At 54.8% G+C, this 57,671-nt stretch carries 51 protein-coding genes, 1 tRNA gene and 1 pseudogene (1 of these 53 running past the window's edge); 34 read left to right on the top strand and 19 right to left on the bottom strand.

Annotated features, from left to right (window positions below; genetic code table 11):
- The 3 genes from Q0816_RS10300 to pedF form a co-directional block, all read right to left on the bottom strand.
- Positions 1 to 157, bottom strand: the 5' end (the start) of a protein-coding gene (locus Q0816_RS10300; protein ID WP_298850085.1) for a CoxG family protein. It extends 368 nt beyond the left edge of the window; only the first 157 of its 525 coding nucleotides appear in the window; its start codon is at positions 155 to 157; the stop codon falls past the left edge of the window.
- 71 nt (positions 158 to 228) lie between these two features.
- Positions 229 to 1,125, bottom strand: coding sequence for a transporter substrate-binding domain-containing protein (locus tag Q0816_RS10305; protein WP_298850086.1), 897 nt, complete (start codon positions 1,123 to 1,125; stop codon positions 229 to 231).
- Positions 1,126 to 1,143: 18 nt separating this feature from the next.
- Positions 1,144 to 1,824 carry a cytochrome c-550 PedF gene (gene pedF / locus Q0816_RS10310; protein WP_298850088.1) on the bottom strand — a complete coding sequence of 227 codons (681 nt, stop codon included), beginning with the start codon at positions 1,822 to 1,824 and terminating at the stop codon, positions 1,144 to 1,146.
- 158 nt (positions 1,825 to 1,982) lie between these two features.
- Here pedF and Q0816_RS10315 point away from each other — a divergent pair, with 158 nt between their 5' ends.
- The 7 genes and pseudogenes from Q0816_RS10315 to Q0816_RS10345 all read left to right on the top strand — a co-directional run bounded on the left by Q0816_RS10315 (position 1,983) and on the right by Q0816_RS10345 (position 7,218).
- The gene (locus tag Q0816_RS10315) at positions 1,983 to 3,152 is read left to right on the top strand and encodes an ABC transporter substrate-binding protein (protein ID WP_298850090.1); all 1,170 of its coding nucleotides are present in this window, start codon (positions 1,983 to 1,985) and stop codon (positions 3,150 to 3,152) included.
- 2 nt (positions 3,153 to 3,154) lie between these two features.
- Positions 3,155 to 4,117 (top strand): YVTN family beta-propeller repeat protein, encoded by a 963-nt coding sequence (locus tag Q0816_RS10320; RefSeq protein ID WP_298850092.1) that lies wholly within the window; start codon positions 3,155 to 3,157, stop codon positions 4,115 to 4,117.
- A gap of 20 nt (positions 4,118 to 4,137) precedes the next feature.
- A complete protein-coding gene (locus tag Q0816_RS10325) occupies positions 4,138 to 4,581 on the top strand; it encodes a hypothetical protein (RefSeq protein ID WP_298850094.1) in 444 nt (147 codons plus the stop codon).
- Entirely contained in the window at positions 4,578 to 5,309 is a 732-nt protein-coding gene (locus Q0816_RS10330) for an ABC transporter ATP-binding protein (RefSeq protein ID WP_298850333.1), read from the top strand. Before Q0816_RS10325 ends, Q0816_RS10330 begins: the two co-directional genes overlap by 4 nt.
- Positions 5,306 to 6,085 (top strand): annotated as a pseudogene (locus Q0816_RS10335) (ABC transporter permease). The gene Q0816_RS10330 and the pseudogene Q0816_RS10335 overlap by 4 nt, the downstream one beginning before the upstream one ends.
- A 75-nt stretch (positions 6,086 to 6,160) precedes the next feature.
- Positions 6,161 to 6,700, top strand: coding sequence for a sel1 repeat family protein (locus Q0816_RS10340; protein WP_298850096.1), 540 nt, complete (start codon positions 6,161 to 6,163; stop codon positions 6,698 to 6,700).
- 122 nt (positions 6,701 to 6,822) lie between these two features.
- Positions 6,823 to 7,218: a c-type cytochrome gene (locus Q0816_RS10345; RefSeq protein WP_298850098.1), complete on the top strand. Its 396-nt coding sequence runs from the start codon at positions 6,823 to 6,825 to the stop codon at positions 7,216 to 7,218.
- A 2-nt stretch (positions 7,219 to 7,220) separates the two neighbouring features.
- On the opposite strand, the gene Q0816_RS10350 is transcribed toward Q0816_RS10345, so the two are convergent.
- Positions 7,221 to 7,484: a hypothetical protein gene (locus Q0816_RS10350; RefSeq protein ID WP_298850100.1), complete on the bottom strand. Its 264-nt coding sequence runs from the start codon at positions 7,482 to 7,484 to the stop codon at positions 7,221 to 7,223.
- Positions 7,466 to 7,774, bottom strand: coding sequence for a hypothetical protein (locus Q0816_RS10355; RefSeq protein ID WP_298850102.1), 309 nt, complete (start codon positions 7,772 to 7,774; stop codon positions 7,466 to 7,468). Before Q0816_RS10355 ends, Q0816_RS10350 begins: the two co-directional genes overlap by 19 nt.
- A 174-nt stretch (positions 7,775 to 7,948) precedes the next feature.
- Here Q0816_RS10355 and Q0816_RS10360 point away from each other — a divergent pair, with 174 nt between their 5' ends.
- The 4 genes from Q0816_RS10360 to Q0816_RS10375 all read left to right on the top strand — a co-directional run bounded on the left by Q0816_RS10360 (position 7,949) and on the right by Q0816_RS10375 (position 13,962).
- Positions 7,949 to 9,715 (top strand): PQQ-dependent methanol/ethanol family dehydrogenase, encoded by a 1,767-nt coding sequence (locus Q0816_RS10360; protein WP_298850103.1) that lies wholly within the window; start codon positions 7,949 to 7,951, stop codon positions 9,713 to 9,715.
- A 142-nt stretch (positions 9,716 to 9,857) separates the two neighbouring features.
- Positions 9,858 to 10,541, top strand: a complete 684-nt coding sequence (locus Q0816_RS10365) for a response regulator transcription factor (RefSeq protein ID WP_298850105.1) — start codon at positions 9,858 to 9,860, stop codon at positions 10,539 to 10,541.
- 46 nt (positions 10,542 to 10,587) lie between these two features.
- Positions 10,588 to 11,757 (top strand): FIST N-terminal domain-containing protein, encoded by a 1,170-nt coding sequence (locus Q0816_RS10370; RefSeq protein ID WP_298850107.1) that lies wholly within the window; start codon positions 10,588 to 10,590, stop codon positions 11,755 to 11,757.
- A 3-nt stretch (positions 11,758 to 11,760) separates the two neighbouring features.
- Complete coding sequence (locus tag Q0816_RS10375; protein WP_298850110.1) at positions 11,761 to 13,962, top strand: PAS-domain containing protein; 2,202 nt, start codon at positions 11,761 to 11,763, stop codon at positions 13,960 to 13,962.
- A gap of 46 nt (positions 13,963 to 14,008) precedes the next feature.
- Here Q0816_RS10375 and Q0816_RS10380 read toward each other — a convergent pair whose 3' ends face one another.
- The gene (locus Q0816_RS10380) at positions 14,009 to 14,953 is read right to left on the bottom strand and encodes a LysR family transcriptional regulator (RefSeq protein ID WP_298850335.1); all 945 of its coding nucleotides are present in this window, start codon (positions 14,951 to 14,953) and stop codon (positions 14,009 to 14,011) included.
- A gap of 138 nt (positions 14,954 to 15,091) precedes the next feature.
- On the opposite strand from Q0816_RS10380, the gene Q0816_RS10385 reads away from it, so the two are divergent.
- The 4 genes from Q0816_RS10385 (at position 15,092) to Q0816_RS10400 (ending at position 20,405) form a co-directional block, all read left to right on the top strand.
- Positions 15,092 to 16,090, top strand: a complete 999-nt coding sequence (locus Q0816_RS10385; protein ID WP_298850337.1) for a TAXI family TRAP transporter solute-binding subunit — start codon at positions 15,092 to 15,094, stop codon at positions 16,088 to 16,090.
- A gap of 81 nt (positions 16,091 to 16,171) precedes the next feature.
- On the top strand, positions 16,172 to 18,385 hold the full coding sequence (locus Q0816_RS10390) for a TRAP transporter fused permease subunit (RefSeq protein WP_298850112.1): 2,214 nt from the start codon (positions 16,172 to 16,174) through the stop codon (positions 18,383 to 18,385).
- Between the two features lies 1 nt (position 18,386).
- Positions 18,387 to 19,625, top strand: a complete 1,239-nt coding sequence (locus Q0816_RS10395) for an FAD-binding oxidoreductase (protein ID WP_298850114.1) — start codon at positions 18,387 to 18,389, stop codon at positions 19,623 to 19,625.
- Between the two features lie 39 nt (positions 19,626 to 19,664).
- Positions 19,665 to 20,405 carry an aspartate/glutamate racemase family protein gene (locus Q0816_RS10400; RefSeq protein ID WP_298850116.1) on the top strand — a complete coding sequence of 247 codons (741 nt, stop codon included), beginning with the start codon at positions 19,665 to 19,667 and terminating at the stop codon, positions 20,403 to 20,405.
- Here the strand turns inward: Q0816_RS10400 and Q0816_RS10405 are convergent.
- A complete protein-coding gene (locus tag Q0816_RS10405; protein WP_298850118.1) occupies positions 20,389 to 21,378 on the bottom strand; it encodes a GlxA family transcriptional regulator in 990 nt (329 codons plus the stop codon). The two genes, Q0816_RS10400 and Q0816_RS10405, sit on opposite strands and share 17 nt — an antisense overlap.
- A 98-nt stretch (positions 21,379 to 21,476) precedes the next feature.
- Here Q0816_RS10405 and Q0816_RS10410 point away from each other — a divergent pair, with 98 nt between their 5' ends.
- From Q0816_RS10410 to Q0816_RS10430, 5 genes are all read left to right on the top strand, one after another.
- Positions 21,477 to 22,028 carry a cysteine hydrolase family protein gene (locus Q0816_RS10410; protein WP_298850120.1) on the top strand — a complete coding sequence of 184 codons (552 nt, stop codon included), beginning with the start codon at positions 21,477 to 21,479 and terminating at the stop codon, positions 22,026 to 22,028.
- Between the two features lie 24 nt (positions 22,029 to 22,052).
- Complete coding sequence (locus Q0816_RS10415; protein WP_298850122.1) at positions 22,053 to 22,697, top strand: glutathione binding-like protein; 645 nt, start codon at positions 22,053 to 22,055, stop codon at positions 22,695 to 22,697.
- 131 nt (positions 22,698 to 22,828) lie between these two features.
- Positions 22,829 to 25,006 (top strand): Tex family protein, encoded by a 2,178-nt coding sequence (locus Q0816_RS10420; protein WP_298850124.1) that lies wholly within the window; start codon positions 22,829 to 22,831, stop codon positions 25,004 to 25,006.
- Positions 25,007 to 25,179: 173 nt separating this feature from the next.
- The gene (locus Q0816_RS10425; protein ID WP_298850339.1) at positions 25,180 to 26,577 is read left to right on the top strand and encodes a bifunctional enoyl-CoA hydratase/phosphate acetyltransferase; all 1,398 of its coding nucleotides are present in this window, start codon (positions 25,180 to 25,182) and stop codon (positions 26,575 to 26,577) included.
- Positions 26,574 to 27,770 (top strand): acetate/propionate family kinase, encoded by a 1,197-nt coding sequence (locus Q0816_RS10430; RefSeq protein WP_298850126.1) that lies wholly within the window; start codon positions 26,574 to 26,576, stop codon positions 27,768 to 27,770. Before Q0816_RS10425 ends, Q0816_RS10430 begins: the two co-directional genes overlap by 4 nt.
- Positions 27,771 to 27,777: 7 nt before the next feature.
- Here the strand turns inward: Q0816_RS10430 and Q0816_RS10435 are convergent, their stop codons facing one another.
- The 5 genes from Q0816_RS10435 to Q0816_RS10455 form a co-directional block, all read right to left on the bottom strand.
- Positions 27,778 to 28,545 carry a citryl-CoA lyase gene (locus tag Q0816_RS10435; protein ID WP_298850128.1) on the bottom strand — a complete coding sequence of 256 codons (768 nt, stop codon included), beginning with the start codon at positions 28,543 to 28,545 and terminating at the stop codon, positions 27,778 to 27,780.
- A complete protein-coding gene (locus Q0816_RS10440) occupies positions 28,542 to 29,726 on the bottom strand; it encodes a CaiB/BaiF CoA-transferase family protein (protein WP_298850130.1) in 1,185 nt (394 codons plus the stop codon). The genes Q0816_RS10435 and Q0816_RS10440 overlap by 4 nt, the downstream gene beginning before the upstream one ends.
- Positions 29,719 to 31,230, bottom strand: a complete 1,512-nt coding sequence (locus Q0816_RS10445) for a tripartite tricarboxylate transporter permease (RefSeq protein WP_298850132.1) — start codon at positions 31,228 to 31,230, stop codon at positions 29,719 to 29,721. Before Q0816_RS10445 ends, Q0816_RS10440 begins: the two co-directional genes overlap by 8 nt.
- A 1-nt stretch (position 31,231) precedes the next feature.
- Complete coding sequence (locus Q0816_RS10450) at positions 31,232 to 31,714, bottom strand: tripartite tricarboxylate transporter TctB family protein (protein WP_298850134.1); 483 nt, start codon at positions 31,712 to 31,714, stop codon at positions 31,232 to 31,234.
- Between the two features lie 65 nt (positions 31,715 to 31,779).
- Positions 31,780 to 32,760: a tripartite tricarboxylate transporter substrate binding protein gene (locus tag Q0816_RS10455; protein WP_298850135.1), complete on the bottom strand. Its 981-nt coding sequence runs from the start codon at positions 32,758 to 32,760 to the stop codon at positions 31,780 to 31,782.
- A 108-nt stretch (positions 32,761 to 32,868) separates the two neighbouring features.
- Between Q0816_RS10455 and Q0816_RS10460 the strand changes: the two genes are divergently transcribed.
- The 3 genes from Q0816_RS10460 to Q0816_RS10470 are packed head-to-tail and all read left to right on the top strand — an operon-like array spanning position 32,869 to position 35,880.
- Positions 32,869 to 33,537: a response regulator transcription factor gene (locus tag Q0816_RS10460; protein ID WP_298850138.1), complete on the top strand. Its 669-nt coding sequence runs from the start codon at positions 32,869 to 32,871 to the stop codon at positions 33,535 to 33,537.
- Entirely contained in the window at positions 33,527 to 34,894 is a 1,368-nt protein-coding gene (locus Q0816_RS10465) for a sensor histidine kinase (protein ID WP_298850140.1), read from the top strand. Before Q0816_RS10460 ends, Q0816_RS10465 begins: the two co-directional genes overlap by 11 nt.
- Positions 34,873 to 35,880: an ABC transporter substrate-binding protein gene (locus Q0816_RS10470; RefSeq protein ID WP_298850142.1), complete on the top strand. Its 1,008-nt coding sequence runs from the start codon at positions 34,873 to 34,875 to the stop codon at positions 35,878 to 35,880. Before Q0816_RS10465 ends, Q0816_RS10470 begins: the two co-directional genes overlap by 22 nt.
- An 11-nt stretch (positions 35,881 to 35,891) precedes the next feature.
- Here Q0816_RS10470 and Q0816_RS10475 read toward each other — a convergent pair whose 3' ends face one another.
- Both Q0816_RS10475 and Q0816_RS10480 read right to left on the bottom strand, forming a co-directional pair.
- Positions 35,892 to 37,208, bottom strand: coding sequence for an HlyD family type I secretion periplasmic adaptor subunit (locus Q0816_RS10475; RefSeq protein WP_298850143.1), 1,317 nt, complete (start codon positions 37,206 to 37,208; stop codon positions 35,892 to 35,894).
- Positions 37,208 to 38,905, bottom strand: a complete 1,698-nt coding sequence (locus Q0816_RS10480) for a type I secretion system permease/ATPase (protein WP_298850341.1) — start codon at positions 38,903 to 38,905, stop codon at positions 37,208 to 37,210. The genes Q0816_RS10475 and Q0816_RS10480 overlap by 1 nt, the downstream gene beginning before the upstream one ends.
- Positions 38,906 to 39,177: 272 nt before the next feature.
- On the opposite strand from Q0816_RS10480, the gene Q0816_RS10485 reads away from it, so the two are divergent.
- The gene (locus Q0816_RS10485) at positions 39,178 to 39,486 is read left to right on the top strand and encodes an ATP-binding protein (protein WP_298850145.1); all 309 of its coding nucleotides are present in this window, start codon (positions 39,178 to 39,180) and stop codon (positions 39,484 to 39,486) included.
- Positions 39,487 to 39,864: 378 nt separating this feature from the next.
- Here the strand turns inward: Q0816_RS10485 and Q0816_RS10490 are convergent, their stop codons facing one another.
- From Q0816_RS10490 to Q0816_RS10505, 4 genes are all read right to left on the bottom strand, one after another.
- Complete coding sequence (locus Q0816_RS10490; protein WP_298850147.1) at positions 39,865 to 42,783, bottom strand: M10 family metallopeptidase C-terminal domain-containing protein; 2,919 nt, start codon at positions 42,781 to 42,783, stop codon at positions 39,865 to 39,867.
- 1,425 nt (positions 42,784 to 44,208) lie between these two features.
- The gene (locus Q0816_RS10495) at positions 44,209 to 44,388 is read right to left on the bottom strand and encodes a hypothetical protein (RefSeq protein ID WP_298850149.1); all 180 of its coding nucleotides are present in this window, start codon (positions 44,386 to 44,388) and stop codon (positions 44,209 to 44,211) included.
- The gene (locus Q0816_RS10500) at positions 44,385 to 45,191 is read right to left on the bottom strand and encodes a hypothetical protein (RefSeq protein WP_298850151.1); all 807 of its coding nucleotides are present in this window, start codon (positions 45,189 to 45,191) and stop codon (positions 44,385 to 44,387) included. The genes Q0816_RS10495 and Q0816_RS10500 overlap by 4 nt, the downstream gene beginning before the upstream one ends.
- A gap of 170 nt (positions 45,192 to 45,361) precedes the next feature.
- A complete protein-coding gene (locus Q0816_RS10505) occupies positions 45,362 to 45,553 on the bottom strand; it encodes a hypothetical protein (RefSeq protein WP_298850153.1) in 192 nt (63 codons plus the stop codon).
- A gap of 101 nt (positions 45,554 to 45,654) precedes the next feature.
- Between Q0816_RS10505 and Q0816_RS10510 the strand changes: the two genes are divergently transcribed.
- From Q0816_RS10510 to Q0816_RS10520, 3 genes are all read left to right on the top strand, one after another.
- Complete coding sequence (locus Q0816_RS10510; RefSeq protein WP_298850154.1) at positions 45,655 to 46,473, top strand: hypothetical protein; 819 nt, start codon at positions 45,655 to 45,657, stop codon at positions 46,471 to 46,473.
- Entirely contained in the window at positions 46,473 to 47,033 is a 561-nt protein-coding gene (locus Q0816_RS10515) for a hypothetical protein (RefSeq protein ID WP_298850156.1), read from the top strand. The genes Q0816_RS10510 and Q0816_RS10515 overlap by 1 nt, the downstream gene beginning before the upstream one ends.
- 215 nt (positions 47,034 to 47,248) lie before the next feature.
- A complete protein-coding gene (locus Q0816_RS10520) occupies positions 47,249 to 47,434 on the top strand; it encodes a hypothetical protein (protein WP_298850158.1) in 186 nt (61 codons plus the stop codon).
- A 78-nt stretch (positions 47,435 to 47,512) separates the two neighbouring features.
- On the opposite strand, the gene Q0816_RS10525 is transcribed toward Q0816_RS10520, so the two are convergent.
- Positions 47,513 to 47,597, bottom strand: a tRNA-Leu gene (locus tag Q0816_RS10525).
- Positions 47,598 to 48,438: 841 nt separating this feature from the next.
- Here Q0816_RS10525 and Q0816_RS10530 point away from each other — a divergent pair.
- The 7 genes from Q0816_RS10530 to Q0816_RS10560 all read left to right on the top strand — a co-directional run bounded on the left by Q0816_RS10530 (position 48,439) and on the right by Q0816_RS10560 (position 57,390).
- A complete protein-coding gene (locus Q0816_RS10530) occupies positions 48,439 to 48,861 on the top strand; it encodes a hypothetical protein (protein WP_298850160.1) in 423 nt (140 codons plus the stop codon).
- Between the two features lie 2 nt (positions 48,862 to 48,863).
- Positions 48,864 to 50,876 carry a dynamin family protein gene (locus Q0816_RS10535; protein WP_298850162.1) on the top strand — a complete coding sequence of 671 codons (2,013 nt, stop codon included), beginning with the start codon at positions 48,864 to 48,866 and terminating at the stop codon, positions 50,874 to 50,876.
- A gap of 9 nt (positions 50,877 to 50,885) precedes the next feature.
- A complete protein-coding gene (locus Q0816_RS10540) occupies positions 50,886 to 52,646 on the top strand; it encodes a dynamin family protein (RefSeq protein ID WP_298850164.1) in 1,761 nt (586 codons plus the stop codon).
- 124 nt (positions 52,647 to 52,770) lie between these two features.
- Positions 52,771 to 53,100 (top strand): hypothetical protein, encoded by a 330-nt coding sequence (locus tag Q0816_RS10545; RefSeq protein ID WP_298850166.1) that lies wholly within the window; start codon positions 52,771 to 52,773, stop codon positions 53,098 to 53,100.
- 23 nt (positions 53,101 to 53,123) lie between these two features.
- The gene (locus Q0816_RS10550) at positions 53,124 to 53,996 is read left to right on the top strand and encodes a hypothetical protein (protein ID WP_298850168.1); all 873 of its coding nucleotides are present in this window, start codon (positions 53,124 to 53,126) and stop codon (positions 53,994 to 53,996) included.
- 68 nt (positions 53,997 to 54,064) lie between these two features.
- Entirely contained in the window at positions 54,065 to 56,107 is a 2,043-nt protein-coding gene (locus tag Q0816_RS10555) for a dynamin family protein (protein WP_298850169.1), read from the top strand.
- The gene (locus tag Q0816_RS10560; RefSeq protein ID WP_298850171.1) at positions 56,104 to 57,390 is read left to right on the top strand and encodes a dynamin family protein; all 1,287 of its coding nucleotides are present in this window, start codon (positions 56,104 to 56,106) and stop codon (positions 57,388 to 57,390) included. Before Q0816_RS10555 ends, Q0816_RS10560 begins: the two co-directional genes overlap by 4 nt.
- Positions 57,391 to 57,671: the final 281 nt, after the last annotated feature.

Consider the following 57,671-nt stretch of genomic DNA (forward strand, 5'->3'; position numbering starts at 1 on the left):
CCACTTTTTGCACGACGGTGGCCTCAAACCCATCTTCGATCGAGCCTGTCATTTCCTGGCATCCCGGCACGCATTCTTTCAGAACCTCGGCCGACAAAAGCGAGTCCCAGACCTTGGATCGCGGCGCGGCGATGACGCGGCTGTCACTGAGTTGCATTGCACTTCTCCAAGTATTTTTCGTTACGCTACGCGGTGTTCGCCGCCCTGCCTATAAGACCTTGGGTGTAGTTACCTCAGCGCGGGCGGCGAATGCGTAAGGCCATGGCGTTCAAAGATTTCGGCAATGCGCCCATCCTGCAACGCGGCATCGATGACGTCATCGATGGCATAGCTGAGGCCGCGATAGGCGAAATGCACTGCCACACCGCTGGTCCATGAACTCACTGCAAAACCGGGCAGGGGCGGGGTATGTATGTCCAGCTCGGGGGTCAGCCCGGTCTCAAGCTGAGCGCGTGGACCCATGGCCGCCATGGTCTCACCACTGGCAAGCGCCTGCATTGCCTCAGCAGCGGTGGGATATCTGCGCATATTTTGGATCAATTGACCGCCGGGAAATGCTGACAGATAGAAGTCAGCAATCGAATCGTTTTCGACTGCAACAGTGTCGAACCGGAAAAAGGCCGGAACCGGTGGGTCTTCGGGATAGGCATCGCGGCTATACGCAATAGAGATTTCCTCGTCATGGTATTGCCCGGTGAAAACCACCTGCTCGACGCGGCAGGCGAACTCGCTGTCATATGGGACGTGCAACATCACGTTCGCCACCCGTCCATTGACCAAAGGTCCCTTCCAGATCCAATTGCGCAGATCAGCTTCCAGATTTTCCCCCGCCGCCACCAGATTGAAACGCGCCTCAACACCCAGTTCCTCGGCAATTAATGCGCCGATGTCGATATCCACGCCCTGAATCCTGCCGTCCTTCTCATGGGACCAGGGTGCGAAATCTTCGTAAGCCGCGAATTCGATATAGCCACGCTCGACAATGGTATCGAGATCAGCGCCGACGATATCCCGGCTGGCGTTTTGTGGTTTGGGTTGAGGCACATGATCTTCGCATCTGGCCATCGCCATTCCAGTTGAAAGGGTGGCAGCCAACAGGGAGAAAAAAAATGTGCGTCCGATCATGTGTCTCAGTCTGCCGTTCTATTGCGCAGCAGACAATCCAATTGTCAGTTGTTCGGCCGCTTCTGCGAAATTGGGGCTGTCGCCTGAGATCAGAACAGCGGCACGGAAGGCCACACTGTCAGCCACAGGGGCACCCGATCCTGTTTCAATGGTGCTGGCAATCTCGCTGAGTTCGGACTGAAGGGCGGCAGCATCGCCTTCACCTCCGTCTGCCATGGCGGCAAGCAGATCGCGGATTTCCTTCAGGCGGTCACTATGATCGTCCAGCGCACCGTCATCGGGGCGCGTTTCAATATAGGTGCGAATGGCCCAGGCGGCCTTTTGACCCAAAAGCTCTCCGAAGGCCGGCATCTTGGTGATCCCGTTCTGGGTATAACCCTCGCGGAACCGTTCCATGTACCATTCGTCGCCGTATTCTTCTGCCTCGAGATAGCGCAAGTCAGGCGCCAATCCGCCAGAAACCACACCCAACCCGTGGCAACGCGCGCAGTTTTGGTTATAGCCAGAGTCGCCGATCTCAATGGCTGCTTTCCAAACGTCCTCACCTTCATCGCGGTAGGGGTTTTCAATCAGCCAATCTTCACCAACATCGGGCAAAGCATCGGTATCCACGGGTTGCGGGGCAACATCTCCATGCGCAAGTGCCATGCCACCTACGGTCAGGGCAGCCAGCGCCACGCTGTATAAACCAAGACGCATCGTCTCCTCCTTCTGATGCTTGCATCGGTCATAACCCAGCCAGAATCGCCGCGAAATTCGACCTTGGTTGCAGATGGCTCCCGGCTTGCGACTAAGGTCGAATGGCTATGCCAGCCAAGGACCGATTTTACTGGAGCGGCATGGGAAGAGGAGCAAACATGACCGTGTTTTTTCGCATTCTTGCGGCGTTTGTTCTGTTCCCAGCGGGTGCAGTGGCTGAGGTAGCGGTGTCTGTCGCCTATCTGCAACAACAGGTTGAGCGCCCTCCAGTTCTATCCAATCTTGATCCAGAGCCCCAAGATCTCGGTTTGGCAGGTGCCGAACTGGCATTGGCAGACAATCTGACAACGGCCAAGTTCCTGGGGCACAAGTATAAGCTGAAGGTGACGACCGTTCCTGAAAACGGTGACTGGTTGGACGCCGCGCGGCGGGTCCTGTCTGAAACACCTTTCCTGATCCTTGACGCGCCGGCACAATCGCAGTTGCAGGTCGCTGATCTACCCGAAGCTGCGGGGGCCGTTCTGTTCAACGTTTCTGCGCCCGATCTGGCGATCCGGGATGAGACGTGCCGTGCCAACCTGCTGCACACATTGCCGTCAGGCGCGATGCGCACCGATGCTCTGGCGCAGTTTCTGGTCAAGCGGCGTTGGGATGATCTGGTGCTGATTGCCGGAGAACACCCCGGAGATCTGGCGTTTGCTGAGGCGATAGAACGGTCACTGACCAAGTTCGGGATGAAACTGCAGGCGGAAAAGACATGGCGCTTTGATGCCGATCTGAGGCGAAACGCTGCGCAAGAAGTGCCTTTGTTCACTCAGGAATTTGGAGACTACGACGTTTTGTTGGTCGCCGACGAACTGGATGATTTCGCCCGCTATATCCCGTTCAATACGTGGGAGGCACGCCCGGTCGCCGGGTCAGAAGGGTTGCAGCCGGTTACGTGGTCACGCGTGGTGGAACAGTGGGGCGCAGTTCAAATGCAGAACCGGTTCTTCGACCAGAACGGTCGATCGATGAAGTCAAAGGATTACGCTGCTTGGGCAGCCTATCGGTCACTAGGTGAGGCTGTGACAAGGACGCAATCAGACGATCCGGCAGTATTGCGGGATTACATCCTGTCCGATGCGTTTGAATTGGCAGGGTTCAAGGGCAGAGCAATGAGCTTTCGGGCCTGGAATGGTCAGCTGCGTCAGCCGATCCCTTTGGTGACCAATCGGGCCGTCGTGGCCATGGCGCCGCTTGAAGGCTTCCTGCACCAACGAACCGAACTGGACACGTTGGGCATAGACGAGGCCGAAAGCCGGTGCACTGCGTTTAAGGAGGGATAAAGATGAGGTTAGCCACTCTTTGGGCTGCAACGGCGCTTTGCGCTCCGGCCGTCGCAGATGAAATCTGGGTGAGCAACGAAAAAGACGACACGCTCAGCGTGATCGACATCGAAACACTTGAAGTGATCCGCACCATTGAAACCGGCGAACGCCCACGCGGGATCGCTTTTTCAAAAGATTACTCGGTTCTCTATGTCTGCGCGTCAGACAGTGACTCGGTACAAGTTATGGACCCCGAAACCGGAAAAATCCTGCACGATCTGCCGTCGGGCGAGGACCCTGAACAATTCGTGCTGCACCCCAACGATCGACACCTGTATATCGCCAACGAAGACGACGCGATCACAACCGTCGTCGATACGCAATTGCGAACTGTGATCGCCCAGATTGACGTGGGCATCGAACCGGAAGGAATGGCGGTTTCGCCCGATGGCAAGATCGCAATTACCACATCCGAGACCACCAATATGGCCCACTGGATTGATACCGAAACGCAGGAGTTATTCGCCAACACTCTGGTCGACTCGCGGCCTCGCCACGCTGAATTCGTCAAAGATGGAACCGAGCTTTGGGTCAGCTCTGAAATCGGCGGCACGATCACCGTTTTTGACGTCGCGACACAAACCGAGAAAGCCAAAATCGAGTTCGAGGTGGACGGCGTCCACCCCGATCGGGTTCAGCCGGTCGGGTTCGAATTGTCTACCGGGGATGAAACAGCCTTTGTCGCTCTGGGCCCTTCGAACCATGTCGCGGCGGTGGATGCCGAAACCTATGAGGTCGAAGACTACATCCTGGTCGGACGTCGTGTCTGGCACATGGATTTCAACGCGGACAAGTCGCTGTTGTTCACCACAAACGGCGTGTCCGGTGATGTTACTGTAATAGACGTCGCCAAACGCGAACCCATCAAAACGATCAAGGTCGGGCGCTTCCCTTGGGGTGCAGCCTTCCGACCGACGAATTAAGACTTTCAGGAGACGCGAGAATGAAACAGTTAACCCGCCTAGTCGCCGTGCTGGCTGTGGCGTTGCCCAATTTGGCGCTGGCTGACGACGATAATAACTTTGGTCTTGCTGGCATTCTCTCAGCCAAAAACAAAGAAGACTTGCCGCCGATTACTTTGTCAGCCGGTGTACCTCTGACCGAGGCCCCTTGGGAGCTGAAGTCAGGCACGTATTATGAATTCGAAATTCAAGGTGATGGCAGTCAGGAACTGGCTCTGGTGGGGTCCGAGTTCTTTCGGGCTATCTGGATCGACGAAATCGTCGTTGAAGGTCTGGAAATCCGTCCCCTGGGTCTGGATTCGGTTGAATTCGACGAGGCTGGTGAGATGGAAATAGGCTTTGTCGCGATCAAGCCCGGCAACTACTATTTGAAAGTACCGGGAAGTACCGGGGAAACGCAGCGGCTGGAGATTACCATTAACTGACAGGGCTTTCGGTCCGAAACGTCAGCTACACCTTTGGTGAAAAACGCGCCCTTAACGATGTGAGCTTTCATGTCCCGCAAGGCGCGTTTTGCGCGCTTCTGGGTCCTAACGGTGCGGGAAAGTCAACGCTGTTTTCACTGCTCACGCAGTTGTTCACCACAGCGCAGGGAGCGATCGAAATCGCCGGCTTTGACATCTCGAAACAACCGCGTCAGGCGCTGGCGAGAATTGGAGTAGCCTTTCAACAGCCTACGCTGGATCTGGATCTGACCGTACACCGAAACCTCAGCTATTTTGCGTCGTTACACGGGCTGTCAGGCGGAAAGGCCGAAACTCGGATCACCGCAGCGTTGGAGAGATTAGACATGGTTGAACGCGCGCATGAACGTGCGCGTGATTTGAATGGCGGCCATCGACGGCGGTTGGAGATCGCACGCTGCCTTATCCATTCACCCTCTGTTTTGCTGTTGGACGAACCTACTGTCGGTCTGGATGCCGCTGCACGCCATGCGATCACCAAGCACGCGCATGATTTGTCCGCTCGAGATGGTTTGACCGTTCTCTGGGCCACCCATCTGACAGACGAGATCGAGCCCAGAGATCAGGTCGCTATCCTGCATCGGGGTCGCCTTCTTCGGCAGGGCACCTGTGACGAGATCACAAGAGGAATGCCCTTGGAACAAGTGTTCCTGTCAATGACCGGAGCACCGACGCGAGTGCCGGGTTGATCGCTCTACGCGCCATCCTGATCCGTGAAGCTTTGCGCTTCGTCCGTCAACGCAGCCGGTTTATTGCAGCATTGGTGCGCCCGCTGGTTTGGTTAATTGTCTTTGCTGCCGGGTTCCGGGCCGCGCTGGGGCTGTCGATCTCTCCGCCATATCAAACCTACATCACTTTTGAGATTTATATCGTACCCGACCTTTGCGAAATGATAATTCTTTTCTATGGGATGCAAAGCTCTCTTAGCCTAGTTTATGACCGCGAAATGGGCTCAATGCGCCTATTGTTGACCAGCCCGTTACCGCGGTGGTGGCTTCTGTTTTGTCGGTTGCTGGCCAGCACCACGATCTCTATCCTGCAGGTTTATACCTTTTTGGCTGTGGCCGCAGTCTATGGAATTGATATGCTATGGACCGGGTATTTGTTTGTATTTCCCGCATTGATCGTCAGCGGGTTGATGCTGGGTGCACTTGGGCTTGCACTTTCGTCCGCGATCAAACAACTCGAGAATTTCGCGGGCGTGATGAATTTCGTCATCTTCCCGATGTTCTTTCTGTCTTCCGCCCTTTATCCGCTTTGAAAAATGGCTGAAAGTTCAACTTTTCTAAACGATATTTGCAGTTTAAATCCATTTACTTACGCGGTCGAGTTAATCCGTTTTTCACTTTACGGGCAGTTCAATGCATCGGCGTTGGGATGGACGATCCTTGCCGGAATTGTGTTTCTGGGCATGGCGCTGTGGGGATACGACCCATCGCGCGGGATGAAACGCCCCAAAGGATGATTGCATCTACGACTACGGCAAGCGTGAATTTCCGCGCCCGATGGGTTATTGTGCGCACCAGACAGAGGGTTTGTCATGTTCCGCATCGCCACTATTGCACTGCTTTTTTCTTCAACCGTTTCGGCCCAGACGGTCGAGGACGAGTATGGCACACTTAACCCGCAGGACACCGGGTGGGGCAAAGTCATGAGCAATATCGAAAACGGTGTCACCGATATGACAACCTGCGCGACGGGGTATTACATGACGAAGTCCGGCCATCACGACATGGCGCGCACCCTGTTCAGAACCTGCGCAGAGGCCGGCTATTCCGGTGCAATGACCTGGATAGGGCAATTGGACAATAACGGCTTAGGCGGTCCCTATGATCCTGACGCAGCTGCGGCGTGGGATAAACGCGCAGCTGACCTGGGGGACCCGGTGGGCAAGTTCAACTATGGGCTCAATCTGCTGCGGGGGCATGGTGTTGCGAAAGACCAAAGGCTTGGGCGGGCCTATGTCGACGAGGCGGCTCAGGACGGGTTGAAAATCGCAAAACGTCTGCAGGAATCGGGTTACGATCCGAACGAAGTGACCCCTGATGCGGACGAGTGGAAATACGCACCACTGTTCTGAAACCCCGATTTTCCTCAGATTTCTACGACCAAAGGATTAGGCGCGGCGCTTAAATGCTTGATGTGCGTCAAGCCGACCCATGATGTGCGACGGGTATCCTTGCGCAAACGTCGGAGGTTCACATGAAACACATCATCCTTTTTTTCGGTTTGACCGCATTTGCTGTCTCGCCACATCAGGCATTTGCTGAAAGTACCTTTGAAAAAATCAAGATCGAAGCAGGGGAAACCTTGTTCTTTTCAGAGTGCAGGCGCTGCCACGCACCAGATTCCACCGATCCCAGCTATGGTCCAGCATTGGACAACATCGTAGGCCGGGTTGCGGGAAAGGTCGAAGGCTATGAGTATTCCGAAGCACTGGCCGGGTCCGGGATCGTTTGGACACCCGCCGCCCTGCGAGCTTGGATGGAAGATAACGATGGGTTCATGCCTGGGACAAAAATGCGCCATGTCGGGATCGTAGATCGCACAGTGCAGGACTTCATCCTAGCATATCTGGGCAGCCTTCCGTCTCAGTAGGGCTATTCGATCACAAGCTGCGGCAGCCAGTGACTGTCCGGATCGGCCTCGTGAATGTCCTTGTCGGTGACCGGCCTCAGGTCACCCTCAGCAGGCGGGACTGCCAGCAGGCCCATATCCATCTCGTGCAACTGCCCGACCGGTCGATCACCGTCGGTCTGAAGTTGATAGTAAATCCCGATCCACATATCGATGCCGTACTCGGTGGCGCCCGTGTGGATGAACAAAAGATCGTATTCCAGATCGGTCAGATCATCGGCCGACACCTGGCGTCGCAGCACGTAGGGGTAAGGGACATGGCACCAATATTTGTCGGGCCCTTCCAAACACCGAAACGAGCGCATGGACAGGAATTTTCAGAAAACGGTTCGGCGTTGAGGTAGATTTCATAATTGGCAGTAAGGCCTTCTGAGAAAAAGCTAATGTATCTTATCGAGGCTTTACCTTTCTCATTATCGATTAGCGAAACCTGCTTCTGCCCGTTCAGCGTATCGGCACCGACGGGCAGGCCAACAGACCACCCGAATACAATAAGCCCTGCGAGCGTCTTCTGCATCGTTCCCTCCGAGCTAAAAAAGATGTGTCACACCAGTTGAAGTCCGTGACGTGCATCCTACGACCATTGTGCAATTTCGCCGAAAGACCCTCCTGCGAATAATACCCACGCCCACAGCTCCGATCTGTCGGGGATTCGGCGTGGAGGGAAGACACAAGTCTAGGGAGGACACCGATGAACCGGTTTATCATGGCAACGGTTGCAAGTGTAATTGCAGCAGGCGCGGCCTATGCGGAAGTTACCGAGGACGATCTGGCCAACGACCAAACGATCACAACTCAGATTGTGACGAACGGTATGGGGCGCCATTTACAGCGCTACAGCCCGCTGGACATGCTGAACAAGGATAACGTCAAAAACCTGTTGCCTGCCTGGGCTTTCAGCCTTGGCGGCGAAAAGCAGCGTGGGCAGGAAACCCAGCCTCTGATCTATGACGGCATGATGTATATCACCGGGTCGTATTCGCGTTTGTATGCGATTGATCTGGAGACCGGCAAAGAGGTTTGGCAATACGATGCACGCCTGCCTGAAGGTATTCTGCCGTGTTGCGACGTGGTGAACCGGGGCGCTGCGATTTATGGCGACACGGTGATCTTCGGCACACTTGATGCGCGGATTGTGGCCCTGAACAAAGACACTGGTGACGTGGTATGGCGCGACAAGATCGCGGACTATAAGGCGGGGTATTCCTACACAGCCGCTCCGCTGATCGTTGATGGTTTGGTGATCACAGGAAATTCCGGCGGTGAATTCGGAATCGTGGGCGCCGTGCAGGCGCGCGACGTCAACACCGGTGATCTGGTGTGGGAACGTCCGGTGATTGAAGGCCATATGGGTACGCTCAATGGTGAAGAAAGCACCATGACCGGCGAATTGAATGCAACCTGGCCCGGTGACATGTGGAAGACAGGCGGTGGCGCGACCTGGCTGGGTGGCTCTTACGACGCGGACACGGATACGCTTGTTTTCGGGGCAGGGAACCCGGCGCCGTGGAATTCATGGTTGCGCGACGCGGGGGCGCCGACCGATGGGAATACGGGCGACAACCTATATGCCGCCAGCCGCATTGGGATCGACCCGAAGACCGGCGACATCAAGTGGTACTTCCAAACGACACCGCGTGAAGGTTGGGACTATGACGGTGTAAACGAGGTTGTTGCCTATGCTGACCGTGAAGGAAACAAACGTTACGCCACGGCTGATCGCAACGGGTATTTCTATGTTCTGAACCGCGAGGATGGCGCCTTTGTTTCAGCAAACCCGTTCGTCAAGGACATTACTTGGGCGTCCGGCGTGGATGAAACCGGCCGTCCAATCTTTGCCGAAGACAACCGCCCTGGCGATCCAACATCGGCCGCAGACGGCAAGAAGGGAGAAGTGATCTTTGCGTCGCCTTCTTTCCTGGGCGGCAAGAATTGGATGCCGATGTCTTTCTCGCAACGTACCGGTAACTTCTATGTGCCGTCCAACGAATGGGGCATGGATATCTGGAACGAGCCGATCACCTACAAAAAAGGGGCCGCTTATCTTGGCGCTGGCTTTACCATCAAGCCAAACTACGAGGATCACATTGGATCGCTCAAGGCTATTGATCCGGATACCGGCGAATGGAAGTGGGAATACAAGAACGACGCACCGCTTTGGTCGGGTGTGATGACAACAGCCGGAGGGCTGGTGTTCTTTGGCACGCCCGAAGGTGAGTTTATCGCGTTGGACGACGAGACCGGCGAAAAACTTTGGTCATTCCAGACCGGCTCAGGCATCGTTGGGCAACCCGTTACGTGGGAGCAGGATGGAGAACAGTATGTCTCGGTCATATCCGGCTGGGGAGGCGCGGTTCCGCTTTGGGGCGGTGAGGTGGCCAAAAAAGTCAACTACCTGAACCAGGGCGGCACGTTGTGGACCTTCCGCCTGCCGAAGGAACTGGCTTCGGCGAACTGACTCCAATCAATTCAACACTCCGACGCGCGCCCTGTGATCCGGGCGCGCGTTTTTATACGACCTTCCGCCAGTATGCGTGGTTTTCTTTGGTTGCTAGGATTGGTTAGGCTGGAGACCATTTGAACGCAAAAGGCTGAACTTAATGCTTGCTGAATCCGCCGGACGAAACGATTTCGAAAATGTGCTGATCGTGGATGACCATCCGTTGTTCTGCGACGCCCTTTCAATGACTCTGCAAAGTGTGGCCCGGATCGGTGAAATTCACACGGCAGATCGGTTGGAAGGCGCAATGGATTTGCTGGCGGGCGGGTTAAAACCCGATGCGGTCATGCTGGACCTGAACTTGCCGGATGTAGACGGGCTGGACGGCCTCGTTCGTCTGAAGGCTGCGGCTAACGCTCCTGTTATTGTCGTGTCATCGCTGGCGGATAACCGCGTTATCAGTCAGGTGATACAGGCTGGGGCGTCGGGTTATGTCCCCAAACACAGCCAACGTGAAGTGTTCCGTACGGCGTTCGAAACGGTTCACTCTGGTGAAATCTTTGTGCCTGAAGGTTGCGTGTTGATCGACGCAGAAGAAGTCGATGAACACAGCGACGCGGTCAACCGGCTTGCAACGCTGACAAATCAGCAGGCCCGCATCCTGCAACTGATCTGCGAAGGCAAACTGAACAAGCAGATCGCCTATGACCTTTCGATCGCAGAAACAACGGTTAAGGCACATGTGACCGCAATCATGCGGAAACTGGGTGTGCAAAGCCGCACGCAAGCAGTTTTAATCGCCAAGAAAGCGTCTTTTGCCAGTGTCTTGCAAGATCAGGGTTAAGCATCATAGTCTCACGTCATCGTCGCGCTTTTAGGGAGGAGGCACGATGGACCAAGCAGTCGGGTGGGCGGCAGCCCAGGCCCGTGCGCCAGGCATCGTTAAAACGGCTTTTGCACAGTACGACACCGGGCAGTCAATCGAGACGCTCGAACGCCAGCTGGGTGATGATCCGCTCGCGCTTGTCATACTGTTTGTCAGTCCAAACGCGGATGCGTCCGCCATCATTGCCGAAGCCGAGAGCTCATTTCATCCGACCCCTGTCGTCGGCTGCACAACCGCCGGAGAGCTGGCGGATAATGGCTATTGCGAAGACCAGATCGTCGCGATCGGCCTGCCGCAATCCCATTTCGCAACGCGCACGGTCTTTGTTTCAGACCTGAACGATTTTGACGCCAACAGCATCATCAAAGAGATGATCCACAACAGAAACGCGATGATTGAAACCTCGCCCGAATGGTACCATGAATTCACGTTTCTGATGATTGATGGGTTGTCGACAAAAGAAGATAAATTGACATCTGAATTGGCCGTTGGCCTGGGTCCGGTACCTTTGTTCGGTGGATCGGCGGGGGATGGTACCCGGTTCGGGAGCACTTATGTTCTGCACGAAGGACAAGCGCGGAGCAATGCGGCTATCCTGACCCAGGTTCGCACGTGCTGCCCGATCAAAGTGTTCAAAACAGATCATCTTGTCCCGGCCGAGCGTCGTATGGTGGTGACCAAAGCGGACCCCGCCAAACGCATCGTTCAGGAAATCAATGCCGAACCCGCTGCGCGCGAATACGCCCGAATCCTGGGCAAGGACCCGGAACAACTGACGACATTCACCTTTGCGGCCCATCCGGTCGTTGTGCAAATCGGCGGCCAGCACCATGTCCGCGCGATTCAGCAGGTGGCTGGTAACGGGGATCTCGTCTTTTTCTCGGCCATTGACGAAGGGCTGGTTCTGACCTTGGCCGAGCCCCGGGACATGGTCGAACATCTGCAGGAAGAGATCGGACTACTGACGGAGAAACGACAACCAGACACCATTCTGGGCTGTGACTGCATCCTTCGCCGGTTGGAGGCGCAGGAAAAACAGATGACACGGGATATTTCGGATATTCTGTCCCGCAATCGCGTCGTCGGGTTTTCGACCTATGGGGAACAGTACAATTCGATCCATGTGAACCAGACCCTGACCGGTGTTGCGATTTACCCGCCCGAGAAAGAGTAAAGCATGATCGAGCATCTCACAGATCCCTCGGACTCGGTTGATCGTCAGAACGAAAAACTGAGGAAGATCGTCGAAGCGCTGATGCGGCGGGTTGAAGAGTCCACCGACGCCTCGGGCGCGGCTTATGCTCAGTTTCAGCGCGCGGCGATGTTGGAACAAGAGGTCCGCGCCCGAACGGATGACCTTGAACGTGCACTTGAGCTTCTGAATGACTCCAATGCAAGGTTGGCGCAGGCCAACAAGGAAACCGAAGCGGCACGGGCCAATCTGGCCAACGCGATCGAAACAGTGCAAGAAGGGTTCGCCCTGTTCAATCGTGATGAAGAGCTGGTTCTGTGCAACAGTCGTTTTGGGTTGCACATGCCCGACATACAGGAACGGCTCAGCCCCGGATTACGCTTTAGCGAGTATGTTGAGCTGGTCAGCCAATCCGGGTTCCTGTCCTTGCCTGAGACTATGTCTTCACAGGACTGGGCCAAAAGCCGACTGGACCGGCACACGGATGACCATGTTGTGTTTAACGTGCGTCTCGCCGGCAATCGATGGTCACAAGTGTCCGAACACCGCACAGCAGACGGCGGTACTGTGATCCTGCAAACCGACGTGACAGATATCATGCGGATCGAACGGCAGGAAAGGGATCGAATTCTTGATGACAAGGCAAGACTGATCCGCGCCACACTTGAACATATCGATCAGGGCGTCTGTATTTTTGACAGCAAACACCGCCTGATCGGCTGGAACAACCGTGCAAGTGAGCTTTTGGCCATTCCGGTCACGCAGTTTCAGATGGGTACGCGATTTGAGACTCTATCCAATCGCCTCAGCGCCAATATCAGCTTTCAGAAAGGAATTACCGAGGCGGATCTGTTGGATTGGGTCAGTCGGCAAATCTCTCGCCGACCCCTTCAATTCCAAATGCACCGGGGGCGATCTAAAATCTTGTCCGTCTATGCCCAGGAAATGCCTGACCGGGGCTTTGTTATTTCGTTTACCGATGTGACGGCAGAACGGAAGTCCGCTCAGGCTTTGTATGAAGCCAAGGAACTTCTGGAGCAACGAGTGGCATCGCGCACAATGGAACTGGCGGATGCTCTGAACGAGGCTGAACGAGCGAATGCATCAAAATCGCGATTTGTGGCGGCCGCCAGCCACGATCTGCTGCAGCCCCTATCTGCTGCAAAACTCTATGTCGCGTCACTGGGTAGTGGTTTGGACAAATGCGACGCTCAGACCGTCGCAACAAAGGCTGAAAGCGCGCTGAACAGCGTCGAACACATTTTGGAAGCCTTGCTGGATATTTCAAAGCTGGATTCCGGGCGGGCCAAGGCTCATTTGTCCACGGTGGCTGTAGGCGAGCTTTTTTCTCAAATGGAGGACGCCTTTCGGCCCGTCGCTCAGGCCAAAGGTCTGAACTTGAGTTTTGTCGACACAAAGGCACTGGTCACTAGCGATGCCAGCTATCTGCGGCGGATATTGCAAAACCTGCTATCGAACGCGATCCGGTACACGGAAACAGGAAAGGTTTTGGTTGGTGTCAGACGGCGCAAGACCGCAATAGCACTCGAGGTCTGGGATACGGGCATCGGCATCGCACCAGATCAACGAGACATCGTTTTTCAAGAATTCCAGCGCCTACACTCCGATGCCAGCGCGGCAGAAGGCATGGGATTGGGCCTTGCAATCGTCGAGCGCGCTTGCGGGTTGTTGCAGCATCCGATCCAACTGCATTCGGAAGTAGGAAAGGGAACTGGGTTTTCCGTTGAAATTCCTTTGGCTCTGGCAGAACCGACCCCGGTGTCAAGCGTTTCAGAATCACATAACCCAAGTTCCGACTTTCTTGGCAACGCGATCGCGTTGCTGATCGAAAACGATGAAAACCTGCGCAGCGCGTTAACCATGACCATCGAAGCTTGGGGTGTTGAAGTTCTGGAATGTGAAAGCGAAAAAGAGGCGGTCAATCTATTACGCGAGATTGGTATCCTCCCGGACTTTGTCGTCGCCGACTTTCAATTGAACAATGGGAAAACAGGGATCGATGCCATACGCGCCCTGACACGAGAATATGGGTATCTGCCCGGCTGTATTATTTCAGCCAACCGATCACCCGAACTTGTTAAGCAGTGCGAGCAGGCGAAGCTGCCTCTTCTCTATAAACCGATTGATCCGCAACTGCTCAGGTCAACACTGGAAAGCTCGATATAACGCGACACCTGAGCGGCACCAGTTATCTCGGTTAGCCGCAGAACTTTCAGATGTCTTCTGTCCGGGGATTGGCGTTGATTTGCTCCAGCATCGATAAGACTTCTGCCTTCCATCCCGCTTTGATCTTCAGCGCCAACTGCGAAGGAGGTCGATGGCTTGGCGAAAGGATCGCGTATTCATACCTGAGAGGGCCCTTGAACGGCAGGAAAACGACACGGCCGTTGGACATATTCAACTTCCGTTCTGTCACGACTGTCAAAGGATCGACAATCGTGCAGCATTGACCCGATCCAACGAAGGGAATGAGTGGCAGGAAATACTGGCACGTCACGTTTGGCGTGTAGGTGGCCGAGACCATCTGAAAAGCACGCTGCACTTTCTTCTGAAAAGGGTGCGTGTCATATAACCCACCCATTGGAACACCATCGAGATCAGAAATCGTCAGGGCCTTTTCTCGGGCTAACGGATTGTCTCTGTCCATCGCGCAAAAGCAATCTCCACTTATGATCTCTGCCGAGAATTGTGGTGTTTTGCCAACCGGATGCTCGAAATCGGCAAACCCGAAATCGATGTTCTGAGTTCCCGCCAATTCCATAATCTGAGGCGAGCTGCGGGTCGAAAGTGTGACCCGAATGTCCGGATTTCCACCGACCGAGCGACTAATAAAATTAGGGAAGGCAAAAATGGAGGGCCCTGGCATAGCGGCAATATTCAGATTGCCGGAGCTTCCTTTAAGAAGCCCATGCATAGTGCTGGAAATAATAGATAATCTGTCAAGAACGCCGGTGGTTTCGGCAAGTAGATAACGGGCCTCAGGCACCGGGATCAAACGTCTCCCTTTCCGCTCAAATAGCGTCAGTCCAAGACTTCTTTCCAGGTTCTTGATTGCAAGGCTGATGGCCGGTTGCGTCCGGTTCAGGTTCTTTGCGGTTTGAGAGATAGAGCCTGTCTCCATCACCTCACGAAATACGGTCAATTGAGTAAGATTCATACTCAAAGTATAAGTAAAACTTCTGTATAGTTAAATATAACAAATTTGTATTTATGATAATTCTCCATAGGCTGGATGGATCAGAGTTCGAACGAACCGAATCCAAGGATCCAAAACTGGGAGCATATGATGAAACTGATGAAATGCCTTACGGGTTTGGCTTTGGCTGGCGCACTGGCCGCGCCTGCTTTTGCACAGGACCCGACCTTTTTCCGCATTGGCACTGGCGGCGCTGGCGGCACCTATTTCCCGATTGGCGGGACCATCGCCAACGGGATTTCGGCTCCTCCCGGATCGCGCCCCTGTGAAGAGGGCGGACAGTGCGGCGTACCCGGCCTGATCGCGATTGCACAATCGACAACAGCGTCGGTCTTTAACAATGCTGCCGTGCAGAACGGCGAGCTTGAAGCCGGACTGGCCGCGGCTGATGTAACGCGCTCGATGTATCTGGGCGAAGGCAAGTTCGACGGAAAACCCCACCCCAAGCTGCGCATCGTCGCCAACCTGTTCCCCGAAGACTTGCATCTGGTTCTGCCTGCGGGCCAGACCATCAGCGATCTGAGTGATCTGGAAGGCAAACGCGTAGGTATCGCACAGGCAGGTTCCGGCACACAGGTGGCCGTGCTCCAAATGTTGGACGCTTGGGGTGTCAACCGTGACAACATGGACGAGGCTGAGTTGAACAACAGCCAAAGCGCAGAGAGACTGGCCGATGGTCAGCTGGACGCCTATTTCTACGCTGCGGGCTGGCCTGTTGCCGCGATGGTGCAACTGTCTTCGACCAAAGGTATGAACCTCCATTCCTTCAGCGATGAAGACCTGGCCAAGATCAACGAGGTTATTCCGGCCTATATTCCGTCCGCCATACCGGGCGGTGTGTATGAAGGTATCGATGCTGAAACCAAGACCCCTGCGGTCAGTGCCATGCTGGTGGTATCCTCGGACCTGTCGGATGAGCTGGTTTATGGCCTGACCAAGGCCCTGTGGAACGACAATACCCGCAAACTGCTGGATAACGGTCATGCCAAAGGTAAGCAGATTACTGCGGATACCGCATTAGATGGCGTCCAGGCCCTTGGCGTTCCGCTGCATCCGGGTGCCGAGAAGTTCTATAAAGAAGCAGGCCTTCTGCAATAATCGAAACTGCGTCTAAGCGTTTCCTCCGGTGCCCCTTTCGGGGCACCGAACACTAGAATTTTGCGAAATCAGGGGGCCATCATGTCCGACACTCAGAAACTTGATGACCATGAACTGACAGCCGAGGAATTGGCGGCCATCGAAGAGCAGTTCGACGAAGGCGCCGCCGTCCGGCAGGTCACCCCTGTAACTGGCAAGGTGCTACGAGTCGTTGCCCTGATCTTTGCCTTCTATGAATTCCTGACCGCCGGGTTTGGTCTGCCTGCCGATCACTGGCATATGGGCATCTATCTGGCGGGCCTGTTCATTTTGGTCTATGCGACCATCCCGATCATCAGTGCCAAAAGCCTTTATGCGCTAAAAGTAAGCCGGTTCCGCATCGGCAACATCCCTCTCTATGATCTGGTTTTCATGGCGTTCGGCATCATGGCGGCCCTGTATGTCGGCTTCGCCTGGCGCGGCATTCCGTTCCTGGGGATCGAAGAACAAACGTTCCGCATGGGCAACCCGAACAACTATGATGTATTCCTCGGCGTCGTCATTATCCTGCTGGTGCTGGACATCGCGCGCCGCACGTTGGGCTGGGTGCTGCCGCTGATCATCTGTGTATTCATCTCATACGCCCTGCTTGGGCCTTACTTCCCCGGCTTGTTGAAACATCCTGGCGTCAACTTCAAAACCTTCGTTTCGTCGATGTATTTCCCGCAGGAAGGCATCTATGGCGTCACGCTTTGGGTGGTCTCGACTATCGTCTTTCACTTCGTCCTGTTCGGCGTCATCGCGCAGCGTACCGGTTTGGGACAACTGTTCATCGATAACGCCACCATTTTGGCGGGCCGCTATACTGGCGGCCCGGCAAAAGTGTCGGTGGTATCCTCGGCCTTCTTCGGCACGATCTCGGGCTCTTCGGTGGCCAACACCGTTTCGACCGGCGCGCTGACAATTCCCAACATGAAGCGCCTTGGATATCCCGGCCATTTTGCGGGCGGGGTCGAAGCCGCGTCCTCGGCAGGTGGTCAGATCACTCCACCGATTATGGGAGCGGCAGCCTTCATCATGGCTGAGTTTCTCGAGGTGCCTTACACTACCATCGTGATTGCGGCGATCTTCCCAGCCCTCTTGCACTATGTCGGTGTATTTACGGTTGTGCACCTGATGGCGCGCAAGCTGAACCTGAAAGGTCTGTCGAAAGAACAGCTGCCGCAGCTCAAAGCTGTCTGGTCCGAAGGCTGGGCCAATATCGTGCCGCTAATCGGCCTGCTGGTGGTCCTGTTCACAGGTTACACGCCATTCATGTCGGCCTTCTGTGGCATTTCACTGGCGGTGATCGCCGGTATGTCACGGATCAAGCAGCCTCCGACATTGATCTATGCTGCAGCTTTCCTGGCCTTTGTGTTGTGGAAGTTTTCGGATGGCGGCTTTGACCTGACCATGACCGCAATCCTGTGCGGCCTGTCGGTGATCGCCTCGCTGAATCCGCAGAAACGTATCGAAGTGCCCGAGATGCTTCAGGCAGTGGAACTGGGCGTAAAATACTCGCTGGCCGTGGGCGCCGCTGCCGCTGCAGTCGGCATCGTAGTGGGCGTGATCAACACCACCGGCATCGGTTTCCGCATCGGCTTTATGGTGACACAGGGCGCGGGCAACCTGGCAGCGGATCTCTACAACATGATCTCGTTCGGCAGTTTCCAGCTGTTTGCTATGGAAGACCTGCAACTGTTCATCTCGTTGGTCTTCATCGCTATTGTCTGCATCTTGATGGGGGCCGGTATTCCCACCACCGCGCTTTACATAATGCTGGTATCAGTCGCACAGCCTGCGCTGGCGCAGTTGGGTGTTCCACCCATCGCGAGCCATCTGTTCGTGTTGTATTATGGCGTGGTGTCCGAGATAACCCCACCGGTCTGCACGTCGGCCTATGCAGCGGCAGCGATTGCGAATTCCAATCCGTTTAGAACCGGACTTTCCGCCTTTACGCTTGGGTTGGGCAAGGTGATCGCGCCGATGGCGTTTGTCTATGCCCCGGTTCTGCTGTTCGTATCGTCCACCGGGTTTGATCTATGGGAATTCACCTATACCGCATCCAGCTGTATTGCCGGGGTCATCGCCCTGTCAGCGGCCGTCGTCGGTTACTGGTTGCAACCTCTCAACATGATCTCGCGCATCCTGATGGCCATCGCCGGGATCATTTTTGTGGCCCCAACATTGACAGCTGACTTGATCGCACTTGCGGTGGCATCACCGGTCATTGTCACACAATTGATCGCCCGCTCCCGGACTCAAGCAACGGCCTGACATGTCTGAACAGGTTACCATTATCGGCGCCGGGATCGTCGGCATCTGCTGTGCGCTGTCCTTGCAGGAGCGCGGCGCAGCCGTGCGGCTGATCGACCGAGGGGAACCGGGGCAAGAGACCTCATTTGGCAACGCCGGTGTCGTCTCACCCTGGTCAGTGATCCCGCAGGCCATGCCCGGTATCTGGAAAACGATCCCACAGATGCTGCTGAATCCCAAAAGTGCCTTGTCAGTCAGACCGTCGTTCTGGCCGAAGATGGTGCCCTGGGGTTTGCGGTTCCTGAAGCAATCAGGTGAGAAGTCGGTACGCGATATCTCGGATGCGATGGAACTGCTGTGCCGACCCTCGATAGAACTCTACCGTCGACATTTGCAGAATACCGGGCAGGAAGATCTGATTGCTGATTCCAACTACATCCATGCATTTCGCCGACCGGATCAGGCTGACCTTAAGGCGCTGGGATATCTGATCCGGCAAGAAAAGGGCGGGCAACTTGAGCGGATCGACGGAAGCGAGCTGCGCCGGATTGAACCTGCATTGTCCAAAGATTTCAAAGCGGCGATCCTGATCAGGGGGCAGGCGCGGGTCACTTCACCCGGTCGGGTCGGCGCGGTTCTGGCCGACAAGGCCCGCCATCAAGGTGCTGAATTCGTACGAGCCGAAGTCACCGGGCTGAACCGAACAGAAGATGGACAATGGCATATAGCAACTCCGCAGGACACACTTAAGGCAGATACTGTCGTGTTGGCCGCCGGAGTTTGGTCTGCCGGGTTGCTGAAACCACTGGGCTTGTCCGTGCCACTGGTGGCTGAACGCGGGTACCATGTTCAATTCCCTACGCCAAATATGGGCTTAGAGAATTCAGTGATGGATGTGGACGCCAAAATTGTTGCCAGTTCCATGCAGGATGGTCTGCGCGTGGCGGGTACTGCGGAATTCGGTAGCATCAACGCGCCACCGGATCCACGCAAACAGGCGCTTCTGACAGAACAGGCTCTGGCAATGATGCCGGATCTGAACATCGCGGACACACAGTTCTGGATGGGCCGACGCCCGTCTTTCCCCGACAGTTTGCCCGCAATTGGACCTATTGAAGGTCAAAAGGGCCTGTTTGGAGCTTTTGGCCATTCCCATTACGGGTTGATGATGGCCCCAAAAACCGGAGAGCTCGTGGCCGACCTGGTGTCAGGGCGACGCCTCAACATAGCATTGGACCCATTTGCCTTGTCGCGGTTCTAACACGCGCAAAGCGCCGTTTCGAAAAAGGATCACCACACCATGCCAATCTATCAGGGCGGACAGAATATCTGCGGGGCCTCCATCGGGGTTTTGTGTCTGGAAAGCTATTTCCCAAAACCTCCCGGACATATCAAGAACCCATCCAGCCTGCCGTTTCCGGTGCTGTACGAAATGATAGATGGTGTCACAGTACCGACACTGCTGAACAATCCGACGCCTGAATTGCTTGACCCGTTTATCAAGGGCGCACAACGGCTTGAGGCTGAAGGCGTGCGAGCCATCACCGGCAGCTGCGGATTTCTCGCACTGTTCCAGAAAGAGCTGGCAGCCGCCGTGACGGTGCCCATTTTTGCCTCAAGCCTGATACAGGTACCTCTGGCTTATCACATGACCGGGGCCAGCGCGCCGGTCGGAGTGATTACCGCCGATGCCTCAGCACTGACACAACGCCATTTCGATGGCGTCGGTGCAGGGGATATACCAGTGGCCGTGCAAGGCCTGGAGCATACCAGTGAGTTCGCAGAGGTAATCCTGCGCAATACGCGCACCCGCATGGACACTGATCTGATCGAAGCCGAAGTTCTGGACGCTGTGCGCAAACTGAAACGCAACACGCCTGAAATACGATCCCTGGTTTTGGAATGCACCGACCTACCGCCTTACGCAGCCCGTATTCAGGAAGAGTTGAAATTACCGGTTTTTGACCTGACGACACTGGCACAGATGGCACATACAGTGAGCACGCGTACCGGATACGGTGGGCTTATGCCCTGGGGTTGATGCTGTCGTGCCTTCCGCGCGTTGATGTTTCGGGTAACTGAGCTGGCGAAAACCGGTTTCGGTATTCGCCGGGCGTCAAACCGACGACTTTCTGAAACATGCGCCGGAAAGCCGATATGTCCATATATCCCACTTCTCGGGCTATCGTTTCGACACTGGTCTTTGACAGCTCCAACTGCTCTCTGGCTTTCCCGATACGGAGCTGCTGCAGGTACTCAGATGGGCTGAGCCCGGTCGCCGTGTGGAACCTGCGTCCAAACGTACGCAGTTCAAGTCGTGCGCAATGCGCCATGTCCGAAACACTCAATTGTTCAGAATATTTGGTCTGTATCCAATGCTGGACCCGAAGTATCGCCTTGTCACCATGGGTCAGGTTAGGCGAAAACGAACTGTAGAAGCTCTGCGCCCGCTCGCCAGGGTCGATCAGGAAAAACCGCGCAACTTCAAGCATAAGTGCCGGGCTCATAAACCGGGCGATCAGGCGCAAGCCCAAGTCCGTCCACGCCATCAATCCACCTGCCGTGACGATGTCACCATCATCGATCAACACCCGGTCGGCTTGCAGGTGAACCTGTGGGAATTTGGTGGCGAATTCTGATGCCAATGCCCAATGGGTGGTTGCTTTCCGACCGTCCAACAGGCCGGATGCAGCAAGCGGGAACGCTCCGGCGCAGATCGAACATACAAGCGCGCCCTGCTGGTGATGTTGCCGGACCCAGTTGATCACGCCTTGTTCTTTCGCGCTCGCAATCCGTGGCCCCATTGAGGGAGGCAAAATCAGCGCGTCCAGATGGTTTTCGTCTTTTGGGAAACTGCGAACAATTCGTGTATCAATCGGGCGTAGGTGGTCGGAGTACTTTTCCTGAAACCGGTTTGCGACCGTAAACAAATCCTGCAATCCGTGGATTGCAGAGCTTTGAGACTCGGGATAGGCGGCCAAACCAATTGTGATGGCATCTCGCATCGGGGTCATTTGTCCGATCTAGCATCTTTTATGTCCGATGCGCCAGTCACGTTATGGCGCTGCATAGCTTATTTCCCGGTCATACTCAGCCAGTAACGGAGACCACGATGACAAAATCTGCCCTGATCCTGATCGACATTCAGAACGACTATTTTCCCGGTGGCGAATGGGAATTGCACAAGATCGAAGAGAGTGCTGCAAACGCTGCCAGTCTGTTGGAGCAGGCCCGCACAGCAGACCAGATGATCGTGCATGTGCATCACGAGTTTCAGATCGAAAGCCCACCTTTCTTTGAGCCGAACACCCCGGGCGCAGAGATTCACGCTCTGGTGACGCCGAAAGAAGGCGAACACAAGGTTCTCAAACACCATGTTAACGCGTTTCGTGACACCAACCTGCAAGCATTGCTGGAAGAAAACGGCGTGACCGACGTGACAATTGCGGGCGACATGAGCCATATGTGCATCGATGCCGCCGCACGTAACGCCGCAGATATCGGCCTGAACGTCACTGTGGTCGAGGATGCTTGTTCCTCGCGCGATCTTGAATTCAACGGTGAAGTCATCCCGGCAGAGCAGGTACACAGAGCTTATATGTCGGCGCTGGGTTTTGCTTATGCCAAAGTCGTGACCACCGCCGACTATCTGGCTGCCGCGTAAGAGCTTGACAGGACGGAAAAACACATGGCTACACTTTACCATGCGCCCCTCACATGTTCTCTGGCTGCGTGTTTTGCAGCGGCTGAGGGTGGGGTTGATCTGAATATTGCACCCCTCAATCTGGCTACCAAGCAGTTGGCGTCTGGCGGATCACTTTATGATGTCAACACGCTGGGTCAGGTGTCGGTTCTGAAGCTGAAAGATGGCTCCCTGCTAACCGAAACCTCTACCGTGATTGCCTGGATACAGGCGCAGTCAACGAACGCGGATTTTCGTATCGATCCCTCCAGCGCGGACTACTTTCAGATGCTGCGCTGGCTGGCCTTTTGCGCCACTGAGCTGCACAAGGGTCTGTTCCGCGTCATCTTCTATCAGGAGGCCACAGATGAAGTGAAAGACCGTGTCCGCGCCCTGGCGCCACTGCGGTTCGACGTTCTGGAAAACCACCTGACCGGGCGTGACTTTCTGCTGGGAGGCAGATATTCGGCCGCAGATACGTATCTGACCTGGTTCTTTGTTCTGTCCAGGTACGCCCAGGTGGATCATGCCACTTATCCGAATATCGAAGCCTATCGCCAACGCGTTCTGGCGCGCCCTGCGATTCAGGCCCTGATCGAGAGCGACACGCAACTGGATCAGGATCTGAGGCAGAACCTGTTTGCCGCCTGACTAAAAAAGTCGGATTGCCGCAGGTCCTTGCGGCTGTCCGCTGGCTCTAGAAGACAGACAAGGACAAGGGCCTTTCCCTTGCCGGAGCGGGTGGTTAAGAAGTCCTTCCACCGTCGTTTCAGGAGGCCCCATTGGACCGTATTGCTCGCACTATCGCCACCGAAATCAACGCACGTTCCAATCAGGTTGATGCAGCGATCAAGCTGTTGGACGACGGTGCAACAGTGCCCTTTGTCGCCCGCTACCGGAAAGAAGCGACCGGTGGTCTGGATGATACCCAATTGCGCCGTCTGTCCGAGCGTCTGACCTATCTACGCGAACTTGAGGCACGGCGCGAAACAATCCTGAACTCGATCAGGGATCAGGGAAAACTGACCGAAGATTTGGGCATATCGATAGCCAAGGCGGAAACCAAGGCACAGCTGGAAGATATCTATCTGCCTTACAAGCCCAAGCGGCGCACAAAGGCGATGATTGCGCGCGAAAACGGGCTGGAACCCTTGGCCGACGCCATACTGGCCGATCGCAATGCTGAGCCAGAAACACTGGCCGAGGCCTATCTGACCGAAGCTGTTCCCACGCATCGGGATGCATTAAACGGCGCGCGGGACATCCTGACTGAACGATTGACGGAAAACGCAACACTGCTGGGTGAGCTGCGCGCGTTCATGCAGCGCGAGGCGATGTTCAGCGCCAAGGTCATCGAAGGGAAAGAAAAGGAAGGCGCAAAATTTAGCGATTACTTCGACCATTCCGAGCTTTGGGCGGATGTGCCATCCCATCGGGCGCTGGCGATGCTACGCGCTTCGAAAGAAGGTATTGCTACGCTGGACATCGCACCGGAGCCGGAATTCGGCGCTGCGCGGGCTGAGACGATTGTCGCCGCACATTTGCAGACACGTGGTCAAGGACCGGGTGATGCCTGGTTGCGCAAAGCCGCAGGCTGGACGTGGCGGGTTAAACTGTCGCTGTCCATGATGGTTGAGCTGATGGCCGACCTGCGCAGTCGCGCACAGGACGAGGCCATTCAGGTTTTTTCGCGCAACCTCAAGGATTTGCTCTTTGCTGCTCCAGCAGGAGCCAAGGCCACTCTGGGTCTCGATCCGGGTATCCGCACCGGTGTGAAGGCGGCAGTGGTTGATGCTACCGGTAAGGTTGTCGCCACCGACACGCTCTATCCGTTTCAACCAAAGAACAACGTGCGCGGCGCACAGGCGACCATCCTCAATCTGATCTCGACCCACCAGATAGAACTGATCGCCATCGGGAATGGGACAGCAAGCCGTGAAACCGAACGGTTGGTCGCAGACACGCTGGCCCTGCTGCCAAAGACAGTGAAAGCGCCAACCAAGGTGGTGGTGTCCGAGGCCGGCGCCTCGGTCTATTCAGCCTCTGAACTGGCCGCACGTGAGTTTCCCGACCTGGATGTTTCGTTGCGCGGCGCGGTTTCCATTGCGCGGCGATTGCAGGACCCTTTGGCGGAACTGGTCAAAATCGAACCGAAATCCATTGGTGTTGGTCAATACCAGCATGACGTGGACCAGCACCGCCTGTCACAATCACTGGATTCTGCGATTGAGGATGTGGTGAACGCGGTCGGTGTCGATCTGAACACTGCATCAGCTCCGTTGCTGTCGCGTGTTTCCGGTCTGGGCCCGGCACAGGCCGAAGCCATAGTCACACACCGCGATCTGAACGGGCCGTTCCGATCGCGCAAAGACTTACTATCTGTCGCTCGGCTGGGTCCGCGTGCGTTTGAACAGTGCGCCGGCTTTCTGCGCATTCGTGATGGGGTGGAACCGCTGGATGCTTCGTCGGTGCACCCCGAAGCATATGACGTTGCCCGAGGTGTCATATCTGCCTGTGGGCGCGATATCCGACGCATCATGGGCCATGAAGGGGCTTTGAAAGGATTGCAGGCACAGCAATTCGTAACCCAAGACTTTGGTCTGCCTACGATTCGGGATATCTTTGCCGAGCTTGAAAAACCCGGACGAGACCCCCGGCCCAGCTTTGTCACGGCTTCGTTTGCCGATGGCGTCGAAGAGATCACCGATTTGAAGCCCGGGATGATTCTGGAAGGCACTGTGACAAACGTGGCCGCATTTGGGGCATTTGTGGATGTAGGCGTTCATCAGGATGGGCTGGTTCATGTCAGCCAGCTGGCCGACCGCTTTGTCAAAGATCCACATGAGGTCGTTAAAGCTGGGCAAGTTGTAAAAGTCCGCGTTGTAGAGGTGGATGTGCCGAGAAAACGAATCGGTCTTTCGATGCGCAAACAGGGCGGCGGCGGGAAGGGGCGCGCCTGATCCGCAAAGTGCTCCCTTTCCGGGCGCAACGACATGAAGGCCATGCATATCGGAATTAACGTGTCGATCAACTCGGGCGACCCTTTTGCGTTGTTTTCATTATGTGTTGAACTGGATATCAGCAAGTGAGTACGCAGCACCCGACCTACACACCTGAGCGGAAACGAAACATAATGCACTTCCACAACAAGCCCTATGACAAGCTTCAGGTTGGCGATACGGCTGAGTTGGTCCGCATCTGCTCGGTCGACGATTTTTATGTGTTCGCCAACAATTCGGGCAACCACAATCCGCTCCATCTGGCCAGCGAGGATGGCGACGGCGACCACGTCAACGAAGCGGTCGCACCTGCCATGTTTGTGGGGGCTCTGATCTCGGCCGTTTTAGGCAACGTTCTACCGGGGGCAGGGACGCTCTATAAATCGCAGCGCTTTGACTTTGTTGAAAGGGCACATGCGGGTGACGAGCTGGTGTCCAAAGTCACCGTTTCCGAGAAGCGGCCGAACCGCGAAGTCGTCTTTGATACGGTCGTTACGCGCCCATTAGATGGTGCTGTAATTGTTAGCGGACAGGCTGTTGTGGTCGCGCCGGATAAAGAGATGGTATTTGCTGAGTTGGAGGTGCCTGGGCTTGTGGTCAAACGTCATCGTCACTTTGATGCCATGCTGGAAAAGGTGCGCCCACTGCCGCCTATGCCTACTGCTGTTGTGGCCCCGGAAGAGCCTAATTCCTTGGGTGGAGCCCTGTTGGCCGCACATGAAACAATCATTACCCCCATTCTGATCGGTGACCCTGACAAAATCGCGAATGCTGCCGCTGAACTCGGCACCTCGCTGGATGGGTTTGAAATTGTGCCGCAGAACGATCACTTCAGTGCGGCCAACACAGCGGTCGACCTCGTTGCAGAAGGTAGAGTGAAAGCGCTCATGAAAGGGCAATTGCGCACGGACGAGCTGCTAAAGGCCGCGTTGAGGCGAGAAAATGGCCTGCGCGCCGGTCGGCGCTTTACCCACGTCTTTGTCATGGACATCCCCGGACAACCCAGACCGCTTTTGGTGACAGACGCGGCGATCAACATCGAACCGGATCTGGAAACAAAGATTGATATTGTCCAAAACGCAATCAATCTGGCCCGTTCGCTGGGGATCGATAACCCCAGGGCTGGCATCCTTTCTGCCATCGAAACAGTCAATCCGGCCATCCGATCTTCGGTTGATGCGGCACTGCTGTCGAAAATGGCAGAACGCGGCCAGATTACCGGCGGGCTGGTCGACGGCCCTCTTGCCATGGACAATGCGGTCAGCCTTGCTGCTGCCCGGTCCAAGGGGATTGTTTCGGATGTCGCAGGCAAAACGGATATTCTGGTGGTGCCCAATCTGGATGCCGGGAACATGATGGCCAAGCAACTGACCTATATCGCGAATGCAGAAGGGGCTGGTGTGGTCATGGGGGCCAAAGCACCCATCATTCTGACCAGCCGAGCAGATGACGATAAGGCCCGACTGGCGTCCTGCGCCGTGGCGGCTCTGCACGATGCCTTCACTCAATCGCACACCGGAGAGCCCACATGACGCATGTCGTGACACTGAACGCCGGATCGTCTTCGATGAAATTTGGTCTGTTTAAGCTGACCGAAGACGATCCTATCATGGTTTGCACCGGGGCGGTCGAGCGGATTGGAGAACAGGAACCGCTTGTTAAAGCGAAGTCTTCCGATGGCAGTGTCCTTGCAAGCGGCTCTGCGGGCGAAATACATGATCACGCTGAAGCCCTGGACTGGGTTTTGAACCTGCTGGCTCGCTCCTTCCCAAATAGCGACGTGACTGCGGTAGGACACCGTGTTGTTCACGGTGGGCCTGAGATCGACGCGCCGCTGCCATTGACACAGGCTTCCATTGAAGCGCTGGATAAGCTGTCGCCGTTCGCCCCGTTACATCAGCCGCACAATCTGGCAGGGGCAAAGGCCGCGATGAAGCGCTTTCCAAACGCCGTTCAAATCGCCTGTTTCGATACAGCCTTTCACCGCAATCACCCTTGGGAAAATGATGTATTCGCCTTGCCGCGCGAGTATTACGACAAAGGCGTTCGGCGCTATGGCTTTCACGGGCTCAGTTATGAATACATCTCGGATCATATGGCAAAAACAGCGCCGCTGCTGCACGAAGGGCGAGTGGTAGTGGCCCATCTGGGCAACGGCGCGTCGATGTGCGCAATGATAGGGGGGCGATCCGTGGGCTCAACAATGGGGTTCTCGGCCCTGGACGGATTGCCGATGGGTTCGCGTTGCGGCCAGTTGGATCCGGGCGTTGTGTTATATCTGATGGATCAGGAAGGGCTGAGCGCGGACGAAATCTCGGACCTTCTGTTCCGGAAGTCAGGGTTGTTGGGCCTTTCGGGGCTATCGAGCGATATGCGCACCCTGGAAAAGGCGGATACGCGCGAAAGCCGTCAGGCCATCAGCTATTTCACCTTCCGTATTCGTCGTGAACTTGGTGCGATGGCGGCCATTCTCGGCGGAATCGATGCTTTGGTGTTCACCGGCGGGATCGGAGAAAACTCGCGCCTTGTGCGTGAACGGGTGTGTTCCGGGATGGGATGGTTGGGTATCGAGCTGAATCCGGATGCAAATGCAGATAACGACCTGATCATCTCAACCGATCTGTCCCGCGTGGTAACCATGGCGATTCCAACAAATGAAGAGCTGGTCATTGCCCGTGCAGCAGCTGATCTGTTGGCCGAACGCCCGCACCAAAAAACCGCATAGAGAGTGCTCAGGTCGCCTTGTAGGTCCAGCGATAGACAGGCGGGGTCGGTCCTTTGTTCCGACCGCCTTGCTGCATCTGTTCCCACGCATGGGCGAGAATTCCTACAGATCGGGACAGGCAGAAGAGGCCGCGTGCCAGTGGAGGCGCAAAGCCGAGCTCGGCATAGATAACTGCCGTGGCACCATCTATATTCATCGGCACGGGCTTCCCTTTGCGCCTCGCCAACTCTGCTTCTATGGCTTGCCCGGTCCGCGCGAAACGACCACCACAAGCTCCGTCTTTCACAGCTTCGGTGACCAGCGCCATCAGGCGCGGGGCACGGGGATCTATAGGGGTGTGGAATCGATGACCAAAACCCGGCAATATCTTTCCTTCGCTATCGATCCAGTCATCCAGCGCCTGTTCCAACCGGCCAGGATGTTCCGTTACGAAGTGGTATAGGGTGACGGCCTGCTCACCAGCCCCACCATGAATGTTCCCCAGCATATTCACAGCGCTCGCCATCGCGTTGTTGAGGGGCAGGCCACAGGTCACGGCCATACGCGCAGTTGCGATTGACGGCGCTTGAGGCCCGTGATCAACGGCTGCGACCAAGGCCGCCTCGAACAGACGTGCCTGCGCCTCAGATGGGTGATCACCGCGCACCATGAACCAAATCATTTCCGCAAAGCTGAGATGTCCGATCAGATTCTGGATCGGTTCACCTCGCAGGTCGATCCGACCAGGTTCCATATCGATGATGGATGTTGTCCACCAATTGGACACATCGCTCATATGACGCCTTCCTTGCTCAACGCGTCAATCTCGGCGCCGGACAATCCGATTTCAGACCAGATAGCTGTGTTATCGGCCCCGAGCTTTGGTGGGGCAGTATGTGGCATTCGCCGCACGCCATCCATCACAACGGGACTGCCTGCAAGCTTCATGTCTTCGCCCTGAACCTTTAAAGATCCAATCAGGCCGCGACCTGAGAGCTGTTCGTCAGCAAGCGCTTCGGGCACGGAAAGAACCTGCCCGGTAGGGACACCAATGGCATTGAGTTCCCTAACCCAGTCTGCCGCTGATTTGGTTTGCAGTGTTTGCTCAAGCTCCTCGCGAAGGGCGTGGCGGTTTCGTTTACGGTCTTCCCGCGTTGCATAACCGGGATTGTTCAACAGTTCAGGCCGCCCCAGATGACGGGCAAGAGTCTGCCATTGCTCGTCTCGGTTGGCCGCAATATTGATCGGGCCATCAAGCGTTGCAAATGTACCTGAGGGGGCAGAGGTGATATTTTCGTTTCCATGCGCCCCCGGCATGACGTCACCCACCAGATAGTTCGACACAACCCACCCCATTGTCGAGATCACGGCTTCGGACATTGCAACATCCAGATACGTTCCACGTGGGTTGGCGTTCAATGCTGCAGCGACTGCAAAGGCGGCGGTCATCCCTCCGACTGTGTCCGCCAAAGGATAGCCCACGCGATAGGGCGCAGTGTCGGGGTCTCCGGTAATCGACATCACGCCACTAATACCCTGAACGATTTGATCATAAGCAGGATCGCCTCGACGGGGACCATCTTGACCGAACCCGCTGACGGCGCAGTAGATCAGGTTGGGATTGACGTCCCGCAGAACGTCGTAGCCAAGACCCAAACGATCCATGACACCAGGCCGGAAGTTCTCGACCAAAACATCAGCCGTTTGGACAAGGTGTTTCAGCAACGCTTTGCCCTTGTCGGACTTCATGTCTAACGTGACAGATTTCTTCTCGGCATTTTGCGCCAGAAAACTGATCCCCATGCCCGCTGTGTTTCGGACCGGGTCAGCGCCCAAAACGCGGGCAAGGTCGCCGCCACCGGGGCGTTCGACCTTGATCACTTCGGCCCCCATCAGGGCCAGTTGGTAGCAGCAATACGGACCCGCGAGGACATTTGTCAGATCGAGGACCCGTATTCCTGCCAGAGGTTCAGTCACCTTCTGCAACCCCTGCAGCCCGTGCCCGAGCGCGGCCCGCACGATAGCTGGGCAGCAGCACAAGCAGCACCGCGATAGCCAACAGACCCAGCGTCATCGGACGTTCCCAGATGAACGCGATGCCGTCATAAAGCTGCATCGACCGGGCGAAGTTATCTTCCATCATGCCGCCCAGGATGAATCCGATCAGAAGCGGTGCCAGCGGATAATCGGCAAACTTCAAGGCCGTCGCGCAGACACCGAAGCCAACAAGTATCAACAGTTCAGTTGCATTGTTCTGGCCGATATAGGCCCCCATCAGGGTGAAGAACAAAATGAAGGGGATCAGGTAATTACGCGGAACAGACAGCACTTTGGCGATATACGGGATCAAGGGCAGGTTAAGGATCAGCAGCACGAGGTTGCCGATGAACATCGACATGATAACTGCCCAGAAGATTTGCGGCTCGTCCAGCATCAGGCGCGGGCCCGGCGTTACGTTCAATGCGATCAGAGCGCCAAGAAGGATCGCGGTAGTGCCAGACCCCGGGATACCCAGCGTCAGCAGCGGCACGAAAGACCCGGTGCAAGCCGCATTGTTTGCCGATTCAGGAGCCGCAAGACCCTTGATTGAGCCTTTGCCGAATTCTTCCTGTTCGTCTTTCGGGGCGATGTTGCGTTCGACCGCATAGCCGAGGAAACTTGCAATCGTAGCGCCTGCACCGGGCAGGACGCCGATGAAGAACCCTTGTATCGATTGGCGACCAATCACAGGTGCGATAGCCTTGGCTTCACTGCCAGATATCCGCAGGTCTTTGATCTCGCCATCATCTCCTTGAAGGTCTTTTGGTTTGAGCACCAGAAACAGCGCTTCTGGCAAGGCGAACATGGCCATTGCCAAGGTGATGAACCCAAATCCGGACTGCAGGTCCATGATACCCATGGTGAATCTCGGCAAGTTGAACAATGCGCCTTCGCCCACGGTTGCCATGATCAGCCCGAGAAGCGTCATAATGACCGCTTTGGCAACTTGTCCTGTTCCTGCAAAGGCGGCGATGGCCGACAGGCCCACGACCATAAGCGCGAAGTATTCAGCCGAGTGGAACAACAGAGCGACAGAGGACAGGGCAGGGGCGAAGACCATCAGCAAAATGGCACCAATTGTACCGCCTGCAAAACTTGCGATTGCAGCAATGGTCAACGCTTTTCCTGCTTTGCCCTGGCGGGCCATTGGGTATCCGTCAAAGCTGGAGGCGACAGTACCCGCGACCCCCGGCGCATTCAGCAGGATGGAAGAGGTAGAGCCGCCAAATATGGCTCCGTAATATACACCGGCCAGCAGGATCAGCGCTGCTGAAGGATCCCCCATGGAAATCGCGACCGGGATCATGATGGCGATGATCGACATCGGTCCAAGACCCGGCAGCATTCCAATGAATGTGCCGATCAGGCAACCTGCGATTACCATCAGAAGGTTTTGTATGGAGAATGCCGTTTGCAGGCCGATCAGAAGTCCTTCAAGCATGTCAGCCTCCGAAAATGCCCGGCAAGGGGCGCATGTAGATGCCAAGAACTTCCTGAACCAGATACCAGACCGAGCCGGCGGCGATCAGTGCGACAGGCAGCATGATGTGCCATTTGCGTTCACCCAGAATGAAAGCTCCGAGGATCAGGAAGGCCGAGGTCGAGATCAGAAAACCAACGGGACGCAGGCAGAGCGCGTAGACAACCATAAGGCCCAAGAGCATCAGCGCCTGACTCAGATGGTATTCACCCAAGCGTCGGTAATCGATGTCGGCTTCTTTGGGTTCCGCTTTTTCGAAACCCAGCAAAATGATCGTAGTGGTGATGATACCCAAAACAGACAGCACTTTTGGGAATGTGCTTGGCCAGATAGGGTTTCGCTGCATGAAGGGGGGAAGGCCGCTATCCATCGTGAACCACGCAGCGTAGCCATATGTTAAACAAACACCCAGAAGAACGAGCGCGATCCAGCGATCCAGCGCCATGAGGCCCTCTCCTTTTTTTGTCATTGGGGATGGCAGAGCGGCGATCCGCTCTGCCAGAACTGGCTTTAGAGGAAGCCCAGCTTTTTCATCAGATCGCCGATCTGCTGTTCTTGCTGCTCCAGGAACGACTGGAAGTCAGCGCCCGAGTTGTGGATGTTGACCCAACCGTTACGCGCACGAACCTCTTCCCATTCCGGGGTATCGTACATCTTGGCAATCGCGTCCTGATAGGCAACAATTTTGTCTTCAGGCAGGCCTGGGGCTCCGAAAAAGCCGCGCCAGTTCACGAAGGTCGTATCAATGCCCTGTTCTTTCATGGTTTTCGCATCAGGGGCAGCGTCAACGCGCTCGTCCGAGGTAACGCCAATGATCTTGACTTCACCCGCATTCGACAGATCCACAGCTTCCGAGAAACCGGTAGACAAAGCTGCGATTTCACCCGATAGCAGCGCTGCCATGGCCTTACCGCCAGCGTCATACGGGATGTATTTTACCCCAAGAGCGTCTTTGCCAGCCGCTTCCATCACCATCGCAGCGACCAGATGATCCATGCCGCCCGGAACAGAGCCGCCGCCAATTGCTGTGCTGCCCGGGTCGGCATCAAACGCAGCAAGCAGATCATCCATCGAATTGATCGGACTGTCCTTGCCTACAACGATGGCCGCATAATCTCCGATAGTGCCCGACACCAATGTCAGATCGCGGAAATTGTGCGGGAACACACCTGTCAACGAACGGATAACGATTGGCGTGGAGTTCACCATCAGCGTTCCGTGGTTGCTGTCCGCGTTTTCGATCAGGAACCCGATGGCTTTACCGCCACCGCCACCCGACATGTTTTCATAGGAAGCAGTGCCCACAAGGCCTGCGTTTGTCAGCGCTTCGCCAGTGCCGCGGGCAGTGCCGTCCCAGCCACCGCCGGCGCCGCCGGGAATCAGAAAGTGGATGCTGTCCAAAACCTGATCTTCAGCCAGAGATGGTCCTGCCAGACCAAATGCAGCCACAGCTGCGATCAGGGCCCGACGGCCCAGTGTAAATGTCGTCATGATGTCCTCCCGTTTGACAACCGGCCGCATGGCGGCTCAGATTGGGTGGAACAAAATCACATCAACCTGACATCAACCTGTCACGCGCGAAAATACTGCGGAAACCCCATGAAATTCCTGCTAGTGGAAGACAATATTGATCTGGCCAACGCCGTCTGCTCACGCATGAGGTTAGACGGACATGTAATTGATCATGCATCAAAACTGGACGACGCAACTGCCTTTGTCGCAACACAGGAATACGATTTGATCCTGCTGGACATCATGCTGCCGGATGGGGACGGTCGCGACTTTCTGAAACGGCATCGCGCAAGCCATCTGGACACACCCGTGATCGTTTTGACGGCCCGCAGTCAGGTTTCAGATCGAATCGGATCACTCGATCTGGGGGCCGATGACTACGTCACCAAACCTTTCGATCACGCCGAACTCGAAGCCCGGTGCCGCGCTGTTCTGCGTCGCAAATCCGGAAACGCCAAGACAACGATCGAGGTGGGGGGCATTGTCTTTGATCCTTTGGCGGGTCATCTGACTGTAGGGGATGAAACCGTTTCGTTGCGCAACCGGGAACTGCGCCTTCTGGAATTGTTCATCAACGCTCCCGGTCAGGTGTTTTCAAAACAAAAACTCACGGACCGGCTTTTTGCATATGACGACGATGTCTCGGACAACGCTATCGAGGTCTATGTTGGCCGTCTTCGCAAACATCTTGAGCCTTCGGATCTGAAAATCACTACGCTTCGCGGCCTTGGATACAGGCTGGATCATGCCTCCTGATCCCTATGTGTCAGGTTCGCTCCGGAACAGGCTGGTTCTGACGTTGATCGGGGGTGCGGCGATCCTTGCGTTCCTTTTGTTCATCGCGGTTCGAAACTATGCCGCTCAGGTCGCGCAACAGGGGCAGGACAATATTCTTGGGGCATCCGTAACATCGATTCTGGATGCGGCAGCTCTGCGCGAAGGTGAGTTGGAGGTCGATATTCCTTATGGCGCCTTTGCTATGCTGAGCACTCCGTCCGATGATCGGGTTTTCTACGCGATCTTTCAAGATGGGGAATTTCTGTCCGGATATGAAGACCTGCCGCCGATCAAAGGGCAATTCAACAGCAAGTGGAGCTTTCAGTCCAGTCAGATACGGGGCGAGTCAATCCGTCAGGTTAGCGCCAGCCGAACCCTTGTGGGCCTGAACAGGCAAACCGTTATCGAGGTCGCATTGGGTCAGACTCAGGACGCGCTGGCGGAAACACTGGACCAGATTTCGCGGAACGCGGCGATTTTGGGCATCGGGTTCTTCGCCCTGGCCACAGCTCTGTCCTTTTGGGCAACATCATCCACCATTGGGCAATTGAACAGGCTAACGACCTCTGTCACTCGTCGTGGCCCGCAGGATCTTAGCCCATTCAAAAAGCCGGTACCCCGCGAAATGGCCCCGTTGGTGGCGTCGCTGAACTCATTGATGGGGCGACTGGATCAGTCATTGAGCCAGTCAGAGGATTTCATCGCTGAGGCTGCCCATCGGGTACGCACCCCGCTGGCAACCGTCAGATCTTACGCTGATGCCACTTTGCAGAGAGTCGAAAAGGAAGAAAATCGCGAGGCTTTGCGCTCGATGGTGCGGGCGATTGATGAAAGCTCCCGCGCGGCGGGGCAATTGCTGGATCACGCGATGATCACATTCCGGGCCGACCACCTGGAGCGGGAAGACATTGATCTGAACGCCTTGATCCGTGATCTGGTGCAGCGTCTGACGCCAATAGCCGAGATGAAGGACTTGTCTTTATACCTGAGCGGCGATCCACAGGTTTCATATTCGGGTGATCCCATTCTCCTTCAGAATGCTGTGCGCAACATGATCGACAACGCGCTAAAATATGCCCCCGCTGACAGTTCAGTCCGCATTGAGATCACATCACAACCACATATTCAGATCCGTGTAAAAGACCGTGGGCCCGGTTTCCCCCTGAACGAAATCGACACCCTGACGCGGCGATTCGAGCGCGGAAAGAACGCAAGCGGTACCATCGGGTCGGGATTGGGCCTGACTATTGTTCAGGACGTCGCAACGGCACATGGCGGGACGCTTGAACTCGCAAATCGGCAAGGGGGTGGTGCGTGCGTTACGTTATCGCTTTAATTTTCTTCAGCCTTCCCGTCATGGCTGCCGCGCAAACCTGGGAAGACAGGCAGATATTCAATGCCGCAGCAGAAGAGGCGCATATTCGTGTCATCTCAAGCACGGACACCTTTCTCTTTGAGCCCCTGATTGCCGAGTTTATTAGAGAAAATCCCGGCATTTCGGTCGAATACATGGTGACCGGCACCGCAGACATCGACCGTATTGTCCGTGCTGCGCCTGAAGATTTCGATGTCGTCATTTCCAGCGCGATGGATTTGCAACTGAAGCTTGCAAATGATGGATTTGGGCGCGTCATCGACGACATCTCGCTGCCATCCTGGGCGCAATGGCATCAAAGCCTATTTGCCTTTACTTCCGAACCGGCGACAATCGTTGTGAACCGTGCAGCCTTTGCCAACGGTCTCGTTCCAGAGACCCGACAGCAACTGATCGAAATCCTGCGTCTGCGACCGGATGACTTTCGAGGGCGGGTTGGCACATACGACATACGCAAATCCGGCCTTGGTTATCTATTTGCAACGCAGGATGCCCGCGCATCCGAGACCTATTGGCGGCTTATGGAAGTGATGGGTGGTCTTGATGTACGCCTCTACTGCTGTTCGGCCGACATGATTGATGATCTTGTCAACGGGGAAATCGCTGTGGCCTACAACGTCTTGGGCAGCTATGCAGACGCCCGTACCGGAAGCAAAGATACATTGGAAATTATTCTGCCGTCGGATTTTCAAACGACCATGATGCGGACAGCTATGGTACTAAACGGAACCGCCCACCCGAATGCCGCCGCCGAATTTCTCGGGCACCTGGTTTCGAACCGATCCGGGCGGTCAGAGGACGCCTTTGCGCTCCCACCATTGGCCCCTTATGAAACACGCACAGAACGAGAAACGATAGGGTTGGACCCAGCTCTCATGACATTTTTGGACCGGTTGAAACGCCGCCGCTTTCTGACCGAATGGGAAAACGCGGTTATCCAGAGATAACCGCGATCTCTTCATTCTCGAAACGCGCGATTGAAGTAATCTGCCATCGGTTTGACAAGATAAGACAAAGGCGTGCGTTCGTCAGTCTTGATCAATGCCTCCACCGGCATACCAGGCAAAAGTTCCTGGCCATTCAAGCGCTCTACTTGACCGTCATTTAAAACCACTTCGGCGCGGTAGAAGGAAAAACCGGACTGCTCGTCCGTGAATGTGTCGGCAGACACATTGTTGACCTGACCATCCAGCTCGGGGGTCTCACGCTGATTGAACGCCGAAAACCGGAGGGTCACGGGTTGACCGACATGCAACTGATCCACGTGAATGGCTTCGACACGGGCGGCGACCAAAAGGGGTGTATCCTGCGGAACCACGTACATCATGGGTTCTCCCGGCTGAATGACAGACTGCAGGGCGAAGACCTGGCTTCCGTAAACGGTTCCGCTGACGGGTGCACGGATATCCAACCTTGTCAAACGCTCTGAAAGGGATAACCTCCGCTCGGACAGTTCCGAGACCTGTGCCTGCACATCCCGCAACGTGGTGATCGCCTCTTCTCGCCGGGTTGCCGTAAGCTCGACAATCTGGATTTCGGTTGACGCGATCTGCCCCTTCAACCGCGCAACGGCTGCTTCAAGCCTGCCAATTTCGCCAGTCAGACTGGCCTCCTCCCGCTGCAATGCGAGCACACGGCTGGTTTGTGTCAAACCCCTATTCAAAAGGCTTTGCTGATCTTCCAGTTCATCCTCGATAAGTTCGACCTGGCGGCGCAATGAAACCAACTGGGCCTCGGTGCCTGCAATCTCACTATTGATCTGAACCAATTGCTTGCTCAATTGCTCATCTTGCTTTGACAGTGTCTCGAGCCGAGCATCAAACAAGTTGTTTTGACCTGCGATAAGATCCGGATCAATGTTGTTCTCCAGTTGAACCTCGCGCAAACGCACAACCAGTTCTTCTGACGTCATTCCATCCCGTTCAGCCTCAAGCCGAGCGCGACGAGCCAGCAAGTCAAAAAGCTGCGCTTCTACGATGGTTTGTTCGGAAGAAAGGAACGTGTCATCCAACCGTAATAGCAATTCACCAGACGCGACCACGTCACCGTCACGCACGAAAATCTCACCGACCACACCGCCATCTGGATGTTCCACCACCTGCCGGTTGCTTTGCACTTCAATCACACCAGAAGATACGATAGCCCCGGCCAACCGCGTTTTCACGGCCCACAAGCCCAAACCGCCAACCAAAAGGACTAGGGCCGCAAATCCGACAAACGCGGGGACTTTAATACCCCAGGCGGGCGCCGATTTTTTGGAAGTCGTTTTTGCCATTATTCACCTACGGGGCTGAGCTTGCGCTTGATCGCGCCCGCATTCTGCACCATTGCATTCAACACTTCGTCTCGGCTGCCGAATTTCACCACTTGCCCCTTTTCGACAACAGCCAGATCATCGCATTCCGAAATGGCTTGCGGCCGGTGGGTCATGATGATCGCTCCCTTACCCGCCTCCTTTAGACCCCGAACAGCTGCATTCAATGCCTCGGTTCCATCAGCGTCCAGCGCTGAATTCGGTTCGTCCAGAATAAGCAGAACAGGGTCGCCATACAGTGCCCGGGCCAGCGCAATCCGTTGCTTTTGACCGCCTGACAACTGGCTATCGTTGCCCTCAAGGAAAGTGCCATAGCCCTTTTCCAAAGACAGGATCAGTTCATGCGCATTGGCCTTTTTGGCCGCAGCGACGACAGCTTCGGAATCCGGATTTTCGGACATCCGAGCAATATTCTCGGCAACGGTTCCGTTGAACAGTGTCACTTGCTGCGGCAAGTATCCTATATGGCTGCCCAGATCGTTTGAGTCGTATTGATCCAAAGTGGCACCACCCAATCGAATCTCACCGGCCGCTGGTCGCCAAAGCCCAAGCAATGCCTTGGCCAACGTTGTCTTGCCCGACCCGCTTTTTCCGATAACACCAAGGGCCTTACCCGGTTGAAGTTGCAGGTTCACATTCCGCAATGTCGGTGTCGAAACGCCTGGCGGAATTACGGTCAGAGACTTGGCTTCCAATTGCGACTTGGGGATAGGCAAGCGAATCCGCTGCTCTTCTGGCGGCGTCTGGTCTAGAAACCGGCTCAGCGAGCCCCACGCCGTTCGCGCACGTTCGATCAAACCCCATTGTCCAACGGCCTGCTCGACCGGGGCCAGCGCCCGTCCCAACAGGATCGAGCCTGCGATCATCGCACCAGGCGTCATTTCATTTTGCAGAACCAACCACGCGCCCAGTGCGAGCATGGCCGATTGAAGAAACAACCGCAGCGATTTGGTCAGTGACGTAAAGCTTCCAGTCCAGTCGCTGGCCGAAATGCTCTGGCGCAAAGCATCCGAGCGCTGGTTCAGCCACCGTTTCGTCACATCTGCCTGCATACCCTGCGAGCGCACAACTTCAGCGGCTTGCCGCGCTTGCTCGGAAAAGGCGTTCGCCCGTGCCGCTGCAGATTGCGCTTCGGCAACCTTTCGGCTGGTCAGGGCCTGATTGAGCAGTGCTATCACGACGAGCACGGCACCACTTGTCACTGCCAACCAGCCAAGTAGCGGGTGAAACAGGAAAATGGCACCCAAAAAGACCGGCGTCCATGGTATGTCCATCACCGCCAGCAAAACAGGTGACGAGCACAGGTTGCGAATGGATTCCAGATCTCGCAGGGCCGTTGCAGGGGCCGATCGCACCTTGGGTACAAGAGAGCGGCGCAGTGTCGCTTCAAATACCCGTTCATCCAGTTGAGACTGAAACCGCGCACCGAACCGCGCAACAATACGTCCCCGCGCATAGTCGAGCATTGCCATCAACGCATAAAGCATTGCCACAAGCAAAAACAGAGCGGTCAGAGTTTCAACAGCTCGCGAGCCGAGAACCCGGTCATATACCTGCAGCATGAACAGAGGACCTGTCAGCATAAGCAAGTTGACGAAGATGCTGAACAAAAACGCTAAGGCCAGGAACGCAATGCCTTGATTGCGTACGTTTCGCAATTCATGGCGAGGAGCCGCTGATCCGCGGTGTTGAGGTTTCACAGTTTTCAATCCACATCATTCGGGGAAGCATCGCTGCATTTAGAAAGTTAGTTCACCATTGCCAAGTTTGCACACGTTTTTTTGAGCAAGAAACCGCAGACCTCTGGCCGGAGAAAGCGCTTTTTAGCCACCTTTCGGATGACACACAGTTTTATCATTTGCACTCCGGCGACCTGTTGATTTTTAGCGAACCAAATTTGCCTTGGCACTCCTGTCTAGGTGTTTGATCAGTGTCAGATCGCATGCATCACTTGCTGCGTAATGCCCGCCAAGATGCGGCAACGCAGATAGACATCACATATGTTGCCGAAACTGACAGTTTGCTGAACAAAGACAACGGGACAGCCATTTCCAAGCGAAATCAAGACCGGATCGCTGTACCCTTCTTTACGACCAAGCGGGATGCCGGAGGTACGGGTATGGGGTTGGCAATTGTCGCCGCAGTGTTGAAACAGATTAATGCGCGTATTGAAGCTGAACCGAGCGAAGACGGCGCTCTGTTTCGGATTGAATTTACTGCGGACTATGAAATCCGATAGACCCCCAAGGCGCATCTTTTTTTCGCGCACGCGCATCCTTTCAATCGTACAGATCGACACTTCGGTTCGACGTATCCTGAATCTGAAGTTCCGGTTGGGTCGATTCGACAATCCGTTTGAGGCCAAAAGGGTTCAGGAATCCGTTGCAACGGAAGGGCCGGGCAGCGGCGCTCACTCATGCTTTTGTCCACTTTAGGATCATCAGCCGACTGAACGCCGCCGCTCGACGTTTGGCCCAGAGGTTGGTCACGTACAAGGAGTGCAGCCGGAGCAGTCAGGCTAGGGTGCCCAATCGGGCACACCACAATATTCTGCGAATTGCACTGGAAACGGCCATCTCAGCGTCAGTGAATAGACCGTCTCCAGCGCGTCAGCTTTTTAAATCAAAAAGCTGTCTTCTTCCAACAGCGATGCAATTGTCGGATTGGTCTCGTCTTCTTCGGTGTCCGGGTTAACATCCAACACGGTAACCATCAGATCCTCAGAAACAGGGAGCAACATGTCCCGAGCTTGATGCAAGCTTAGCAGTGCGTAGATGTCATCTGCGTCTTCGCGAACACCCAGATCAGGAACAAACTCCAGCTGATCTACCGTTTCGTCCCAATCGGACACGCCCAAAACATCTTCTACCGGTGACGTGTTTTGCTCGGTCGTTGAAAGCCTGCCGAGTTTAGGCAGTGCGTGCCCCACGGTCCCACTGCCGTTGATATCGTAGCCATAGAAGCTCTCGACATCCACAACATCGGGGACAGTGTTGGTACTAACGAATTGACCAGTGGAATCGGTTACCCATTCACCATAAGATCCGTCTGTATGTTGCCACAGCACCCGGTAGCCCCCGCCTGATGGCTCGGCATGAATGGCCTGCCAGCCAGGGAAACTGTCGGGTCCGACAGTGGCGCCGCTGAATGTCAGCGCAACGGTGCCGTTGATCAGATATTCACCTTGAGTTGTCGCCCCGAGCGACGTGGAGCCATTGGATTCAAGGTTGACCGTGCCATGACCTGTCAGCCCGTCACCATTAATATCGGTGCCATAGAAGATCTCAACGTCGGCGACGTTGTTTATCGTGCTGCTGCTGACGAATTGACCAGTGCCACCCGTGACCCATTCACCATACGTCCCGTCTGTATGTTGCCACAGCACCCGGTAGCCCCCGCCTGATGCCTCGGCATGAATGGCCTGCCAGCCTGGAAAGCTGCCAGGCCCGGCATTAGCGTTGTTGAGCGTCAAGTCGATGTTGCCATCAATTACATATACACCGCGGATTGACGATCCGAGCGTCGCGGTGCCATTGCTCTCGATACTGGTTATGACATCACCGATTTGCATGTCATTGTTCAGGTCTGCGCTATAGGTGCTTTCAGCTGCAACAACATTGTCGACCGTGCTGCTGCTGACGAAATCACCATTGGAATCCGTGATCCATTCACCAAGCGTCCCGTCTGTATGTTGCCATAGCACTCTGTAGCCACCGCCCGATGCCTCGGCATGAATGGCCTGCCAGCCCGGGAAACTGTTGGGTCCGGCTTTGACACCATTGAGTGTCAGATCGATGCTGCCGTTGATCAAATACCAACCTTGGCTTGAGGACGCGAGCGTTGTGGCGCCATTGGATTCAATGTTAACTGTACCGTGACCGGTTAGCCCGTCACCATTCACATCGGCGCTATAGAAGACTTCGACATCTGCGACATTGGTAATGCTGGTACTGCTGAGGAACTGACCATTGGCATCGATGGTCCATTCGCCATACGTCCCGTCCACATTTTTCCACAGCACTTTATAACCGCCGCCCGATGCCTCGGCCTGAATAGCCTGCCAGCCTGCGATCGTATTTTGACCGGCAGCCTGACCATTAAATATTACCGCAATATTCGAGCTGCCTGCATCCAGCACGTAGATACCCTGGCTTGCATGTTTCAGTGTCGTGCCGACCGTATCGATATCCGAAAGCTGCATGGCGGTTTCGATATTCGAACGATCATACGCTTGTAATCCGTTCAGGAATTCAATCGCCTCTACGTCGTCAGTGATCGTGAAAGTGACACGCGTGACAGCGTCGAGAAATTCGTACGTAGTGCCGTTTTTGAAGAACAGGTAGTTGCTGATGGCGCTGACAAATCTGACCGTATCAGTGCCGCTTCCTCCGGAAAACGAACCTGCATTGTTTGTCACAATGGCCCAATCGCTGCCTTGACCCCCGAATACCTGGTCGGCACCAGATCCGTTCGCCAGATAGATGGTATCGTTCCCCAAGCCACCATAAATCGTGTTGTTGTTTGTACCGTCGGACACCGAATAAATTCTATCGTTTCCGTGGTTACCATTTAGAACATTCTGTGCAGTGTTCCCAACAAGCACATCCTCACCCGTCCCGCCAATCGCGTTTTCAATCACAACGCCATGCGCAATTGTAAAGCCGCCCTGTACTCCGGCAGCATAAGACACAACCCCACCGCCGGTATCGGAGTAATCCAACGTTGCCGCTCGGAGGTCGATCCATGCAGTCGAACTGCCAAGATGCTGGATCGTATCATTTCCACCTGTATCCCAAATAGACTGATAGCCGGTTCCCGCGACGTTTGCGGACGGAATAGTATAGGTGTTGTTGCCAGAGTTTTGCGTAGTATTCGCGCCATACATTGCTTGCAGCGCAGCGATGTCCAAAGCGCCAAGCCCCGTTGAGCCACCATAAGTTGCGCCTACTGCGAGAGTTCCGTTCTGTGAGGTCCAGCCATCATTATACGACATCACGGTGTAGACACCCTGATTGAGGCTCCCGGTACCAAACGAGTCAAACGGCGACGTGACGCCGCTCAAGATTGTTGTTCCCAGACCGGTATCGTGCGGGTGACCCAAACCAAGCGCATGACCCAGTTCGTGGACCAGAGTCGTAAAGAAAAACCCCCCCGGGTCTCCGTTTCCACCAGCACCCGCTGTCCAGTAGGCGGTATTGAACGCACCTTCAGAAGGAAGGCTTGATGGCGTGTAGTGGTAACCAAGCGTTTGTGGGTTACCAAAAAATGAACCCGGAGCAATAATTTCGACCAGGTCTGCCGAAGCACTGCTGGATTCAACAAAACTCACATTTGCTACCGCCTCTATCGCGGATAAGGCCGCACGGAATTCTGCCTTGTATTCCGCAGTCCACGCTTGTGTGCCGGAGTACTGTTCGAAGTGATAAGTAATCACGGTCAGTGTCGAAGGGTCTCCGTCGCCGTAAGCCCACGTACCTTGTATCGCACTGAGTGGAGAAGATGATGGGGGTTTGGGGATTGCAGTCGTAGTAAGCATTGCTCAGCCTTAAGCCTCAGAAATCTAGATTGCGCTCAGATGCACGTTTAAATAGTTTTTTTTGTGACATGCCTTTGTGCGCCAATCTCTTGGAAACATAAGTATCGACCATGTTTCAAGTGGCCGTTTTTTTCAATGATCGAATTGTCTCATAACTGCACACGCAGACAAGGGCCACTGTACGCCTGTTGATGTTTTACTCACGCGTGAGTTCAAATTGATCATGTTCTTCTGATTTTTCATTTTACATCAGTTGGTTTTGAATTTCCTCGCCTGCGCCTTTCTTGCCGCTAAGTCTGAGATCGCAAAAACCAACCGCAGGCTATGGTCCCAACCTATAGTCCTTGTCATTTCGAGGATTCGGCACCGCAATCGGAGCAGTCGAGTGACGGATGTTGACGGGCAGGGGAGCAAGACCGACGATCAAGGATTTGGCGTCTGCTTAGATTGACGTTCCTCGTTTCACATTACTTCTGGGGCAGGGGCTTGATCGCGCCCGGCGGCTTTTTCATGATTTGGGTCGGGTTGCGTTGTTGCGGAACAGAGTGGCGAAACGACTCTTGCGTTCGACCAGCGAGCCGGCTTTCATCTTGCCAATCATGCGTTGAAAAATCATCAAGTCGTCATTCCGATCCCCGAAGCTCTCCCGCGCCTTGTATCGGAGCGCCGTCGGGCCATCAGTCTGAAAAACCCTCAGCAGACGTCGAACTTACCTCAGGTTTAGGTTCAAAACACTGGCGGCGGAAACCGCTATCATCCGACCCTTAGTTGCCCCGGTTCAGAGCTACAATCCGGTTCTGTTTGCCTTCGCTCATGACAACCAACCCAAGGCTGCATTGCAATCCGGGCTGCTCGACAAGGAAGTGCGCCATTTCTACTTTGCCAATGTGGGATATTCTAACTTTGCAAGTTTTGAGCCATACCCGAAGCGCGGCTCTTATTGGGCTTCAGGGTAGCGCGCCGTAGAAGTTTCAAGACTCATTGGCTTTCTGTTTAACGTCGACTTGAAGCGCTTCAACCGTCGAGACATTCAAAAAGCGCAGAATTCTTAAGGTGTTGAATTCAATGGGAAGCGAGTCTCGATAATTCAACCCCATTATGTACGTACTCTGACAATGTGCCCCGGCTACAAACATTAGCCTCATAACAATGATTATGGTAAATTTATAGTGGTGCGGGTGGAGGGAGCTTTATCCGCGTTTCACGCGGTTGCACAATGTCCGAATTTCCCTTTAAACTCAGGAATAATCTCTGATTAATTGTCCAGCCGAACGGCGACCAGCAAAGTGATATGATCCACCACGGCCACGGGCTATGACCCCGCGCCTTGGCCATGTCCCCGACGATCGAGAAAACCAGACAGGTCAGCAGAACCGCGACAAGCAAAAATATCAGTGGCAGACCAATTTCCATAATGTGCCCTTATTATGGACGTTCTGCCAGCGCCAAAATCTCACTCACAGGCAGAATCGTTGCGCGCCCCACAAGTAGTGCCTCCGCATCAAAAATCTGATCCCACAGTGCGTACTGAGATCCGACGGGCTCCGCTACCGAGCGCCATTCTTTGATTTTTTGGCGAAGCTTGATTTTCTGATCTTCGGTCACGGTCGCTCCTTATCGTACAAAGGCAACTCAGTAAGTTCTATATCAATATCGATCGGCGACCCGCGCGTGCCTCTAAATCGAATTTCATACTTGAACACGTCTGAGACCGTTTCTCCATCGATAGTGCGGTATCGCGCAGTAATTTCCAGCAATGCAGTCTGCCGCTTAATCAATGGGCCCTTATCTTCACCGGGTGGATTCCAGCGCTGTATTCCCCGAAGAAATATGCGCGCCCAAATGTCACGCGGAAACTTAACCTCGACGGTTTCGCCCTCAAGCAATTTGTGCCTGTATTGGTGCCACGTAGATTGATGCTCTAAAGTCATCTCTTCATTTTTTGCGGAAATGAAGTGGATGAGATTGAACTCCGGATGATCTTCTTTGGCGGGAATGTACTCTAACCGGACTCTCGGCACATCCTCGATAGCTTCAGGGATCGGAAATCCTTCTGGAAAAACAATCTCCTCATCACCGTCATGAAACTCAAAATTGAAATCGGGCTCTAGTGCAGGTCCACCCCCGCTATTCACGAAGAAAAAAGTAGGTTGGACGTTCGAACTACCTGTTTCGGCTGAATCCACAATAAGGGAAGGAAAAGCCTCAACCTCACTTTTTGGGGGCCTTAGCATTCTAAGCCGCTGAAAACTCCTATCCAGAAAAACTCGAGGTTTTGTTTCCAGTTTCCTCGAAAGTTGAGCCTCTTCGACCATCTTTTGTGAGGAAACGGCTGCACGCCATGCCGCGATTGCAGCAATACAAGTACCCAAAGCAGCAACAAGGCTAAAAAATTCACCAAATGTCATAAACTAAGCACTCTATTTTAAATTGGATTCTGTAAGTTTGTTAATACTATGTTCCCAAAAACAAAAAAGCCCGACCACAAGGGCCGGGTAAGGAAAAAACCAACGGAATTTTGGATGTTAACGCAGGACTGTCCTCCTTTCGCTCTATGCGCCGCACCCCGGCGCCGGGATTAAGCGCCGTCCAAATCGGCATCAATGTGGATTTTGTAGTACCCTTCGTTCGGGATTGTGGTTTTTCCACCAGCCGCCAAGGTAACCTCGACTTCAGCAAGGAAAATCCCTGCAAGAGCTGTGTCGCCGGTGGACCAGGCGTAGGTCAAACTGTTTTGCCCTTGATCAAGCGACACAGCGTTGGAATTCACTACGATGTTTCCGCCTAAGTCCTTCATGACGAACTTTGCGGAGTCGCCTGAGCCAGATGCTCGCGGGGCGGTCGCTGTGGCGCGACTATGCGCAGTACCGCGTGGCACAAGAGGGCACTGACGATGCCTTCACGATCTGCGTGATGCACTCACTTTACGGCTGCGTTTCGGCGCTGTCGCGAGAGGCGGTCGAGCGCAAAAGCAATGCCTACGACCGGCTCGCCTCGAAACACCTTATAGTCTTTTTCGACGCTCATTATAAGATCGCCGCCCCGATGATGACGCCGATGTTTGCGTTAATGGCGGCCGAGCTGCAGGAATCCTACGGCACGAATCTACGCCGCCGAAGCCAGCGGATCGAGGGCCTGCGCAATCAGGCGCACGTCCTCTTGCGAACGGGAGCGGCTCAGCAAGCGCTCGATATGTTGATGGAGGCCGACAGCCTCCTGCGTCGGCTCGACCACGGCACGCGGGCAGCGATCTGGAAGAACATCAGCCAAGTCTATAGTGACGTGAACGAACCGATGGAAGCGCTCGACGCAATCGAAAAGGCAAACGCCGCCATAAACTGTATCCCGCGATTGTTGCGCGGTGGCGACAGCCCAGTGATCAAGGCATCCTATGCAGATATGCTGGTGGCGGCCTTCGGTAAGGGGATGGCGCCCAAGGCCATAGGCATTCTCGAAGCAGCCATCGCGCTACTCGGCTCCAACCCTGGTAACTTCTCTTATTTCAATTCTCTCGGCATCGCACTAGAAGCAAACGGGGATTACGAACGCGCCATTAAATCTATGGCCGTGCGAAAGAGATGGCGCGGCAGCATGGGCGCGAGGATGCGGTACACGGAATCGCGCTCCACATTGAACAGGTCATTAAGAAAAAGTCCGGTAAGATCGACGGCGCGCGCTGTGCTGAGTTGATGCAGGCTCTGTTGGCGCGCAAGAATTTCAAGGGCTACCTAATCGCCGCGACCAACGTCCTGGATGACCTAAAGTCCAAACATGACCTAGAGGCTGCGAAACAGATGCTTGACGAGGTTCTAGAAAACACTAGCCATGTCCAGCAATACTCTAAACGCGGGCAACTTTTCGAGGAACGTTATGACCTCGCGGTCGAAACCCGCGATTCACCCGAGCTTGCGCGTAGCTTTCTGGAACGCTCGATCCAGCATTATGCGCAGCTCAACGGCTCACCACAGGAACTACAGGCGCTGATCAAGCTCAGCCAACTCAACGACAAGGAAGGCCGGTCAGAGGAAAATATCGAACTTTACGAACGCGGGTTGCAGTCGGCATATCTTCCTCAGCAACGGCAGATGCTGCTCGCCACCATGGCGAGTGAGCTAGAACGCGACGGCAATAATGACGAAGCCCAAGTAGTCAGGGCGCGGCTCCAGCGCCAACAAGAGATCGACGAGCAGCCGTTTTCGCTCAAGGTTTCACAGGATAGATTCGGCAATATAAACTTGGAATCTGATTAGTCGGCACTACTGGCTACGGTTCTTTCCACTGACTTGGGACGCGGCCCCAAAACGCATTTGGCTACAGACCACCGGCACCTGAAACCATAATCCCGATGGAACTGAGGCCAGTCGTACACCAACAATCAGCCAGGAACATTCAGATCAGGCTACCAACCACGTGCATAGAGGTCTGCAAATCGTTTCATCCACTCACAAAACAAATGAAGCTGAGCGTGAGCGACGAAGCAATCTATGTCCCGATCACGGTTTCTCAGAAGTTCTTCTCGCTGTCCTGGCAAACCTTGTATCGGGCAGTGGCGCGAGACGAAATCAGGATTCACAAGCGGGCTGGCAAGTCATTTTTAAAAGTGTCAGAGGTGTGCGACTGGATCGAGGGGCGCGAGCCCAGTGATGATTGATCTGGAGGGCTAATTGGGGGGCTGTAGAAATCACTCATATGCTAAAGCGATATAAAACAATTAGTTATACAACTATTTTGGTGCGGGTGGAGGGACTTGAACCCCCACGCCTTGCGGCGCCAGAACCTAAATCTGGTGCGTCTACCAATTTCGCCACACCCGCGACCCTGCGCTTTCGCGCTGGAATGAAGCGTTCAATAACAAAGCTTGCTGCCGAGTGCGAGAGGTAAAATTCGACGGAAACGAAGTTTATTTCCTGTCGAGAAGTTCCCCTTGGCGAGGCTTCATGTTGCAGGTGTGAATGCGTCATAAAGTGGTTTAAGGGTAGTTGATCGAATATCGCGCAAAGTCTTTTCAGACCCGGTTTTAAAGGTAATCGAAAGCGTTGATCTGCAGTATTTCTCCAATTTCTTGCAAAACAAAACCCGATCTGCCAGTCAGATGAGACAACGCGCTTACGTTGAGTAAACACCCAAGTCGAAGGCTGGGTCACTCCTGGGCAAACAATAAAATCGACGAAATGTAGGATCAACAATTGAGCAAGTTGGATCCATTTTGCCATCCTCATGGCGATCAATTGGTGCCGTCTGGCATGATCACCGCAAAGGTGCATGCGCCAGAAGTCTCCTGAAGAAACCCTTAAGTAGTTGTAAAATAAATAAAAGATAACAGTGACAATCGAAGAACGACCTCGATCACAGCCGGTATTGCCTCAGAAAACTTGCGGCTTATCGGAATCGGGTATTTTATCGGGTCTACCGCTCAAATCTCTTCGCTCGTCACCGCAAAACACGAACATCTCCTATAATTCCCGCAAAGGTTGAGGCTTTCCTAGATTGGAGCCATCACAAAGCTGCCACAATTCAACCGCCAAAAAATCTTATTCGCGCCAAAATAACACCGCCTTGAAGGTCCTTGTTGTTTGACAGGAGTTAATGAGTCTTTTTTGCCACTTTGGCATCTGTGCGAGTTTCCTGCTCAACTCCAGTACAAGGCTTTCTGTTGTGACCGATCTGAATCCATCCGCTGCCGCCGAGCAAGAAGCTGTCTTCTTCGCTCGTGAGAGCTTCCTAGGTGAGCTCAAGACTCTGAATCACGACCATCCGAACACCGGCTTTGGTATTTCGCTCCGCACTCATTCGGGTGAACATTACCTGCTGGCAAACGCACGTATGCCTTTACCGGTCGCCAAATCCGAAGGCTTCCCAACCGGGCGTCGTGTCGCATGCTTGGAGAACGGAGACCGTTTCAGCTCGATTGAAGTGCTGGCGGATTCCATATCTTACGAAACCATTTCACCCCGAGCAGAGGCCGATATTCTGGGCAATGCCCTGGATCTGATCGCACGTATTGACACCCTTACAAGCATTCCGGTGAGCCGTGTTGCGCATGTGCCCCAGATTGCTGCAACGGGAACCGGAGGTTAAGCATGGCGCGCAACGATCACCTTTTGTCTGTGGGCAACGAAGCGCTGGCACCGATGACTTCAGCCATGTCTTCGTTGACGGCACAGATCGATCAATTGACTGAGGTGGCTGATGCGCGCTCCTCGGCACGTCTGGCCACACTTAAGACGCGGATGGAGAACTTTACCGCCAGTGTCACTATGGTTGGTCAGGTGAAGGCCGGAAAATCCTCGATCGTCAACATCCTCGCAGGGCACCCTGCCCTGCTGCCATCGGACGTCAACCCGTGGACGTCGGTAGTGACAACCCTGAACATCAATACGCGCCCGCCGGGTGATACCAAGGCAAAGTTCACCTTCTTTGAGCAGGAAGAATGGGACAACCTGATGGTTGGCGGCGGTCGTCTGGGTGAGTTGGCCAACCGCTCAGGTGCAGATGATGAGATGGAGGACATTCGCCGTCAGATTGGTGAGATGAAGGCCAAGTCCGAGGAACGCCTTGGCAAACACTTTGACCTGATCCTTGGCCAAAGCCATCAATATGATCATTTCGATGAAGAGTTGATTCAGCGGTATGTCTGCCTGGGCGATGAAGATGATCCGGATATCGATCGCAAAACAGGCCGCTTCGCCGATGTGACAAAGTCGGCAGAGCTGTTCATGGACATTCCGCAGTATCCCGTCGCGCTGAAACTTTGCGATACGCCGGGTGTCAACGATACGTTCATGGTACGTGAACAAATCACTCTGCGCAGCCTGCGTGGTTCCGAGGTTTGTGTTGTGGTATTGGCAGCAAGCCAAGCCCTGACGACCATGGACATGGCCCTGATGCGCATCATCGCGCAGTTCGAGAATCGACAGATCATCTTGTTCGTCAACCGGATTGACGAGCTGTCCGATCCGGTGAATCAAGTTCCGGAAATCCGCGACCGCATTCAGGATACTCTGAAACAGAACAATATCGACACTAATACCAGTGTCGTGTTTGGCAGCGCCCTCTGGGCCGAAGCGGCGTTGACCGGGAATCCGGATATCCTAACCGAAGAATCGCGTCAGGCACTGAACACCTTCTACCTGGCCGCCGGATTTGGTGATCAGGCACCCTCGCTTGATAAGATCTGGGCGCTTTCGGGTCTGCCGGATCTCTTGCTGGCCATGAACGAACGTATTGCTGAAGGTTCCGGAGCTCGACTGATGGACCGCGTTCGTCACCGGGCCCGCAACATTGCCAGCCAGATCCGCGCGACCGCAGTCGCCAAGCATCTGTCTGAAGGTGAAGGGGTCGCTCGGGATCTGGACGGCGTGTCGCCTGAAGAAGCAATTGCGACCATGTCTACGGAATATGAAAAGAAAGCCGCCGACCTGACAAATGCCCTGCGTGACAAGGTGCTGGAACGTCTGAATTCTGCCGAGGCCAGTTTTGTCAAACGCGCAACAGACTCTTTGATTGCGCATCTCGAGAAGAATGGCGAACAAGGCACCTGGCAATACGACCCAGCGGGTTTGCGGACCTTGCAAAAGGCCGCTTATTTCAGCTTTGCCCGCGCCATGCGCAAAGATGCCGGAGCGTTGTACGCGACTGCTGCTGCGGATGTGGAAGCGCTATATCAAAAGATCCTTGGCAACCATCTTGGCGAATTCAGCATCGAGGCGCCCATTGTTCCCCGTGTGCCACCACCGCTGGGCATCGGCCGGACAATCGCCCTGGACCTGCAAAGCACCTGGTGGCGGCGCTGGTGGCAAAGGCGAAAGGGCTTTGAGGCCTATGCTGCGGACTACACGCGCCTGATCGCGTCCGAGGCGAATTCGATCACCAAGGATATCGAGGAAAACCAAATTGCAGCTGTACTGGAGAACGTTCGCGCAATTCTGACGGATTTCATGCGGGAGCAGAAGGAAACTCTGCTGAGCATCTCATCGTCAGCGGACAAAAATGCAGGCCAGACCGCAGCAGCAATGGCAGGTTTACAACCTCAAAAGTCCCGGGACGAGATTCTGGGCGACATCCTGAAAGACCTAAGCAACGAAGCGGCATAAGTAGAAAAAATGGCAAAAGATACACAAACACGCTTTGTTTCTCCGAAGGCATGGGAACGCATCGAGCAGTGGTCCCGCCGCAAGCCGGTATTTGCTTTGATGGGCGAATTCAGCGCAGGCAAGTCTACGCTGATGAACTTTTTGCTGCGAACGCAGACTTTGCCGACGCAGGTAACAGCGACCCAATTGCCACCTGTATGGTTCAGCTGGGGCAATCAATCGCCTTATATCAAGCGACATGACGGGAGCATTGAGCTTATCGAGTTGGATCAGCTTGAAACTGTTGGCGTCAATGACGCTCAGTTCATTCGTATCTTCCTCGAGGCCGATATTCTGGAAGCCGTCGATCTGATCGATACGCCGGGCATTTCGGACCCTAAAATCTCGACGGATGTCTGGCAACGCGCAGTAGGTCAGGCAAATGGTGTCTTGTGGTGTACCCACGCCACCCAGGCCTGGCGCGAAACCGAGCGTGCGACATGGGTTTCCTTGCCCGAGCGTTTGCAGCACAATTCCCTACTTTTGGTGACACGAGCCGATGCATTGAGCCTCAAAGACCGCCAAAAAGTACTACGCCGTGTTAACCGTGAAGCTGGACACTTCTTCAACCGGTCCATCCTGTTCTCTGCTCGCGACGCGATTACAGCCCGGGACAAGACAGGTGACGCCGAAATGTGGTCGCGCAGCGGCGGCGGCAAGATGATCGACAGCTTTCTGGAAATTACGGAACAGATTATGGACAACCGCGCTGATCAGCTGGCGCGGTACCAGATCGACAAAACCGAGACCGACGCACCCCAAATTAAGCCTAAACGCCCTGCCCGATCGTCAGACGAGCCGGTAGTGCAGGCGGACCAACCAGAAGCTGCACCACTGAGATTGGTAAATCCGCTGGAGGCCGACGGGCAGTCGACTATTGAAGACGCAGCCGTCGTTACCAGCTTCCCGGTCAGACCTGCACGAGTTGAGCGGCGCTCTGACGAGGCTGAGCGGGTGCGCATCAACGCGGAAGAGGCTGACCGGTTGCGTGCAGAGATGGCTTCGGAACCGGAAACGATGCCCGATGAGCCCGATACCGGCGATGATCTGCGTGCTTTCTTCAAAGACACCTCGAATGATCCTTTGGAGCTGGCAAAGGTTGCTGGCCTAGAGGAAGACGTAGATGAGTTTGACTTGTTGGGCGACGCAAACCTTGAGGATGATATCGACGACGCGCTGAGTGATCTAGACGATACCAAAAACGATCGTCCGCCTCTTGCGGCCGTTGACAGTTCTGATGACGTGCTTGCCTCGCTGAACACAACCTTGCAAGAGACTCCGGCAAAGCTGGACACGGCGGACAATCTGCCCGAGCAAAACGACAAACCGGAAGATCATGGCATCGAAGTCTCGGTTTCCTCGATTACTGCTCTGATGGCTGCTCAACCTCTAAACGGCGCTGACGACTATGAGCCCGAACCAGAGACCAACGGCTTGATTGAAGCTGCGGGCTCCGAGCAGATTGATGCAGTGGAAATCAATCTCGACGCGCTTGGTGATCTGCCTGAAGTTGCTGGAGGTTCGACGCTCAGCGCGTCGGACATGTGGCAGGAAATTTCAAAGAACGAAGACCTGCCTCAGGATGCAGACGGGCTTAAGAATGTGTTCAAGGCCTTTCTGGCCGAGTTTGACCAGATCGCCATTGAGCACAGCGCAAAACAAACTAAGGAAGTTCATCAGTCCATTCCGAAAGCCAAAGAAAACAGTGGCGCGGAATGGCATGTATTGTAGGCCTTTCCGAATTGGAATAGTGGCTAAACAGTAAGGTAAAACAAGGAATTAGATGCCTATCCAGGATGCATTAACCACCGCCATCGAAACAATACCCGACTGTATCGCAGCCGGGTATGTCGATATGGAAACAGGGATGCTATTAGGCAGCAGCCTCTCTGATCCTGACTGCGCGGAGTCTTTGGATACCTTGGCAATTGCTGTTGCTAATCTTTTTCAGGGGCGCGGGGTCGCCGCTTTTGACGCACTCTTGCGTCAGGTTGGAAATGCCGACGAAGAAAATGCTGGGTTTGGGGAAATCGCAGTTTTTTCGAAGGATCGGCTGAACATCTTTTTGCGGACCAGGGAATATCCTGATCATGTGGTCTGCTATATCTGTCGCAACAGCGCGAATGTCGGGCTGGCGCTCACGAAATCACATCTCAGTCTGGGGCCGGTCACGGCTGCAGTTTGAACGGGACCAGAGGGGGTCACGGCATGATGGATACTGACATTCTCGGAATGCTCGAAGATATCGGGCGATCTTCGGTCGCCCGGCTTTCACCGGCTGTGACGATCGCAGGAGAAACTGCAACGGCCCGTCGGACCGCTGTACTGCACGCTATCCGCGGCACGGTTTTGCCTCGCCGTCTGGAATTCACTGCGGCAAATGGGGATTGCCTTGCTATTGAGGTGAACAGCTCTCGGATCACGGATGTATTTACTGTGCCGACAGGGCAGATCCCGGACTTTGAAACAGAGGCACGTGTCGAGCTGATCGAGAAACTGGCCGGTTTGGTTTCCGACATATCCGCTGCCCCTGCCCCGCTTGAGTTGATGTCCGGTAAACCGAACACAACGCTAGAAGCGGATGATGTTGGACTCACGTTCAGTGAAATCGAAAATGCCTGTACGGCCATAGAGCTTTCGACCGAGCCGATCATTTCTGTCGTTCCGACCGCCGAAGAACTTTCCGAAAACGTCCCTGACCCAGTGGTGTCATCCGATGACGCCGTGACCTTGGCGCGACAGTTTTTTGACGGAGCCGGCCGTTTCACCACAGGCCGTATCCTGGCGGATAATACGATGAATACTGCACCGCTTTTTGAAGGTATGTGCAAGCCGTCCGAAAGAGTGCATCCAGATCAGGACATGTTAACACGTTTCGCTGCTGATCTTGCAGGTTGGGTCGACGATACGCGGGAAGAGTTTGAAGGCCCGCAGTTGATCGTCATGAGGCCCACGGGAGGCAAAGGCGCTGGGTTGGCTGTATTGAGCGACAGTAATCAGATTGCGGTGGCCGTTCACGACGCCCGCAAATTGGGGGCAGTTGTAAACCTGTGGACGTCTTTGCAGGAGCCACAGAAATGATTGCCTCCGTAGCATTCAAATTTTCGACTAATTCAATGTGTTTAATTTTGTAGCCAGGGTAACGAGTAATGAGTGAAATACATCGCCGCGAGCTTATTCGCATCGCAGAAGACATGAACGAGACGAGCAATGATGAAACCCGTCAGTTCATTTCCCGTATCATAGGTGATCTAGACAATCTGAAACCGTCGATTGCCTTTGTCGGGCAAATAAAGGCAGGCAAATCGCGTCTGATAAACGGGTTTACAGGTCAGGCGGAATACCTGCCGTCGGATGTGAACCCGTGGACGACGGTAATCACCGATATGCATTTCGGGCATCCGTCCGGTCGGACGGAGGGTGCCGAATTCCACTTCTTCGATAACCACCAATGGCAGTCATTGATCGCCGAGGGTGAAGATCTGCGCAACATGTTCCCGGATGACGAGGACAGCTACAAGCGCGAGATGATCGAAGAACAGGTCGAGGCCATGAAAATCCGAGCGCGTCGGCGTCTTGGCGACAGCTATGAACAGCTACTGGGGCAACACCATGACCTTGACGAACTGACATCGGATGATCTGGCCCGCTACGTATGTGCCGGGGATGATCCTGCCGAAGACGGAACCATGGATCCCGGCAGTGACCGGGGGCTCTACTGTGATATCACACGCAAGGCTGAAGTCTATTTTGACATCGGCCATTTCCCTTTTCCACTGACGGTCACGGACACACCCGGCGTAAATGACCCGCTGCTGATCCGCGAAGAGATTTCGCGGCAGTATTTGAAGGAATCCGATTTTTTCGTGGTGGTCCTGTCTGCGCATCAAGCACTGTCGCGCGCAGATCTGAAGCTGTTTCGGTTGATGCAGGCGCTGGAGCTCGGGCAGATCGTTGTATTTATCAATCGCGTGGATGAACTGGGAGGAGGGGCCGAGGACGCGGCCAAAATTCGTCTGGATGTTCTGGACGGGCTTGAGAAAGCGTTAGGCAACTCGAATATCGACGTTCTTATGGGCAGCGCCCAATGGGCGCATTATGCACTCACCGGTGACGAGACCGGACTGAACCACGACCATGTTCTTGCTTGGTTGCGCGCGCACCCGGAGCAGATGCGGCAATACCTGAGCGGTGTGGCCGAAATCAAACAAGGCCCGGGACCGATCAGTCGTGAAGCGGTTCTGCGTTTTGCCGCGATGATCGCGTCCGGCCTGCCGGATTTGCGCCGTCATGTTACTCAGGCTTTGACGGACGGGCCTATCAATGAACAATTGCGGATGGCTTGGCAGCATCTCGACAGTTTCGCGCGAGGAGAGCTTGAGCGATCCCAGGTACATTTGCGTGCTCTGCAAGAGGAAGACGGCTCAGATGTCCGGTGTGCAGATGAAAGCGACAAGACGCTTGGTGAATTGCGCAAACTGGTTGCAGACAAGATGCAAGAGATCACCCGTGACATGGATGATGTCCTGTCAAATCTGCGCGGGGTCATGGATGACACTGTTGCTGAATCCGTCTCTGTCGTCGTGCGCGGGCCAGATGGTCAATCACCACTGCTGGCAAAGGGCAGTGAAACCGAGCTGAACTTTACCCCGTTGCGCGAACGTATGCGGGAATTGGTTCAAGGGGCATCGCAAGTGGTTCGACAGCGCATGCTGAGCGAGCTTTACGCGATCGACATGCAAAGCAATGCTGCTTTGCGGGCTTTGCCCGGGTGGCAAGAGCCGGTCGACAATCGCATGAACACCAGCGCCGTGCGCTGGTTCCGCCCGGACACCACGGCGCTGACCCGTGGCATTACGGTCGAATTGCGTGTAAACTGGCTTTCGCGCCTGATCTCTCGCAACAGCGTTGTGGCGCGAGCCGAACGAATGATCGTGCAGGAATTCGAACTGATTGGCGATGATCTGATCGACACCACGCGTGACAATCTACTGGAACGGCTGAACACGGTTCTGGATCACTATGTGGCGCTGCTGGCAGGTCATCTCGAGCATCGATCAGGCGCAGGTGAATTAAACGCTCAGGCCAAAGCGCAAAGCGCATTCGACCGGGCTCGCCGTATTGCAGATGAGCTGGAGACTGTCCTTGGAACAAGCAATGCCGATGAAAGACAAGCAAAGGCTGCGGAATGATTGAATTTCCCGGAACCGAACAGGAAGTGCGCCAGTTAGAGCGTTTCCTGACCGCGACTGAAAACCTGCCGTCTGACGCGGCGTTAGAGGATATGCGCGCACGGGCTCTGGCCCATGCCGAACGTCTGTCAAATGCGGTCAATATCGGTTTCGCGGGAGAATTTGGCGCTGGGAAATCGAGTCTGGCCAATATGCTGGCTGGTGCGGATATTCTTCCGACTGGCCCGCAGCATTTGAAACTGCCGCTTGTGATCGTGGCCTATGCGGACACGCCCGAAACAATTGTCGGCTGGTGGGACAAGGAACCAAAGACCTATTCAGGGATCGCGCTTGAAAAAGCGGCTGCGGATGAACCGGATTTCATCTCGGTTGGTATCAACACACCCGCGCTGAAGGAGATCTCGTTATTTGACCTTCCGGGGTCGGGTGCTCTGGATGATACTTACAAGCCTACGTTGGATCTTTTGAAATTCGTCGATTGTGCCATCTGGTGCACCAACGGAACGAATGCCTGGCGAGAGACAGAGCGTCATCTGTGGTCTCAGGTTCCATCAGAGTTGCGAGCCAATAGCCTGTTGGCTGTCACTCATGCCGACCTGCCGCCCGTTCAAGGCGCATTGGATCGTGTCCTTGCACGGCTGAACAAGGAAAAAGAAGGATTGTTCCGCGCTGTTGTGCCAATTGGTACTCCGGTCGCGGTGCGTGCCATGGCACAGGAACCCGAACCTGACTTTGCGCTTTGGGAAACCTGCGGTGGCCAAAACCTTGCAGAGCATGTCCTGGAGGCGGCGTCTAACCGACGGCACAGCGATCTTGACGCCGCTCGGAGGGATTTGCAGCAGGAATTCCGGCCTTACCTTGAGGCACTACACGGCCCTGAGCCAGAGCCTGCTTCAAATGACGCTTCATCTATGCAGTCAACGCTGGGTTCTGCCCTGCCCCTGCTGAACAATCCCATTCTCGAAGACTGGCTGGCCGCGATTGCAAGCATCTACGAAGACTTGCGTGAAACCTCTGACATCGAGCCAGCAGCTTTTTTGCAAAGTTGCCAGGAGATAGTAGAAGACTTCGCGGAACGGCTTGAGCAAGGTGGCGAAATCGACCCTGATGCTGATTGGATTCCAGCTGAGTTCGAAAAGGCGACCGACTTGTTGCTGCTGTTACAATTCGAAAGCGGGGATACCCCTTTGAAGGACGCAATCAGCATTCTGGCGCAGTTGGGTGACAACCTTGCATGGGCCGGTAGCACTGTTGCAGCGGCGCAGCCCAAAACCGGAACCTGACGCTTTCCCGTCAAGATTGAGCTGCATTGCAGCGATTCGAAGGGTCGAGGAATCGGCCCTTTATTGTTTCGAATTCGTATACCAAGTGACCAAAATTGGCGGTTCAGTTTTCAATTTCTTCACGTTGCAAATCAATATCTAGCTTATCAATGGGCGCCTAGCACAATATGTGCCGTTTTCAAAAATTCAGTCCATAGTGAAGCCATCAGGCGGCCCCATTAAAGTCAAATTTGAAACGTCTAACCGTTCTCAAGTGTCCTGCGGTTGTTTTGGTTGTGAGT

Source organism: uncultured Ruegeria sp. (assembly GCF_947497005.1).
In the GTDB taxonomy this organism is placed as follows: domain Bacteria; phylum Pseudomonadota; class Alphaproteobacteria; order Rhodobacterales; family Rhodobacteraceae; genus Ruegeria.

What these genes read in the sequence shown, in the direction of transcription:
- Q0816_RS10305 (WP_298850086.1), bottom strand. Translation starts at nt 1,125, where the DNA reads ATGATCGGACGCACATTTTTTTTCTCCCTGTTGGCTGCCACCCTTTCA.
- pedF (WP_298850088.1), bottom strand. Translation starts at nt 1,824, where the DNA reads ATGCGTCTTGGTTTATACAGCGTGGCGCTGGCTGCCCTGACCGTAGGT.
- Q0816_RS10315 (WP_298850090.1), top strand. Translation starts at nt 1,983, where the DNA reads ATGACCGTGTTTTTTCGCATTCTTGCGGCGTTTGTTCTGTTCCCAGCG.
- Q0816_RS10320 (WP_298850092.1), top strand. Translation starts at nt 3,155, where the DNA reads ATGAGGTTAGCCACTCTTTGGGCTGCAACGGCGCTTTGCGCTCCGGCC.
- Q0816_RS10325 (WP_298850094.1), top strand. Translation starts at nt 4,138, where the DNA reads ATGAAACAGTTAACCCGCCTAGTCGCCGTGCTGGCTGTGGCGTTGCCC.
- Q0816_RS10340 (WP_298850096.1), top strand. Translation starts at nt 6,161, where the DNA reads ATGTTCCGCATCGCCACTATTGCACTGCTTTTTTCTTCAACCGTTTCG.
- Q0816_RS10345 (WP_298850098.1), top strand. Translation starts at nt 6,823, where the DNA reads ATGAAACACATCATCCTTTTTTTCGGTTTGACCGCATTTGCTGTCTCG.
- Q0816_RS10355 (WP_298850102.1), bottom strand. Translation starts at nt 7,774, where the DNA reads ATGCAGAAGACGCTCGCAGGGCTTATTGTATTCGGGTGGTCTGTTGGC.
- Q0816_RS10360 (WP_298850103.1), top strand. Translation starts at nt 7,949, where the DNA reads ATGAACCGGTTTATCATGGCAACGGTTGCAAGTGTAATTGCAGCAGGC.
- Q0816_RS10365 (WP_298850105.1), top strand. Translation starts at nt 9,858, where the DNA reads ATGCTTGCTGAATCCGCCGGACGAAACGATTTCGAAAATGTGCTGATC.
- Q0816_RS10370 (WP_298850107.1), top strand. Translation starts at nt 10,588, where the DNA reads ATGGACCAAGCAGTCGGGTGGGCGGCAGCCCAGGCCCGTGCGCCAGGC.
- Q0816_RS10375 (WP_298850110.1), top strand. Translation starts at nt 11,761, where the DNA reads ATGATCGAGCATCTCACAGATCCCTCGGACTCGGTTGATCGTCAGAAC.
- Q0816_RS10380 (WP_298850335.1), bottom strand. Translation starts at nt 14,953, where the DNA reads ATGAATCTTACTCAATTGACCGTATTTCGTGAGGTGATGGAGACAGGC.
- Q0816_RS10385 (WP_298850337.1), top strand. Translation starts at nt 15,092, where the DNA reads ATGAAATGCCTTACGGGTTTGGCTTTGGCTGGCGCACTGGCCGCGCCT.
- Q0816_RS10390 (WP_298850112.1), top strand. Translation starts at nt 16,172, where the DNA reads ATGTCCGACACTCAGAAACTTGATGACCATGAACTGACAGCCGAGGAA.
- Q0816_RS10395 (WP_298850114.1), top strand. Translation starts at nt 18,387, where the DNA reads ATGTCTGAACAGGTTACCATTATCGGCGCCGGGATCGTCGGCATCTGC.
- Q0816_RS10400 (WP_298850116.1), top strand. Translation starts at nt 19,665, where the DNA reads ATGCCAATCTATCAGGGCGGACAGAATATCTGCGGGGCCTCCATCGGG.
- Q0816_RS10405 (WP_298850118.1), bottom strand. Translation starts at nt 21,378, where the DNA reads ATGACCCCGATGCGAGATGCCATCACAATTGGTTTGGCCGCCTATCCC.
- Q0816_RS10410 (WP_298850120.1), top strand. Translation starts at nt 21,477, where the DNA reads ATGACAAAATCTGCCCTGATCCTGATCGACATTCAGAACGACTATTTT.
- Q0816_RS10415 (WP_298850122.1), top strand. Translation starts at nt 22,053, where the DNA reads ATGGCTACACTTTACCATGCGCCCCTCACATGTTCTCTGGCTGCGTGT.
- Q0816_RS10425 (WP_298850339.1), top strand. Translation starts at nt 25,180, where the DNA reads ATGCACTTCCACAACAAGCCCTATGACAAGCTTCAGGTTGGCGATACG.
- Q0816_RS10430 (WP_298850126.1), top strand. Translation starts at nt 26,574, where the DNA reads ATGACGCATGTCGTGACACTGAACGCCGGATCGTCTTCGATGAAATTT.
- Q0816_RS10435 (WP_298850128.1), bottom strand. Translation starts at nt 28,545, where the DNA reads ATGAGCGATGTGTCCAATTGGTGGACAACATCCATCATCGATATGGAA.
- Q0816_RS10445 (WP_298850132.1), bottom strand. Translation starts at nt 31,230, where the DNA reads ATGCTTGAAGGACTTCTGATCGGCCTGCAAACGGCATTCTCCATACAA.
- Q0816_RS10450 (WP_298850134.1), bottom strand. Translation starts at nt 31,714, where the DNA reads ATGGCGCTGGATCGCTGGATCGCGCTCGTTCTTCTGGGTGTTTGTTTA.
- Q0816_RS10455 (WP_298850135.1), bottom strand. Translation starts at nt 32,760, where the DNA reads ATGACGACATTTACACTGGGCCGTCGGGCCCTGATCGCAGCTGTGGCT.
- Q0816_RS10460 (WP_298850138.1), top strand. Translation starts at nt 32,869, where the DNA reads ATGAAATTCCTGCTAGTGGAAGACAATATTGATCTGGCCAACGCCGTC.
- Q0816_RS10465 (WP_298850140.1), top strand. Translation starts at nt 33,527, where the DNA reads ATGCCTCCTGATCCCTATGTGTCAGGTTCGCTCCGGAACAGGCTGGTT.
- Q0816_RS10475 (WP_298850143.1), bottom strand. Translation starts at nt 37,208, where the DNA reads ATGGCAAAAACGACTTCCAAAAAATCGGCGCCCGCCTGGGGTATTAAA.
- Q0816_RS10490 (WP_298850147.1), bottom strand. Translation starts at nt 42,783, where the DNA reads ATGCTTACTACGACTGCAATCCCCAAACCCCCATCATCTTCTCCACTC.
- Q0816_RS10500 (WP_298850151.1), bottom strand. Translation starts at nt 45,191, where the DNA reads ATGACATTTGGTGAATTTTTTAGCCTTGTTGCTGCTTTGGGTACTTGT.
- Q0816_RS10515 (WP_298850156.1), top strand. Translation starts at nt 46,473, where the DNA reads ATGCAGGCTCTGTTGGCGCGCAAGAATTTCAAGGGCTACCTAATCGCC.
- Q0816_RS10535 (WP_298850162.1), top strand. Translation starts at nt 48,864, where the DNA reads ATGGCGCGCAACGATCACCTTTTGTCTGTGGGCAACGAAGCGCTGGCA.
- Q0816_RS10540 (WP_298850164.1), top strand. Translation starts at nt 50,886, where the DNA reads ATGGCAAAAGATACACAAACACGCTTTGTTTCTCCGAAGGCATGGGAA.
- Q0816_RS10545 (WP_298850166.1), top strand. Translation starts at nt 52,771, where the DNA reads ATGGAAACAGGGATGCTATTAGGCAGCAGCCTCTCTGATCCTGACTGC.
- Q0816_RS10550 (WP_298850168.1), top strand. Translation starts at nt 53,124, where the DNA reads ATGATGGATACTGACATTCTCGGAATGCTCGAAGATATCGGGCGATCT.
- Q0816_RS10555 (WP_298850169.1), top strand. Translation starts at nt 54,065, where the DNA reads ATGAGTGAAATACATCGCCGCGAGCTTATTCGCATCGCAGAAGACATG.
- Q0816_RS10560 (WP_298850171.1), top strand. Translation starts at nt 56,104, where the DNA reads ATGATTGAATTTCCCGGAACCGAACAGGAAGTGCGCCAGTTAGAGCGT.